The following is a 57082-nucleotide window of genomic DNA, read 5'->3' as shown; positions in this document are numbered from 1 at the left end:
GCCTCGGGCCGTACTCCGCGTCCTGCTCGGCGACCGTCTGGCGCGGGGTGAGGGTGATGACGTTGACGTCCATCACGGCCTGCACCGCGTCCCGGGTGCCGATGGTCTCCGGGAAGTGGTAGCCGGTGTCCAGGAAGACGACGTCGACGCCCTTGCGTACGCGCGAGGCGAGATGGGCGACCACGGCGTCCTCCATGGAGGAGGTGACGCAGAACGCGTCACCGAAGGTGTCCACCGCCCACTGGAGGATCTCCAGCGCGGAGGCGTCCTCCAGCTCACGGCCCGCCCGCTCCGCGAGCGCCTTCAACTCCTCTGTGGAACGCTCGTCCTGAGTGGTCGTCATATCCGCTCATCCCCTCCGTTGTCGGCTCGCTGAACGCCCCGGGCCAGCAGGCCCAGGAACTTCAGCTGGAATGCGCGGTTGCACGCCCCGCATTCCCAGGCGCCGTGACCCTCGCCGCTCGGACGCAGATCCTCGTCGCCGCAATAGGGGCAGTAGAAGGGCGCGGCCCGCTCGCTCACGACAGCGCCTCCTCGGAAGCGCGCGCCGCCCAGGCGGCGAACCGTTCGCCGTCCGCGCGTTCCGCCTGGAAGCGCTTCAGCACCCGCTCGATGTAGTCGGGCAGTTCCTCCGACGTCACCTTCAGACCGCGCACCTTGCGGCCGAAGCCCGCCTCCAGACCGAGGGCGCCGCCCAGGTGTACCTGGTAGCCCTCGACCTGCTCGCCCCGGTCGTTCAGGACCAGCTGCCCCTTGAGGCCGATGTCCGCGACCTGGATACGGGCGCAGGCGTTCGGGCAGCCGTTGAGGTTGATGGTGATCGGCTCGTCGAACTCCGGCAGGCGGCGCTCCAGTTCGTCGATCAGCTGGGAACCGCGCTGCTTGGTCTCCACGATGGCGAGCTTGCAGAACTCGATGCCGGTGCAGGCCATGGTGCCGCGCCGGAAGGAGGACGGCCGGGCGGTGAGGTCCAGCGCCTCCAGGCCCTCCACCAGCGAGTCGACCTTGTCCTGCTCGACGTCGAGGATGATCATCTTCTGCTCGACGGTGGTGCGGACCCGTCCCGAGCCGTGTGCCTCGGCGAGGTCGGCGACCTTGGTGAGCGTGGCGCCGTCGACCCGGCCGACCCGCGGCGCGAAACCGACGTAGAACCGGCCGTCCTTCTGCCGGTGCACACCGATGTGGTCGCGCCACTGCTGCACGGGCTGCTCGGGGGCGGGCCCGTCGATCAGCCTGCGCCCGCCCAGGTACTCGTCCTCCAGCACCTGCCGGAACTTCTCCGCGCCCCAGTCGGCGACGAGGAACTTCAGCCGGGCGCGGTTGCGCAGCCGCCGGTAGCCGTAGTCACGGAAGATCGAGATGACGCCCTCGTAGACGTCCGGCACCTCGTCGATCGGCACCCAGGCGCCCAGCCGCACACCGAGCTTGGGGTTGGTGGACAGACCGCCGCCCACCCACACGTCGAAGCCCGGCCCGTGCTCGGGGTGGCGTACGCCGACGAACGCCACGTCGTTGATCTCGTGCACCACGTCCAGCAGCGGCGATCCCGAGATGGCCGTCTTGAACTTGCGGGGGAGGTTGGAGTACGCCTTGTTGTTCAGCACGCGGCGCTTCATCTCCTCCAGCGCCGGCGTGGCGTCGATGATCTCGTCCTCGGCGATGCCCGCCACCGGGGAACCGATCATCACGCGCGGGGTGTCGCCGCAGGCGGTCACGGTGGACAGGCCCACGCTCTCCAGCCGGTCCCAGATCTCGGGCACGTCCTCGATCCGGATCCAGTGGTACTGGACGTTCTGCCGGTCGGTGATGTCCGCGGTGCCGCGCGCGAACTCCTGTGAGATCTCGCCGACGACCCGCAGCTGCCGGGTGGTCAGGGCCCCGCCGTCGATGCGGACGCGCAGCATGAAGTAGCTGTCGTCCAGCTCCTCCGGCTCCAGGATCGCGGTCTTGCCGCCGTCGATCCCGGGCTTGCGCTGGGTGTACAGCCCCCACCAGCGCATCCGGCCGCGCAGGTCGTTCGGGTCGATGGAGTCGAAGCCGCGCTTGGAGTAGATCGTCTCAATGCGTGTCCGCACATTGAGACCGTCGTCGTCCTTCTTGAACTGCTCGTTGCCGTTGAGCGGTGTGAAATGGCCGGCGGCCCACTGGCCCTCGCCGCGGTGACGGCTCACCTTGCGGCGGGGCGCGGAGGCGGCGGGGTTCGGTGGGGTGGCGGCCATGGTTCTACGTCCTTCGAGACCGGTGGGAAACAGCTCTGACCTGCGCAGATGCGCGCACGCGGGCAGGCGTGCGCGTCATTGCGCGGGAGGAAGGGGGACGGGGGTGTGCGGCGGTGCTGGGAGGCGTCAGCCCACCGGACAGATGGCGCTGGACATGCGGCCGAGGTCGACGTGCCGCCGACTCACCAAGGCAATTCCAGTTCCGGACATGACGGAAGCGTGTCATGGCGATCTGGACACAGTCCAGCTTCGTCCATCATCCGGACATTGATGTCTCGTTATGTGAAACAGGGGTGGTGTCGCTCACATGTGCCGTCGGGAGACTTGTCCCAGCAGGTCAGGCGGGGTAAGCGCCGGGCCACGGCCCCGGTGTGGCCACGTCCGGTTCCGCTTCCACCTTGGTGTCGAACAGCTTGAAGCCCCGCCGCAGGTAGTTGTCCATCGCGTGCTCGCCGTCCTTGCTGCACGTGTGCAGCCAGACCCGCTTGGTCGGTGTCCGCCCCGGCCAGCGCTCGGCCAGGTCCCAGGCTCGGGCCGTGCCGTGGGCCAGCAGATGGCCGCCGATGCGCCGGCCGCGGAAGGCGGGGATCAGCCCGAAGTACACGATCTCCACCACGCCTTCGTCCTGCGGCTCCAGTTCCACATAGCCGGCCGGGGTGCCCCGGTCGTAGGCCACCCAGGTCTCCACGCCGGGCCGCTCCAGGTACTCCCGCCAGCGCGCGTACGTCCAGCCGAGCCGGTCGGTCCAACGGATGTCGCCGCCCACCGAGGCGTACAGGAACCGGCTGAACTCGGGGGAGGGCACCTCGGCACGGACGATCCGGACCTCGCCGTCCGGGGCGGCGGCGGGCAGGAGGTCGGCCGGGGAGGTCTGCTCCAGGGACCACGTGGTGACAGGGACGCTGCTCATGCGGGCCAGGGAATCATCCCGCCCCCCGGTCTGTCGACGCCCGGCGGCGGGGCCGGCCGGGGCGACCTGCGGTCCGCCCGGGCGGGGGCGGGGACGGGGGCCGGCCTGCGTCGACCGGCCCTCCGGGGGCGGGCACCCGGATCGACGGACAGCCCGCCCGGGTCCGGGAGCTCCCGGCGGCGGTTGCGGGGGCGACCGGCTCGCGTGTGCGGGGTCTGACCGGCCCGCGCCGGCCGAGCCGCGGTGGACGACGGCGTGGCGGGGCCGGGGCCGCCGGCCGGCGGTGGTCCGGGGCGGGGCGGGGGTGGGTGGTCCGCCGTCCGCCGGGGCCGGAGCGTCAGTCCAGGGAGTGGTCGAGGTCGGCCAGGGGCAGGGCGAACAGCATGCGGTCGGAGAGCGACCACACCTCGCCGGTCGCCCGCCAGTAGGACAGGGAGCCCGAGTCCCGGGCCCAGCAGCGGTCCGAGGCGTCGGCGCCGCAGTGGGCCGCCCGGGTCCGCTCGGTGTCCTGCCGCCACAGCCCGCCGTGACCGTCCTGCGTACCGGGCAGCCGTCCCACATACCAGGACGCCCGGTCCGCCCCGGCCTTCCGGTACGACAGCACGCCCCGGATCCCTGCCGCCCGGGTGCGGTACGCCTCCACCGCGTCCACCCGCCCCGCGCCGTCCGTGGCGAGCAGCCCCGGGCGCGCCGGGTCGGTGTCGAACGCGTACCGCCACAGCCGCGCGCGCCGGTCGCCGTCCGGCGCGGTCCACTCCGCGGCCACCAGGCTGTCGGGCGCGGAGCCGCGGTCCAGGGCGAGCGCGCCGGGACACGGCGGCCCGGAGGCGGAGCAGGGCCCGGCGGCGAAGCGGTACGAGGCGACCGCGGGCAGGACGTAGCCGTGGCCGTCGGCGGACCAGCCGCCGGGCACCCGGCCGACCGCGGGTGCGTCGACCGTGGTGCGCTGGATCCGGTCGAGGTCGTAGACGTAGAGCGCGTCGGCACCGCCGGACGTGGTGGTGACCAGCAGCTTGTCCTCGTGCCAGACCATGCCCGAGACGTCGGAGACCAGGCCCCGGTAGTCCCGGCCGCCGTCCACCGGCACCACCAGCAGCACCCAACGGTAGGCGAGGTGCGCGGGATCGTCCGCGTCGACGAACGCCACCCGGGCCAGGCCCCGCTCCCCGGGGCGGCCGGCCGTGGTGCTGTGCGTCCAGCCGGCCAGGACCACCCGGTGGCCGCCCCAGGCGCCGTCGGCGTCGCCGGAGGTGGTCACCGAGGCCGGCCGCCAGTCGCCCTCGGTGTCGGCCGGGTCCCAGCAGTAGGCGCGGGCGGCGGCCGGGGCGACCGGCAGCGACGCGCGGTCGTCGGCGGAGCAGTCGTCCGCCGCGCGCAGCCGGCGGTCGGCGCCGCGCAGCACGGCGTCCACGCCCACCGGGCGGCCCATCGCCGCGGCGAGCCGGTCCAGCGAACGGCCGGGCACCAGATGCTCCTGGAGCCGCAGCCGCCCGGTGTCCGCCGGGGAGGTCAGCGGGGTGAGCGGGCCGGGGTCCTCGCCGACCCCGGCCTGGGAGGTGCTGATCAGGGTGGCGGCGGCGGTGAGCGCCAGCGCGGTCCCGGTCAGGACGGCACGCAGGGCCGCGCCCCGCCTGCGCCGCCGGTGTCTGCCGCGATGCTTCATCTCTCCTCCAGAGGCCCGGCCAACTGCTCCCCGTGGTCCGGACATTGACGCGAGGAACAGGTGGTGCGGCCCGCACGGGATGCTACGGCAGGAACGGGCCGGACAGGGCCGGTACCGTCCGGTCGGCGGAATCCGGCGCGGCCGGGAGGCGGAGGCACCGCGGACGGGGCGCGGTGGTGGCTACGCCGGGGACCGTTCGCCACGGCCTTCGCGACCGGGATTCCGTTTCCGCACCACCGCCGGCGCCGTCGACTGCGGGAGCAGGTCCAACGGGTCGTCCGGCAGGACGACTTGCACGTCCGCATCGTCACAGAAACGATACGGCCGATGCCGCAGGAGTTCCCCGAGATACCGCCGGACCCTGGACATCTCCGCCCGCACGGTCACCGTCCGGGAGGGGTCGCCGAACAGATCCTCGGCCAGCCCCGCCGCCCCGCGCCCGGCACGGTACTCGGCGAGCAGGAACAGCAGTTCCGCGTGGCGCGGGCTCAACTCCCGCGACCAGGACCCCGACGGGCCGGTGACCGTGACCGTACGGCGGTCCCGCCCGGCCAGGTCCAGCACGATCCGGCACGCACCCGGGGCGGGCGGCCGCTCCTCCAGCCGCAGCAGCCATCCCCCGGCCAGCGGCTCCACCGCGCACGCGCCGAGCGAGGGCAGCCACCGGTGGCCCGGCGCCGGCGACTTGGGAAGCGCCACCCGCCGCACATACGGCATCCCGGTGACCGCCGCGGTCCAGCCGTCCCGGTCCACCACCACCGCCCGCCCCGGCAGCCGCGCCAGCACCGGCGCCGCCACCGCCCGCAGCCGCTCCAGCGACGCCAGATGCAGCTCCCGCAGCCGGGCCTCGGCCAGCTTGGCCACCGAGTCCACCCAGGCGAGGGTGGCCGGATGCATCGTCTCCAGCGGGCCGCTGACATCCACCACACCGAGCAGCCGGCCGTCCCGCGGATCGGTGATCGGCGCGCCCGTGCAGGTCCAGGACGTCTGCGACCGTACGAAGTGCTCGGCGGCGAACACCTGGACGGGCCGCCGTACCACCGCGGGCGTGCCCACCCCGTTGGTGCCGACGACGTCCTCCCGCCAGTCCGCGCCGATCTCGAACCCCAGCCCGTCGGCCTTGCGCAGCACCGGGGACGCGCCCTCCCGCCACAGCACCCGCCCGTCGGCGTCCGCGACGACCATGATGTGCTGCGCCACGTCCGCGACCGAAAGAAGCCCTTCCCGGAGAACCGGCAGGACCTGCCGCAGCTCGGACTCCTCCCGTCGTCGCCGCACCTCGTCGGAGGACAACAGCCCGGACCGGACGTCGTGTTCGGGGTCGACACCGCTGCGCAGCACCCGGCCCCAGGACTGCTCGATCACCGGCCGGGGCGCGATCCGCACACGTCGCCCGGCGAGCGCCGCCTCGCGCACCTCGTTCAGCACCCGCGCCGCCTGCACCGCGTCCCGCGCGGCCAGGCGCACCAGATCCATCGGCGGGTTCCCCACTGCGGTCCTCCCGGAGAAAGGCATCGAACACTCTTGTCAAGCCGTCCGGGCGACGGTTTCCGGTCCGACTGTCCTCACATAGTGCCGCTCCGCTCATGGCGGAGGCACAGACTCCGCGCATGTGCCCCCCTGAGTTGCAACCCCCTGCAACCCTGGTGGAGCACCGGACGGCAGCCGAGACTTGACCATGACGCGATGCGCGTCCGCGGGGGCTCGTCGAGCCCGTGCGGTGGGGGTGGTGCCGTGTCGGCGCAGCACCACCCCTTGCCGACGGCGGCCCGGCCCACGACGGCCGGGGCGTGACGGTACCCGGCCGTTCAGGCCGGCCGCGCCCGCTCGACCACCGACTCCAGGTCCAGGCCCGACGGCAGGGTGCCGAAGGACGCGCCGTGGTCGCCGCCCAGGCGGGAGGCGCAGAAGGCGTCGGCGACCTCCGGCGGCGCGTGCCGTACCAGAAGCGATCCCTGGAGCACCAGCGCGAGCCGCTCCACCAGCCGCCGGGCCCGCCCCTCGACGCCCTCCAGGTCCGCGAGTTCGGTGAACAGGTCCTTCACCGCCCGGTCCAGCCGGTGGTCCGCGCCGTGCGCCCGGCCGATCTCGGTGAGGCAGGCGTCCAGCGCTCCCGGCTCCCGGCGCAGCGCCCGCAGCACGTCCAGCGCCTGCACGTTCCCCGCGCCCTCCCAGATGGAGTTCAGCGGCGACTCCCGCACCAGCCGGGGCAGTCCGGACTCCTCGACGTACCCGTTGCCGCCCAGGCACTCGGCCGCCTCCACGGCCACCGGCGCACACCGCTTGGTGATCCAGTACTTGGCGGCCGGCACCGCCAGCCGCAGGAACGCCCGCTCCTGCTCACCGCCGTCGTCGCAGGCCGCGGCGAGCCGCAGCGCGAGCGCCGTCGCCGCCTCCGACTCCAGCGCCAGGTCGGCGAGCACGTTGCGCATCAGCGGCTTGTCGATCAGCTTCCCGCCGAACGCCTCCCGGTACGCGCAGTGGTGCACCGCCTGGGCCACCGCCTGCCGCATCAGCCCCGCCGAGCCGAGCGCGCAGTCCAGCCGGGTCGCGGCGACCATCCCGATGATCACCCGCACCCCGTCGCCTTCCTCGCCCACCCGGCGCGCCCAGGTGCCGTCGAACTCGACCTCGGCGGAGGCGTTGGAGCGGTTGCCCAGCTTGTCCTTCAGCCGCTGGATCAGGAAGACGTTGCGGCCGCCGTCCGGCAGGACGCGCGGCACCAGGAAGCAGGTGAGCCCGCCCGGGGCCTGGGCGAGCACCAGGAACGCGTCCGACATGGGCGCCGAGCAGAACCACTTGTGCCCGGTCAGCAGGTACGTGCCCGCCTCCGCGAGCGGCCGGGCCACGGTCGTGTTGGCGCGGACGTCGCTGCCGCCCTGCTTCTCCGTCATCCCCATCCCGAACAGGGCTCCGGGCTTCTGTCCGGCCACCCGCAGCTGCGGGTCGTAGACGGTGGACGCCAGCCGGGGCTCCCACTCGGCGGCGAGCTCCACGTCGGCACGCAGCGCGGGCACGGCCGCGTGCGTCATCGACAGCGGACAGCAGGTGCCCGCCTCGGCCTGCGTCCACACCAGGAACCCGGCCGCCCGGCGCACGTGCCCGGAGGGCCGCGTCCAGGCTCCGCCGGCCAGCCCGGCCGAGACCCCCTTGCCGAGCAGCCGGTGCCAGGCCGGGTCGAACTCCACCTCGTCGATCCGGTGGCCGTAGCGGTCGTGGCCGCGCAGCCGGGGCGGATGCTCGTCCGCCCGCACCGCCCACTCCTGCACCTGGGCCGACCCCACCGCCCGGCCCAGCGCGGACAGCTCCGCGCGCACTTCGTCCAGGACGTCCGCGCCGGTGTACCGGTCGACGGCCTCGGCGAGGGCGCGGTCGGCGGTGAAGACGTCGTAGCCGACCAGCGGCGGGGGCTGGTTGGTCACGGTGTGGGTGGGGGTGCCTGCCATGATGGGGAACCTACCCGGGAAGACCGCGGTGATGGCTTCCAGAGTGACACAGCGAGGCCGCGCGGCGGGCCGGAACCGCCTCCGTCCACCCCGTTGAGCCGGTCGCGGGCCCCGGAAGGTGAGGGCGGTCCCGTGCTGCGGATACCTTTGGCTCGTGCAGCCAGCAAGTGAACCCCCCGAGCGCCCGGCCGGCCGCTTCCACCGGGCCAGAGCTCTCTACCGGAACGTCTCCAAGCGCAGGACCGCCTGGCTGTTGCTCAAGGACACCGTCAACTCCTGCATGGAGTACCGCATCCTCGGCCTGGCGGCGGAGGCGGCGTTCTTCACGCTGCTGTCCGTGCCGCCGCTGCTGCTGAGCCTGATCGGCCTGCTCGGCTACGTCGACGACTGGACCGGCGCGGACACCATCCACAGCCTGGAGACCAACCTCCTGGACGCGTCGCGCACGGTGCTGTCCGACAAGGGCGTCAAGGACATCGCCGAGCCGATCCTGCACGACGTGATGAAGGGCGGCCGGCCCGACGTCATCTCCATAGGCTTCCTGTTCGCCCTGTGGTCCGGTTCCCGCGCGGTGAACGTCTTCATCGACACCATCACCGTCATGTACGGGCTCGACGGCGTCCGGGGCATCGTGAAGACCCGGATCATGGCGTTCCTGCTGTTCATCGTGGCGCTGCTGATCGGCTCGGTGGCGCTGCCGCTGATGGTGGCCGGGCCGGACGCGGTGGTGAGGATCGTGCCCTGGTCGGAGACGGTCGTCCAGGTGCTGTACTGGCCGGTCGTGATCGTCCTGTCCATCGCCTTCCTGACGACGCTGTACCACGTCTCGGTGCCGGTCCGCTCCCCGTGGATCGAGGACGTGCCCGGCGCGCTGGTCGCCCTCGCGATGTGGGTCCTGGGCAGCTTCCTGCTGCGCATCTACCTCATGTACACCATCGAGGGCGCCACGATCTACGGCTCCCTCGCCGCCGCGGTCGCCGTGCTGCTGTGGATCGGGGTGGGCGCCTTCGCGGTGCTCGTCGGCGCGGCCGTGAACGCGGCCATCGACCGGGTCTGGCCGGCCGCGGCCACGGCCGCCGCGCGCGAGGCCAACGAGCGGATGCGGGAGGCGCAGGTCGCCGAGTACGTGGCCCGCGCCGCGGCGGCGGCCCGCGAGGCCGACCCGGACGACCCCGACATGCCCTCCGAGTTCCCCGAGCGCTGGTCCCGCTTCCTGCCCCCGGAAGACGTGACGGCACGGCTGCGCAGCCATGCGCGCAATCCCCATCACGCGCACCGGGGGAACGGCGACGCGAAGGGGAGCGGGGAGAACGGGAGCGGCGGGGGCCCCGAGGGTGGCGGGAGCAGCGGGGGAAGCGGTGGTACCGGGGGCAGTGGTGGTGCCGGCGGAGTGAACGGTGCCGGCGGTGCCGGTGGGACGCCTGGGCCCGGTGGTGGTGCCGGCGGTTTCGGTGGCGGCGCGAGCAATGGCTTCGGCGGGGCCGGGGGGTACTGGGCCGGGGGTAACGGCGGTGCCGGTGACGGGGCGTACTGGAACGGCGACCTCAACGGCAACGGCGACCTCAACGGCAGCGGCAGCGGTGCCGGCGACGGTGGGGACGGCAGGAGCGCGGCACGCCCCGAGTGGTGAGCGCTGGGCGGTGGCGTTGTGGGCGGTGGCGATGCTCCACCGCCTCTCGGGCCGTCCGCCGACGTGACGGCCGGCCGTCTCCACCCTCCGGGCTAGGTCCGCAGGTGGAGAACGCGCCGGTGCCGGTACTCCGTTTCTCCACCCGTCACTCCACCCGTGCTCCGATCCGCCGGACCCCGCCCCGCGCCTAGCGTGAGGGCACAGACCGGAGCCGTCCGGCCGCGGCAGGACAGCCGGGCGTCGGCACCGTCGCGGCATCGCCCGGTACGGCTCCGGCGCCGGGCAAGGAGGCAGCGGTCATGGCGGAGCGCGTGGGACGCGGGGAACAGCGCGGTACGACGGAGAGGCCGACCGGGACCGGGGGAGTGATCAGCGCCGCCGGGCCGATCGGAGCGGGCGAGCCACCCGACCGCACCAACCGATCGGGGCCCCTCGAACCCCCCGGACGTCCAAGGCCCCCCGGCACCCTCCGCGGCCCTCTGCTCGCCCTCGCGGTGGACATCCTCCTACCGCTCCTCGTCTACTACGCGGCCCGCGCACTCGGCGCCGATCAGGCTCCGGCCCTGCTGCTCAGCGGCGCACCGCCGGCCCTGCGCCTGCTCGCCGACGCCGTGCGGCACCGCCGTATCGACGGGGTGGACCTGTTCCTCACGGTGCTGCTCGCCGCCGCCGCGCTGGTGTCCCTGATCGGCGGCGGCCCCCGCGTCCTGCTGTTCAAGAACGCGGCGCTGCCCCTGGCGGTCGGCGCCTGGGCGCTCGGCACCGCGTTCACCCAGAGGCCCCTGGCCTTCCAGCTGGGCCAGCGGCTGCACCGGGGCGACGCGGCCCGCGCCCGGGCCGGACTCTGGCAGGACAGCGCCCCCTTCCGCCGCGGGCTGCGTGTGCTCACCCTGCTCTGGGGAGCCGAACAGTTCCTCGACGGCGGCGCGGGCGCCCTCGCCGCCGCCACGCTGCCGCCCGACACGGTGCCGCTGCTGGACCGCGCCGTCTCCCTCGTGCTGCTCGCCCTGGCCGCCGGGACCACCGCCGGTTACACCCGCCGCTTCCGCAGACGCCACGCGCTCCCGCTGTTCGGCGCCCCCGCGCCGGCGACGGCACCACGGGCGTCGTCCACCCCGTAGGCTGGCTGCCGTGTACACGGAGCGGGCGTCACGGCTGACCGGCGCGGTCGTGTGGACGAAGTCCCCGGCCGGCACCGGCACCCGGCCCGTGCTGCCGGACGGCTGCATGGACCTGCTGTGGAGCGAGGGCCGGCTGCTGGTCGCGGGCCCCGACACCCGCCCCTACGCCCCCGAAGGCCCGGCCCGTTCCTGGGCGGGCATCCGCTTCTTCCCCGGCACCGCGCCCGCGCTGCTCGGCGTACCGGCGCACGAACTGCGGGATCTGCGGGTGGAGTTGGCTGACCTCTGGCCCGCGGCGAGGGTCCGTCGGCTGCGCGACCGGCTCGCGGCGGCCCCCGACCCGGCGAGCGCGCTGGAGGACATCGCCCTGGAGCGGGCGGCGGAGGCGGGAACCCCGGACCCGCTGCTGCGCCGACTGGTGGAGTGCCTGGACGAGGGCCGCCCGGTGTCGGCGACGGCCGCCGAACTCGGTCTCGGTGAACGCCGGTTGCACCGCCGCTGCCTGACCGCGTTCGGGTACGGGCCGAAGACCCTGGCCCGGATCCTGCGGCTGCGGCGGGCGCTGGCCCTGGCCCGCGCCGGGACGCCGTACGTGGAGACGGCGATCCGCGCGGGCTACGCGGACCAGCCGCACCTGGCGCGGGAGGTGCGCCGGCTGGCGGGGATGCCGCTCGGCGAGCTACTCGCCGGGGGCGGGTAGCGGCGCGAACAGATCGACCGGGTTGCCGTCGGGGTCGTGCACGGTGGCGTACCGCTGCCCCCAGAAGGCGTCCCACGGCTTCAGCTCCCCGTGGTGGCCGGCGGCCACCAGCTCCTCGTACCGGGCGTCGACCTCGGCGGGGGAGCCGCACCGGAAGGCGAGCGAGACCCGCCCCGCGCCGGCGGGCGGCCGCCATCCGGGATGGAAGGAGCGGATGGTCTCCTCGGTGTCCAGGGCGAGCACCAGCCCGCCGGGCAACTCGGCCTCGACATGCGGCTGGTCCTCGGCTCCCTCGGGGAACACCAGCCCGAGCCGGCGGTAGAAGGCGAGAGAGGCGGCCAGGTCGGAGCTGACCAGGCCGATCACGGCGATACGTACGGTCATGCGGCCACCGTAGGCGGCGGCCGGCGGGACGGTCTTGAAGGAATCGGACACCGGCCGCCGACGCCCGGCCATGCTCGCCGTCCGCCCATGGGGGAGCCGGGGAGGGCCTGTCACCGGCTGGGGTCAAGGCCCGCCGGGTCATGAATCCGTCCCAAGGGGCAGCGGCCCGCAAAGGGTCGCGGACGGTCGCGGAACGGTGCGGGAACCGCCGTCCCGGCGGGCCGCCGACGCGCCCGGCGCGGTAGGGCGTACCGCGCCCCGACCTCGTCTCTCCGGCCGGATCGCGTCAGGGAGTACCGGAAGGAGCCGTGCGGTGCGGACGGGGTGCGTCCGGCGGCGTGGCGTGCCGTGGCCGTCTCCGGCTGTAACAGGGATGTACCAGGGGGTAGTCGGGTGAAACGGTGAACCGGTCCGGGCGACTCTTGGCAGTCGGAAAGAGCTCGCCCGTACCGACGGGCCGGCGACCCGACGGATACCGAGGATGACACCATGCGCATCAACAAGATGACCATCGCCGCCCTGGCCGTTGTCGCGGGCCTCTCGCTCACCGCCTGCCAGAGCGGCGACGGTGCCACGAGCCGGAGCGACTCGCCCGCCGCGCCCGCGTCGTCTTCGCCGAGCGACGCTTCGGGATCGGACGCCTCCGCTCAGAGCGCAGCGAAGGGTTCCGCCGGGAAGGACTCGGGCGGGAAGGACTCGGGCGGGAAACAGGGCACGACCGCCGGAACCGGCTCCGGCACGAACGGCGGGGTCGGCAAGTGCCGCACCGACGAGCTGGAGGTCAAGGCGATGAGCAACACCGTCGACGGCGACCCGGACGGCACCGTCGCGGTGGAGTTCACGAACGGCGGCGGCCGGGCCTGCGCGCTCTCGGGCTACGCCGGTGTCGACCTGAAGACCAGCGCCGGGTCGCTGTCCGCGAAGCGCACCGGCGAGCAGTCGAGCCGGGTCGTCCTGAAGGACGGCGAGTCGGTGGCCTTCGGCATCACCTACCCGGTCAACGACTCGGGCGGCTCCGGCGTCCGCATCACGGGGCTGGTGGTGACCCCGCCGGACGAGACGAAGTCGGTCTCCCTCGCCTGGCCGGGCGCCGCCACGCTGCCCGTCACGGACGGCTCCGGCTCCCCGGTGAAGGTCGGCCCGATCGGAAGCGCCGGCCAGGGCGGCTGAGTACTCAAGTCGCCCTCGGCGCGGCTCAGTCGAAGACGACGGGCCCGTGCGGGGTGTGCACGGTGAAGGTGAACGCGGTGGGTCCCTCGGCCAGGTCCAGCGAGGTGCCCAGCGCCGCCAGCCGGAGGCGTACCGCCTCCGGGTCGGGCACCGAGGCCGACACCGCCAGCAGCGGGGCGACCGGCAGGCCCGACGCGGCCGGGTGCCGGGAGTCGCCCCAGTCGATCAGGAACGGCACCGGATCCGGAGCGCCCCCGGCATCGGTGCCGGTCAGCCGCCAGCGCAGTACGGTGCCGTCCGGAGTGCGGCGGCTCATCTCCCGTGGCGCGCCCGGGTCGACACCCCGCGCTCGGGCCCGGGCGATGGCCGCGTCCAGGTCGGGTGGGCTGATCGCCCAGGTCAGCACGGTGGGCCCGGCCAGCCGGCCGACGCCGAACGGCCGTGGCCCGGTGGGCTCGGGCTGCTCCGGGTCGGGGCCGATGATCTCCAGATAGCTCCGGCCGCCCAGCCCCACCAGGTGGTTCCGGGTGCCCAGAGCGGGATGGGACCCGCCGGGCACCGGCGTGACTCCGGTGCGCCGCGCGAAGTCGGCGACCGTCGCGCCCAAGTCGGGGGTGGCGAGCACGAGATGATCCAGCAACGGGGGAATGGCGTTCATCGGGCGAGAGGTTACGGGACCGGGGGTGCCCCGCGATATGCCCGTGCGGCACCATGGGCGGCATGATCCGTGCCGCACGCGCCCTGCCGCTGCTCCTGGTCCTGCCCGCACTGCTCACCGCGTGCGGCACCGAGAAGGCGCGCTCCGGCCCCGAGCCGGCGGCCTCCGGTTCCGGGCCGGCGGCTGCCGGAAGCTCCCGGGAGCCGGCGTCCGCCGCCCCGGGGCAGGCCGACATGGACGTACGCCTGCGGGCGTTGGGCATCGCACCGGAGCTCGTCTACGTCACCGAGGTACCCGGCTTCACGCTCGCGCAGCAGTCCATCGGGGTCAACGGCGACGACGGCTTCTCCGTCGCGTACGGGGCGAAGGACGGCGCCATCCTGCACCTGTACGCGGAGCGGGGCAGCGCCGCCGACTGCCCCCGGGACCACGTCTGCCGGGCACCCGCGAAGGGCCAAGTGGTGCGCCTGTACGGGGAGAAGGTCGCACCCGACGTGCTCCGCCGGGCCGCCGACGCCGTCCACCGCCCCACCCCCGCCGAACTCGCCCCGCTCCTGCCGCCGCCCCGCACGGCGACGGCCCCGGTACAGCGCGGCGACCTCCCGCCCTACGGCGACGGCGCCCCGGACAACAGCGTCCCCGGAAGCAGCTGAACCACCCCACTCGCCCCTTCGCCCCCGCGCGCCACCGGACAACTCCGGCCGGGCACGGGGCGATTCCCGCACGGCACCGGACAACTCCCACCGACCACCGGGCAACCCCGCCCGTCACCCGGCGACACACCCGCGCCCCCCACCCGTGCCGCGCCGCCCCGCACCGCGCCCGGCACCCACCGCGACCGGCCCCGTCGGCCGCCACCGCGCTCCGACCCGCCGCCGACTGATCCGCCCTGGTGACCGGTTGACCCCCACCTCGTCCCGGAGGACCCCGCCATGCCCGCTCCCGCTCCCCGTCTCCTCCTCTACACCCGTACCACCGACTACCGGCACGACTCCATCCCGGATGCCGTGGCCGCCGTGCGGGCGTCGGGCGGGTTCGTCGTGGAGCACACCGAGGATCCCGCGGACCTCGAACGCCCGCTGGACGGGTTCGCGGTCGTGGTCTTCCTGTCCACCAGCGGGGAGGTACTGACCCCGGCCGGACGCGCGCGGCTGGAGCGGTACACGAGGGCGGGCGGCGGCTTCGCCGGGGTGCACGCGGCGGCCTGCACCGAGTACGGGTGGCCGTACTACGGCCGGCTCCTCGGCGCCCGCTTCACCCGGCACCCCGCCTGCCAGCCGGGGCGGGCCCTCGTCGCCGACCCCGGTCACCCCGCCACCCGGCAGTTGCCGCCGAGGTGGGAGTTGACCGACGAGTGGTACGACTTCGACCGTGCCCCGGACGCCCCGGCCCGGGTGCTGCTGCGCGCGGACGAGACGTCGTACGACGGCGGGGGGATGGGCGCGGACCATCCGCTGGCCTGGTGCCGCGAGCGGGGCCCGGTGGGCGGGCGGGTGTTTTACACAGCCCTTGGCCATGCCTCCGCCGCGTACCGTGACCCGGACTTCCTGGCTCACCTGAACGGCGGGCTCATCTGGGCGGCCGGAGTCACTAAGTAACGTTTCTGCGGTGAACCGGTTCCTCCATTGGAGTGACTAAAGCTCGCGTAGAGGGATGGTCATGTGTCTACCTAGAGATGCTCTTGGCTTGGTAAAGGGCGTCGAGACGCGTGACCCATCCTGCCCGCGTCACCCACCCACAGAAGGAGCCGGACCTTGTCTCACGGTAAGAAGCTGCGCGAGTGCATCGCCGAGCCCGGAACCACACCGCTGATCGGCGTGTACGACATGTACTCCGCGTCGATCGCGGCCAAGCACTACGACGGGATGTTCGTCTCGGGCTTCGGCTTCGCGGCCTCGTACTACGGGCTGCCGGACATCGGATTCATCGCCTGGCCCGACATGGTGGCCTTCGTCCAGCGGCTGCGGGGCGCCTTCCCGCACCACCACCTGCTGGTGGACATCGACGACGGGTACGTCGACCCCGAGGTCGCCTGCCACGTCGTGGAGGGGCTGGAGCGCATCGGCGCCTCCGGGGTGATCCTGGAGGACCAGAAGCGGCCCCGCCGGTGCGGCCACGCCGACGGCAAGCAGGTGCTGCCCCTGGAGGAGTACCTGGAGAAGCTGCACAAGGTCCTGGAGACCCGCAAGGACCTGGTCGTGGTCGCCCGTACGGACGCCACGGACGAGAACGACATCCTGCACCGCGCCGAGCGGCTGGCCGCCACCGACGCCGACGTGGTGCTGGTCGACGGAGTGCGCAGCGTCGAGTGGATCAAGCGGATCCGGAAGGTCGTCGGGGACAAGCCGCTGCTGTTCAACCAGATCGCCGGCGGCAAGTCGCCCCGCCTGTCCCTCGGCGAACTCTCCGACCTCGGCGTGGACGTCGCCATCTACAGCACCCCGTGCCTGTTCGCCGCGCACGAGGCGATGGACTCCGCGCTCGCCGGTCTGAAGGCGGCCGACGGGCGGCTGCCGGAGGTCGATCCCGCGAGCGGTGTCGGGGTGAAGGCCTCCACCAGCCTGCTGGAGCGCAACATCGCCCGCGACCGGCTCGTTCCCGAGGGCGTGGGCGTGTGACCCGTGCCATGTCCGGGCTCGGGAGGGCGGCGGTCGTCGCCGCCGCCTTCCTCGGGGCGGCTGCCGCCCCGGCCGTGGCCTCGGAGAGTCTGATCACCGTGATCGACAACTCCGAAGCCGACTCCTGGCTGGAAGTCGATCGCACCGCCAACCTCCAGAACGGCAGCGGCACCGCCGGCAGCGACCACGACGGCAGCGCCGTGGACGTGGTGGAGGCCCTCCTCGCCGGGCCGGACCAGGACGAGGAGGACTGAGGGGGACCGAGGGGAGAGGGGGGACAGGCGGCACCGGGAGGACAACCGCACACGAACGGCGGCCGGGCATCCCGCGTGGGGGTGGCCGGCCGTCGGGGTGTGGCGAACTCCGCCTGCGTTCAGTCCTCTCCGAGGTCGGGAAGGCCGTTCTCGTCGAGTTCGACATCCTCCTCGGGGTCGTACTCGTCGGCGGGCGAGGTCACGGTGGCGCGCTGCTGTGCGGGAGCGAGGGTGTGCCGGGTCGCATGGGCCGTGCCGTAGGCGGCGACCAGGGCGACCGCGGTCACGGCGAGGGCCCCGGTGGTACGCGTGCTGTGGTTCATGTCCGGCCAACGATCCCCGCCGGGCGGGGTCACCGTACGACGGCGGAACCGGCCCCCGACATCACGCGGTCGGCCGTTCCGCGGTGACAGGACCGGACACCGGCGGACGGACCACCGGCGGCGGCGCCGTGCCCGCCCGCCGGACACTGCTGGATGTGTGGTCCGCGATCGGCGTCACCGGTGACCCGCTGCACCGGTGCACCCTCGCGCACCACCTGGCCGACCTCTACGACGACCCCGCCCAGGCCCTGGCCTGGGACATCCGCGCCCTCGACGCCGCCGACGCCCTGACCGAACAGCGTCTGCGCGCCCACCAGGAGGGCCTCCGCCTCGACGGCTTCCGCCCGTCCCTGCACCTCAACCTCGCCGACCTCTACCGCCGGCTCGGCTCCTTCGACGCCGCCGCCGCACACATCGCCGCGGCCCGGCGGTACGCCGTCGGCCTCCCGCGGGACGGCTACGGCACCCTGGTCCGCGCCGCGATCGGCGAGGTGGCCGAGGCCGTCACCCGCCGGGACACCGCTCAGCGGGCCTCCGCGCCGGGGGCCGGTGCGTAGCGGGAGGTCCCTCGAACGGCCGCGTCGTGGTTCCGTGCACGGGAATACGCCCCGGCGGTGTGGTGCTCTGATGTGAACGGTGTCCGCACCGGTGAGCGGTGCGGTCGCGTGGCGAAGGCTGGTGGCGATGGCGGCAGACCAGACGGGGCCCGTGGTCCCCACCCCCTACGGGGCCGTGCGCGGCCGGTACGAGCGGGGCGTCGCGGTCTTCCGGGGGATCCCGTACGCCGCCCCGCCCTTCGGCGCCCTGCGGTTCCGCCCGCCCCGGCCGCCCGAGCCCTGGGACGGGGTCCGGGACGCCGCCGTGTTCGGGCCGACCGCGCCGAAACCGCCGTACTCCGAGGCGCTCGCCCTGTACCTGTCCGACCCCGACATCCCCGGCGACGACTGTCTCAACCTCAACGTGTGGACCCCCGAGCCGGCGCCCGGCGCCCGGCTGCCGGTGCTGGTCTGGCTACACGGCGGCGCACTGACCAGGGGCTCTTCGGCCGTGCCGGTCTACGACGGCGCCACCTTCGCGCGCGACGGGGTGGTCTGCGTCTCGGTCAACTACCGGCTCGGCGTGGAGGGCTACGGCCTGTTCCCCGACGCGCCCCCGAACCCCGGCCTGCGCGACCAGCTCGCCGCCCTGCACTGGGTGTACGAGACCATCGCGGCCTTCGGCGGCGACCCGGACCGAATCACCCTGTGCGGACAGTCCGCCGGCGCCATCAGCGCCGGCGCCCTGCTCGCGGCGCCCGGGACCCAGGGTCTGATCCGACGGGGCGTGCTGCAGAGCGGACCGCCCGAGGCCTCGGACCGCGACAAGGTACGGCGCATGGTGCGCCGGATGGCCGCCCGGCTGAAGGTACCGGCCACCGCCGAGGCGTTCGCCGCGGTGGACCGCGCTCTGCTGCTGCGCACCCAGGCCGAGGTCGGCCGGCTCGGCAGCCCGGTGCTGGGCGGTCCCGCGTTCGGCATCGTCGTGGACGGCGACCTCGTGCCCCGGGACCCGCTGAAGGCGCTGGCCGAGGGCACCGCCGCCCGGGACGCCGAGCTGCTCATGGGCTGGACCCGGGACGAGTACCGGCTGTGGCTGGTGCCCGGCGGGCTGCTGGAGCGCGTCGACCGGCTCGGCGCGGTCGCCCTGGCCGGGGCCATGGCCCGCTGCCACGCCGGTCACGACATCCCGCGCGGCTACCGGGTCCTGCACCCCGGCGCGGGAACCGCCGAGATCGTCGGCCAGATGGTCACCGACCATCTGCTGCGGGTGCCGTTGCACCGGCTCGCCGACGCCCGGCCCGGCGCCAGTTACCTGTACGAGTTCGCGTGGCCCTCCCGGCTGCCCGGCCTCGGCGCCTGCCACGCCCTGGAACTGGGCTTCGTCTTCGACACCGGGGGCGTGCCCGAGTCGAAGAAGCTGGCCGGTGAGGGCGCGCCGCAGGAGCTGTGCGACGCGATGCACACCGCGTGGGTGCGGTTCGCGACGACCGGGGACCCCGGCTGGCCGGCCTGGGACGCCACCCACCCCGTGCGGATCTTCGACGACGGCGGACCGCGCGTCGCCCACGGCCCGCGGGACGGGGAAGTCGCCCTGTGGATCACCGCCTGCGCCGACCCGGAGCCCTCACGGCAGTCCGTCCCGCGCGCCCCGGGCGCCGAACTCGCCTCCGCCATGCGCAGGCTGCGCCGCTCGGTGGGCGTCCTGCGCCGCTGATCCGGCGTTGGCGGGGGAGGGAACGAGCCGGCCGCCCGGTGGGAGGGTCCGGGCGGCCGGAGCTTCGGCCGGGGCGGGGTCGCGTCACCACGGGCGCGCCGGACCAGGCAGTCACCGATCGTACGAGATTGAGCACGCACCGTCATCGGCGCCCGGTGGCATTGCCCGCCCCGGGGGCGCCGCCCGGGCGCTCGGCCGCCCCTCACACGCCGACCCGCGCCTCCCCCGACGCTCCCGGTCCCTCCGCCGACGGGTGCTCCTCCGTCGCTCCGGTCGCCTCTGCCGTCCGGCGCTTCTCCTGGACGCTCTCGTTCGCTCTGCCGGTGCCTCTCCGGGCGCTCCCCGGCCGGCGGGTGCGTCCAGGGCGCGCTCCCGCTCCCCTTCGTCGACCGCCCACCGGTGCCTTTCCGGGTGCTTCCCGCTCCCCGGCCGGCGGGTGCGTCCAGGGCGCGCTCCCGCTCCCCTTTGTCGACCGCCCACCGGTGCCTTTCCGGGTGCTTCCCGCTCCCCGGCCGGCGGGTGCGTCCAGGACGCTCCTCGCCCCCCGCCGGCGGGTGGTCCAGGGCGCGCTCCGCCCCCTCCGTCGACCGCCCACCAGTGCCTCTCCGGGCGCTCCCCGCCCCCCGCCGACGGGTACGTCCAGGGCCGCTCCCGCCCCCTCCGTCAACCGCCAACCGGTGCCTCTCCCGGCGCCCCCGCTCCCTCCGCATCCCCCCGGCAGGGACCGCGCCAAGGCCGCCGTCAGGCCGCGGTCGCGGACAGCGTTCGCGCGATGGCTCCGATGCTCTCCGGTCCCACTCGGCAGCAGCCGCCGATCAGCCGTGCCCCCGCCTCGCGCCACGCCGTGACCCGGGCCGCGCCGAACGTCGCGGCGCCGCGCCAGGCGCGCGCCTCCGCGTCCCAGCCCTCTCCGCTGTTGGGGTAGACGACGACCGGTTTGCCGGTGACGCGGGCCGCGATCTCCACGGCGGGCCCGGCGTCCTCGGGCGCGCAGCAGTTCACACCGACCGCGATCACCTCCTCCGTGTCGGCGGCGAGCGCGAACGCCTCCTCCAGGGGCTGGCCGGCCCGCGTGCGCGGCCCGTCGACCGTGTACGACAGCCAGGCCGGCACCCCCAGTCCCCGCACCGTCCGCAGCAGCGCGGCGGCCTCGTCGGCGTCCGGCACGGTCTCCAGCGCCAGGACGTCCGGCGCGGCGGCGGCCAGCGTCTCGATCCGGGGCCGGTGGAACCGCTCCAGCTCGGCCACGCTCAGCCCGTACCGGCCCCGGTATTCGGAGCCGTCCGCGAGCATCGCCCCGTACGGGCCGACCGAGGCCGCCACCCACAGCGGGCGGCCTGCGCCCGCGTCCGCCGCCCGCCGGGCCGCCGTACGGGCCAGCTCCACGCTGCGGGCGAGCAGCCGCGCGGCCTCCGCCCGGCCGATGCCCCGCTTGCCGAAGCCCTCGAAGGTGGCCTGGTAGCCGGCCGTGATCGCCACGCTCGCGCCCGCGCGGAAGTAGGCGAGGTGGGCCTCGGTGACCGCCTCGGGCCGCTCGGCGAGCAGCCGCGCCGACCACAGCTCGTCGCTCAGGTCGTGCCCGGCCGACTCCAGCTGGTTGGACATGCCGCCGTCGAGCACGACCGTCCCGGCGGCGAGGGCGTCGGCGAGGCTGGGGGAGGTGTCGCTGGTCATGGGCACGACGCTAGTCGAAGCCGGCCGGGACCGGACCGGAGGTCGTCGTGTCCACCCCATTGACCCTCCCGTCGCCCGCCCGTACCTTTTCGGCGTTCGGGATCACAGATGCAGCACGACATATCGAACAATCGAGAGGCAGTACGCATGAGCCGCGACCACGACCTGCCCGACACGCCCGGCCGCCGAATGGTGCTCAAGGGCGCCGCGCTCGCCGCCGGCGCCCTGGCCGCCGCCCCCGGCCTCGCCCATGCGGCCCCCGCGCGGGCGACCGGCTCGAAGCCGCACCCGGAGAAGCGCCCGACGGCGACCCCGTACGTGAACCCCCTCGTCCGCCAGCGCGCCGACCCGCACATCACCCGCCACACCGACGGCCTCTACTACTTCACGGCGACCGTCCCCGAGTACGACCGCATCGTCCTGCGCCGCGCCCGCACCCTGAACGGACTGTCCACGGCCGCCGAGTCGGTGATCTGGCGGGCGCACCCGACCGGCCCGATGGCCGCCCACATATGGGCACCGGAACTGCACCGGATCGGCGGCAAGTGGTACATCTACTTCGCCTCGGCCCCCGCCGAGGACGTGTGGGCCATCCGCATGTGGGTGCTGGAGAACGCCAGTGCCGATCCGTTCAAGGGCACGTGGGTGGAGCGGGGCCAGATCAAGACGGCGTGGGAGACCTTCTCCCTGGACGCCACCACCTTCCAGCACAGTGGCACCCGTTACCTGGTCTGGGCCCAGCACGAGCCCGGCATGGACAACAACACGGCTCTCTGGATCTCGCGGATGGCCGGCCCGTGGACCCTCACCGGTCCCCAAGTGCGGCTGTCCACACCCGAGTACGACTGGGAGTGCGTCGGCTACAAGGTCAACGAGGGCCCGTACGTCCTCCAGCGCAACGGCCGCGTCTTCCTCACCTACTCGGCCAGCGCCACCGACCGGCACTACTGCGTGGGCCTGCTGACCGCCGACGCCCGCAGCGACCTGCTGGACGCCCGCAGCTGGACCAAGTCGCCCGTCCCGGTGTTCACCAGCGATGACACCACGGGGCAGTACGGCCCCGGGCACAACTGCTTCACCGTCGCCGAGGACGGCCGCACCGACGTGCTCGTCTACCACGCCCGCCAGTACAAGGAGATCACCGGCGACCCGCTGCACGACCCCAACCGGCACACCCGGATCCAGAAACTCGGCTGGAAGCCGGACGGCACCCCGGACTTCGGTGTCCCCGTGGCCGACGCCGTGCGGGAAGGGATGTGAGATGAGGCGCGCGCAAGGAGAACTGCACCGGCGTCATGGACCAGCAGTGGTCGGTCACCGCGTCCGGCTCGTACGTCACCCTCAGGTCCCGCGCGAGCGGGGAATGCCTGGACGTCTCCGGCGGACCACCGCCGACTCGGCCGCGGTCATCACCTACGCGTGCAACGGAGCGGCAAACCAGCGCTGGAATCGGGGAAGTTGATGACACATCAGGCCAGGAGACCGGCCGTGCCGACGCCGAGGAGCCGCCGGTGAGACGTCCCACCCCCCTGCTGGGCGCCGCCCTGAGCGCCCTCGTCCTGAGTACGGCCCTCACCACGGTTCCCGCCCGCGCCCACGCCGGACGGCCGCCCGGCATCGAGCACTGCACCGCCACCGCCTGCCACTTCGACGTCCCGCCCGGCACCTACGACGTGACCGTCCGGCTCGGCGCCGCCACGGCCTCCGGCACCCGCGTCACCGGCGAGACCCGCCGCTCGCTGCTGCCGGAGACCGCCGTCCCGGCCGGCGAGCACGTCACCCGGAGCTTCACCGTCGACGTCCGCACCCCCGAGGGCGAACCGGCCGGCCCCGACGGAACCCCCGGCCTGGACCTGGCGCTCGGCGGCTTCGCGCCCGCCCTCGACGCCATCCGGGTCACCCCGGCCCGGCACGCCCGCCGGCTCCTTCTCATCGGTGACTCCACGGTCTGCGACCAGCCCGCCGCCCCCTACGCCGGCTGGGGCCAGCAGCTCCCGCGGTACCTGCGCCAGGGCCTGTCCGTCGCCAACCACGCCGACTCCGGCGAGAGCACCGTCAGCTACCTCCAGGACCCACGGCTGTGGGCCACCGTCCAACCGCTGATCCGCCCCGGCGACCTCGTCCTCGTCCAGCTCGCCCACAACGACAAGACCACCGACGAGGCCACCTACCGCGCCAATCTGGCAACCCTCGTGGCCGGCATCCGGGACCGGGGCGGCGAACCGGCGCTCGTCACGCCGGTCGTGCGCCGCTGGTTCAACGCCGACGGCACCCTGGACAACGACACCGCCCTGCTCGTCAACGGCCTCGGCGTCGACCACCCGGCCGTCATCCGGCAGGTCGCCGCCACCGAGCACGTCCCGCTGATCGACCTCACCGCGAAGACCAGGGCCCTGGTGGAGTCCCTCGGCCCAGAGGCCTCCAAGGCGCTGTACCTGTACAACGAGAAGCGCGACAACACGCACACCTCCGTGCACGGCGCCACCGTCTTCGCGGCCCTGGTCCGCGACGAACTGCTCGCCCGCCACCTGGTCCCCGAGGGCAGGGTGCGAGCGGGATAGGCCCCCGGGGCGCCCCGACCGGAACCGGGGCGTCCCGGGTTCCCGCCGAGGAAGGACAGTCACGCCCGTGATCGAACTCCCCGCCGACGACCGCGAGTCGAGCCCGTACACCGGCTACACCCGCGCCCACTGGGAGGCCGCAGCCGACCGGCTCCTCGCCGCCGTCGAACCGTACGCGAGCCCCGACCGCGCCCTCTACCACCTCCCCGGCGACCATGTGAGCCGCTCCGGCCGCCTCTCCGACGGCCTCGAAGGCTACGCCCGCACCCTGCTGCTGGCCGCGTTCCGCCGCGACGAGACCGCCCTCGGCCGGTACGCCGACGGCCTCGCCGCCGGACCCGGCGGGATCTGGCCCCCGATCACCGACCGGAGCCAGCCGCTGGTGGAGGCCGCCTCGATCGCGCTCGCCCTGCGGCTGACCCGGCCGCTGCTCTGGGACCGGCTCGCCGACCCCGTGCGCCGGCGCACCGCCGACTGGCTGGCGGACGCCCTCACCGCCGCGCCCTGGCCGTGCAACTGGGAGCTGTTCCCGGTCACCGTCGGCGGCTTCCTCGCCGAGATCGGCCACCGCGAGGAGGCCGCCCGCGCCGCCGTCGACCGGGGCCTGGAACGGATCGAGGCCTGGTACGCGGGCGACGGCTGGTACAGCGACGGCGACGGCCGGAAGTTCGACTACTACAACGGCTGGGCCATGCACCTCTACCCGGTCCTGCACGCCTGGCTCGCGGACGACACCGCCCTCCTCGACCGCTACGGCCGCCGGCTCTCCCGCCATCTCGCCGACTACGCCCGCCTGTTCGGCGGCGACGGCGCCCCGCTGCGCCAGGGCCGCTCCCTGACCTATCGGTTCGCCACCACCGCCCCGCTCTGGCTGGGCGCGCTCACCGGGCACACCCCGCTGCCCCCGGGACAGACCCGGCGCCTGGCCTCGGGTGCCCTGCGGTACTTCCTGGACGGCGGCGCGGTCGACGAGCGCGGCCTGCTCCCGCTCGGCTGGCTCGCCCCCGACACCTCGCTGGTGCAGAGCTACTCCGGTCCCGCCTCGCCGTACTGGGCGAGCAAGGGCTTCCTCGGTCTGCTGCTGCCGCCCGGCCACGAGGTGTGGACGGCGCCGGAGGAGGCGGCCCCCGCCGAACACGCCGACGCGGCCCACCCGGTGCCCGCCCCGAACTGGCTGCTCCAGTCCACCGCCGCGGACGGACTGGTCCGGCTGCACAACCACGGCAGCGAGGACGTCCGGTACGACCCCTACTACACCCGGCTCGCCTACTCCACCGCCACCGCGCCCGAGCCGTCGTACGACAACAGCGTGATCGTCGGCGGCGATCCGGGCCGTACGGGCATCGAGCCGCTCGGCACGGGCGAGGGCTGGATCGCCTCCCGGCACACCGGCGGCGCCGGGACGTCCGTCACCAGCCTGGTGGTGGTGCGCGGTGCCGTGGAGGTGCGGGCCCACCTGGTGGCGGGCGCGGCACCCGGGACCCCGGTCCGGGTGACGGGCTGGCCGGAGCAGGACGGGGTGAGCGCCGAACTCGCCCCGGTGCACGGCCTGTCGGCGGAGCTGACCGGGGTCACCGCGGCGGACGGCGGCCCCACGCTCTTCGTGGCGCTCGCCCGGCTCACCGGGGAGGCGGAACCCCGGCCGCTCACCGGGCTGGTGTCCGTGGCGGTGGGCGAGGAGGAGCACGCGTACGAGCTGCGGGTGAGCTGGCCCGGCGGGCAGACCGCCGTGTTCCGGTTCACGGACGGGGGCGCACAGTGGTCGGTGGCGCCCGAGTGAGCCCAAGGGAGCGGACAGAGGCGGACGCTTCGGCGGGCGCCGAACCGTACGGGGCCTAGCGTGGCCGTATGACCACAGAGCACACCCCCGTCTCCTTCGCCGGCCTCCATCACCGCCCCGGAGAGCCGCTGTTACTGCCCAACGCCTGGGACCACGCCTCGGCCGCCGCCCTCGCCGCCCGGGGCTTCCCCGCGATCGGCACCACCAGCCTGGCGGTGGCGGCGGGCGCCGGTCTGCCCGACGGGGCGGGCGCGATCCGGGAGCAGACCGTCCGGCTCGCCCTGACGCTCGGCTCCGAGCCGTACCTGCTCTCCGTGGACGCCGAATCCGGCTTCAGCGACGACCCGGACGAAGTCGCGCGCCTGGCCGCCGAGTTGTGGGCCGTCGGGGCCGTCGGCATCAACCTGGAGGACGGGCTCGGCCCGGCCGGCCGGCACGCGGCGAAGATCGCGGCGGTGAAGGCGGCCGTGCCGGGACTGTTCGTCAACGCCCGCACCGACACCCACTGGGCGGGCGACGGCGACGAGAAGGACACCCTGCGCCGGCTCGACGCCTACCAAGCGGCGGGCGCCGACGGGGTGTTCGTGCCCGGCGTGACCGATCCGGAGCGCATCGCCGCCCTCGTCCGGCACACCGAGGTCCCCCTCAACGTCCTCTACTCGCCCGCCGGCCCCCCGCTCGCCCGCCTCGCCGACCTCGGCGTGCGCCGGGTCAGCCTCGGCTCGCTGCTGTACCGCAGGGCGCTGGGCGCGGCCGTGGACGCGGTGGCCGACATCGTGGCGGGGCGCGTCCCGGGCGGCCCCACCCCCTCCTACGCCGACGTGCGGGCCTTCGACCCCAGCGTCTCGGCGAGCCGGTCCGCGAACTCCACCGGGTGATCCAGCGTGCCGAGATGCCCGCCCGGGAACTCGGCGAAGGCGCTGGCCAGCCGTCCGGCGAGGGCTTCGGCCGTGCGGTACAGGAGCTGGCCGCGCGAGTCGGCGCCGGCGGCGAGGGTGAGCCGGCCCGGGGGCGGGACGAGGGCGGGCGCGTAGGCGGTGAACGGACGCAGGACACGGGCCAGGAAGACGCCCATCGGGGTCGCCGAATCGCCCTCGGCGGGCAGCCGTCCGGGCCCGTCCAGCTGCTCGATCAGCTCCGCCCGCCGTGCCGCCCCGTCCGGCAGGACCGTCACACACGGCGGTTCGTGCGCGACCACGTGCGCGGTCCGTCCCGGGTGGCGGGCGAGCAGGTCCAGGGCCGCGATGCCGCCCGAGCTGGTGCCGAACACGTACGCCGGCTCGCCCTGCGGTGCCACCGCGTCCAGCACCCGCCGGGCGCCCTCGCTCCAGTCCGCGACCCGCTGTTCGGCAACCGGCCGGCCGAGCCGGCCGTGCGCGAGGCCCAGCGGGTCGTAGGTGACCACGGTGAATTGGGTGGCGAGCCGTTCGGTCAGCGGTCCGAGGCCCATCGGATGCCCGGCCCCGCCCGGCAGGAGCAGCAGCACCGGGCCGCGGCCCGTGATGTCGTGGTACGGCGTGTCAGTCATCGCTCTTCCCCTCCCGGGGCCAGTGGGTGAGTGCCAGGTGCAGGGCGTCGACCGCCTTGTCCCAGGAGGCCCGTACGTCCCGGTCGGCGCCGAAGCCGCCCGCGCTCTCCAGGACGCAGTAGCCGTGGAACGTGCTGCGCAGCAGGCGCACCGCGTCCGTCAGGTCCGGCTCCCCAAGGCCGTAGCCGCGCAGCACGCCGTAGGTGATCTCGGCGGTGCGGCGCAGCGCGGCGGAGTCCGCGATCAGGGCCTGGTCGATACGGATCTGGGTGGCCGCGTACCGGCCGGGGTGCTCCAGGGCGTAGTCCCGGTAGGCGCCGGCGAACGCCGCCAGCGCCTCCTTGCCCGCCCGGCCGGCCACGGCCGCCGCGATCCGGTCGATCAGCTCGCCGCCCGCGTACAGCGCGAGCCGGGTGCGCAGGTCCTGGAGATTGCGCACGTGCGAGTACAGACTCGCGTCCTTGACGCCGAAACGGCGGGCCAGCGCCGAGACGCTGAGGTTGTCGAACCCGGCCTCGTCCGCCAGCTCCGCCGCCGCCTCCACCAGCCGTTCGACGGTGAGACCTGCCCGGACCACGGCCACCTCCCTTGATTTCCTAGGATGCAGCCTAGAGCATCTAGGAAAGGCGGCGCATCAGGGAATCGGCACGTACAGCACCCCCAGCTTGTCGATCTCGTCGCCGGAGCGGCCGGTGAAGCCGGCGATCTGCCAGCCGGCCGGGGCGGTGAGGGTGGTGCCGTCGGCGGTCGGTGTGCCCGCGGAGAGCGTGCGGCCCCGGTCGGTGGTGAAGGCGGCCGAGAAGATCCGGGTACGGCCGTCCTTTCGGCCCTCGGTGAGCTTCACCGAGGTGAGGTGTTCCCCGGCGGCGAGGGTGAGCGAGGCGGCCGTGCCGCCCGTGCCGCCGTGGCCGAGGACCGTGCCGCCGTCGTGGGTGAGGGCCACGGCGTCCAGGCGGGTGGCGCCGCGCAGGGTGAGGGTGCGCGGGGCGGGCGCGGCCGGCAGGTCGTCGGCGTCGTTGAAGGCCGTGCCGTGCGGGCCGCCGACGAAGTCGCTCGCCCGGAGCCCCGGGTTCGGCGTGTAGGTGAAGTCGACGGTGTGCGGGAAGTGGTCGGAGAGGTTGCCGCCGGCCGGGTCCAGGAACTTCGCCCACTCGTCGTGGTAGCGCGTCGCGGTCAGGGAGAGCAGGGGGCCGCCGCGGTAGAGCACCTTGTCGACCACCTCGCAGTCGTCGGGCGGCGCGGACGCCGGGCACAGCAGCGGCTCGGCGCCCTGCGCGGGGGCCGCACCGCCCTTGACCAGCCGTACCCAGGCGTCCGTCAGGCCGTTGTCGTCGACGAGCGTGCGGATGGTGTCGCCGGCGCGGGTGTAGCGGGTGTTGGTGTCGCCCATCACGATCACCGCGTTGCCCGCCGAGTTGGCCCGGATGAAGGCCGACAGCTGGGCGATGTTGGCCCGCCGGGCGGCCAGCGCGGCGGCGCTGTCGCCGGCGTTGGAATGCAGGTTGTACAGGTCCACGTACACGCCCTCGGCGAGCCGCACCCGGGCCAGCGTGAAGCCCTTGGGGGTGAGGCAGTCGGTGCCGGTGCAGTCGTTCCACTTCACCCGCTCGAAGTCCTCCAGCGGATACGCGGAAAGGGTGTTGAGGCCGTCACCGAAGCCCGCGCCGCCGCTCGTGGCCGTGCGGTAGGGGTGGTGGTCGCCCGCGTAGAGCGCCGCGTGGTAGTTGAAGTCCTCCTGGACGTTGACGATGCCGTAGTCCGCCAGTCTGGGGGAGATCAGCGGGGTGTTGGCCGCCGGATGGCCGGAGCTGAGGCCTTCCGGCAGCCCGGCCACGTTGTACGTCAGGACACTGAGGGTGCCGGAGCCGGCGGCCTGTGCCGGGCCGGCGGAGGCGGTGAGCCCGGACACGGCCAGCAGGCCGGTGGCGAGCGTGCCGAGGAGTCGTCCCATGGGTCGCATGCGACCCATGGTCACGTCAACACGCCCATTATTGAAGGGTGCTTGGGGAAACGTCGTCGATCGTGGAGAAGACGAACGAGAACCGCGCCGGCTCCGCGCGCAGGTGGTAGCGGGGCAGCGGGGCCGGGCCGCAGGACTGGGAACCGATGCCGTGCTGGCCGTGGTCGAGGTTCACCCAGACCGTGTCGCCGGGCACCAGGTCGGTGCGGTGGGCGGCGGCGTCCAGCTGCTCGGTGGTCCAGCGGCGGGCGGTGAGGTGGAACGCCGGGTCGCCCTCGATCCGCAGCCCGCCCAGCTCCGCCCAGCGCACGTCGATCCGGGCGCCGTTCTCCTGCGGGCGGACGTACGGCGTCTGGAGGTCGTCCACGGTCGCCTCCCAGCGGCCGGTCAGCGCGGCCGCCCGGGTGTCCGGGTACGCCTCGCCCGGTCCACCGCCGTACCACCGCACCCGGTCGGCGGCCCGCAGGCCGAAGCGGATGCCGAGGCGCGGCAGCGGGACCGTCCAGTCGCCGTCCGGGGCCGTGGAGACCGTCAGCCGGAGCCGGACGCCGTCCGACGTCCACCGGTACACCGTCGAGAGCCCCACGTCCCGGGCGGCCGGCGCCACCCGGGTACGGACCGTCAGGGCGTCCTCGCCCGCCTCCACCGCGTCCAGGCGGTGCCGCATCCGGTGCAGGCCCAGCCTCCGCCACAGCGGCCCGTACCGCGGGTCGCTCTGCCAGGCCGCGCCGTCGTCGTTGTCGGTGGTGGCCCGCCACACGTCCAGCCGCAGCTCCGTCACCGGCACCCCGCCGATCGACCGCACCGCGCCGGTCCGGGCGTCGAAGGCGGCCGGGCCCAGCGCGATCACCCCGTCACCGGGCACCGGCCGGGCGCTCGCCGCTACGGACGGCACCCGGCGCCGCGCCGCCGGGACCTGGCCCCAGGCCACGACATGGCCCGCCGGCGCCCACGCCGTGCCGGAGGCGAGCCGCGCCCGGACGGTCCACAGCGCCTCACCGGACGGCGCCCCGGCCGGTACGGCGGGCAGCTCGACCTCGGCGGACTCGCCGGGAGCCAGGGCGGGCACCGGCAGCGTGCCCTCCGCCACCGCCTCGCCCTCGACCTCGTACGCCCAGGAGAAGGCCAGCGCCGAGAGGTCCGTGAAGTCGTACCCGTTGGTGACGCGGACGGTGCCGTCCGTGCCGTCGCCGGTGAGGGTGACGGGCTCGATCACCTTCCGGTACTCGATCAGTCCCGGGGACGGCCGCCGGTCCGGGAACAGCAGGCCGTCGCAGACGAAGTTGCCGTCGTGCAGCTCCTCGCCGAAGTCGCCGCCGTAGGCGTAGCCCAGACCGGGGTGGGCGATGCCGTGGTCGATCCACTCCCACACGAAGCCGCCCTGGAGCCGGTCGTAGGACCGGAACAGCCGCTGGTAGTCGGCGAGCCCGCCGGGGCCGTTGCCCATGGCGTGGGCGTACTCGCACAGGATGAGGGGCAGTTCGCGGCGCCGGCGCGGTCCGCCGTCCAGGCCCCGGCCGATCCGCTCCACCTCGGCGTGGCTCGCGTACATCCGCGAGTACACGTCCGTGTCACGGCAGTCCGGGTCGCCCTCGTAGTGCAGCAGCCGGGAGGTGTCGCGGCCGCGGATCCACTCGGCCATCGCGGTCAGGCCCCGGCCGGTGCCGGCCTCGTTGCCCAGCGACCACATCACGACCGACGGGTGGTTCTTGTCCCGCTCCACCATCCGGGCCGCCCGGTCCAGCAGGGCCGGCGTCCAGCGGTCGTCGTCGACGGGGTTGTCCCGCCAGCCCTGTTCGGTGAAGCCGTGCGTCTCCAGGTCGCACTCGTCGATCACCCACAGCCCGAGTTCGTCGCACAGGTCGAGGAAGGCCGGGTGCGGGGGGTAGTGCGAGGTGCGGACCGCGTTGATGTTGTGCCGCTTCATCAGCAGCACGTCCTCGCGCATCGTCGCCAGGTCCAGCGCCCGGCCCTTCTCCGGGTGCCACTCGTGCCGGTTGACGCCCTTGAACAGCACCGCCTTGCCGTTGACCGTGAGCAGACCGTCCGACAGCTCCACCGTGCGGAAGCCGATGCGCAGCGGCACCCGCTCGCCCTCCGTGGCCAGCACCCCCTCGTACAGCCGGGGCGTCTCCGCCGACCACGGCTCGACCGGCACCGTCACCGGCTCCCCGGTGGGCCCGTCGATGCCCAGCTCCGGCACGGTCACCCGGCCGTCCACGTCGGAGTCGACCCGCAGCGTGCCCGCGCCGGTGGTGTGGTCGTAGGAGGCGTGCACGAAGAAGTCGAGGACACAGCCCGCCGGGCGGTGCAGCAGGGTGACGTCCCGGAAGATGCCCGGCAGCCACCACTGGTCCTGGTCCTCCAGGTACGAGCCCGCCGACCACTGGTGCACCCGGACGGCCAGCACATTGCCGGCGGGCCTCAGCAGCTGCCCGACCGGGAACTCGTGCGGCAGCCGGGAACCCTTGAACTCGCCCAGGTCCGTGCCGTTCAGCCAGACCCGGGCACAGGATTCCACGCCGTCGAAGCGGAGCACCGCGCCACCGTCCGCCGGCCAGTCGCCGGGCAGGTCGAACACGCGCAGATGGTCGCCGGTCGGGTTCTCGGTCGGCACCCGGGGCGGGTCGACCGGGAACGGATAGAGGTGGTTGGTGTAGATCGGGGAACCGTGGCCCTGGAGCACCCAGTGGCCGGGCACCGAGACCTCCGCCCAGCCACTGGCGTCGTACCCGCGCGCCGCGAAGGAGTCGTCCTCGGCGTCGGCCGTGTCCGACAGCCGGAAGCGCCAGGTGCCGTCGAGGGACAGGGACGGGGCGTCGGAGGAGGCGTACCAGGCACGCGGCGGCAGCGCCCCGGAGCCCGGCGAGACGTCCTCGACGTACTCGGTGGTCGTGGTCACGGACATGGGTCTCCTAGCTCAGCCCTTGATGCCGGTCTGCGCGATCCCCTGCACCAGCCAGCGCTGGAGGAAGAGGAACACCAACAGCAGGGGCAGGATCGAGATGGCGGTCGCCATGAAGATCAGGTGGTAGTTGACGGTCTGGTTGGTCATGTACGACGAGAGCGCGACCTGGACGGTCCAGGCGCTCGGGTCCTGGCCGATGACCAGCGGCCACAGGAAGGCGTTCCAGCCGCCGATGAAGGTGATCGTGGCGATCGCCGCGAAGAAGTTCAGCGAGTTCGGCACCACGACACGCCAGTACGCGCCCCAGTAGCCGAGCCCGTCCACGCGCGCCGCCTCCTCCAGTTCCTTGGGGAACCCGAGGAAGTACTGCCGGAACAGGAAGCAGGTGAAACCGCTGAACAGCCCCGGGACGATCAGGCCCCGGTAGCTGTCCACCCAGCCGAGTGACGACACCAGGACGAAACTCGGCACGAAGGTGACCGCGGCCGGGACCATCAGGGTCACCAGGACGGCGTAGAAGATCTTGTCGGCGTGCTTGTAGGGGATGCGGGCGAGGGCGTAGCCGGCCGGCGAGCACACGGCCAGGGTGCCGGCCGTGTGCAGGACGCCGACGACCAGCGAGTTCCACATCGACCGGCCGAAGTCCACCGTCGGGTCCTCGAACGGCTCGGTGAGGTTGCCCCACTGGAGGTGCGTGGGGAAGAACGTCCAGTCCTCACCGGTGATCTCCGGGTCGGTGGACAGGGCGTTGCGCACCAGCAGATAGAACGGGACGAGGAAGAGCAGCGCGGCGACGCTGGTCGCGAGGTACAGCCCGGTGGAGCTCGTCATCCCGCCGCGCCGGGCGCGGCCCCGGCCGCGGGTCTCGGGTGCGGTGGTGGTCACCTGGACTCCTCCCCCCTGCCGAAGCCCATGATCCTGCCCTGGAACAGGGTGACGACACAGATCAGCACGGTCAGCACCACGGCTCCCGCGCTGCCCTTGCCGTAGTTCTGGTCCTGGCCGAGCGCGGTGTAGTACAGCTCGACCAGCGGCGGACGGCCCCAGGTGGTCTTGGACAGCAGGTTGAAGAACTCGTCGAAGGCCTGGTAGGCGGCCACGAGCAGCAGCAGGATCACGGCCGTGGAGGTGGCCCGCAGCTGCGGCAGCGTGATGTGCCGGAAGGTCTGCCAGCCGGGCCTCGCCCCGTCGAGGGCGGCGGCCTCGTACAGCTCCCGCGGGATGTTCTGGAGCGCGGCCAGGAACAGGATCATGTAGAAGCCGGACTGGAGCCACAGCCGGGCGGAGACGATGACCAGCCAGTACCAGGGCGGGTCCGGGTTGGCGAGCCAGGCGGTGTCGTCCCCGCCGAACAGGCCGAGCACGGTGTTGGCCAGGCCGAAGCGCACGCCGTTGAAGATCGACATCTTCCAGATCAGCGAGGCGGCGACATAGCTGCACGCGGTCGGCAGGAAGAACACCGAGCGGTAGAACGCCCGCATGAACCGCAGCCGGTTCACCAGCAGCGCCAGGCCCAGGGAGAGTGCCCAGGTGGTGGGCACGATGAAGGCGGCGAACACGGTGAAGGTGCCGAGCGAGCCCATGAAGGCGCTGTCGGACAGGATCTCCCGGTAGTTGCCCAGCCCCACGAACTCGCTGGGGGTGACCGTGAAGCGGGCCTCGAAGAAGCTGAGGTAGAGGCTCCAGCCGATCGGCACGTAGACGAAGACGGCCAGCCCGAGCAGGAACGGGCCGGTGAAGAGCCAGAAGGCGAGGGTGCGGCCGCCGCGCGGCCGTCGCCGGGCTCCGGTGGCGCGGGCCGCGACCCGGCGTGTGGTGGTGGTCGACATCTCGGGACCCGTCCGGCGGCCTATCCGAACAGCTTCTTCAGCTCGGCGTTCACCGTCTTGTCGCACCGGTCGAGCGCGGCCCGCGGATCACCGCCCTTGCGGACGCAGTCGGCGAAGAGCTTCTCCGTCGCCGTGATCATCGCCTGGGTCCAGCCGATGTTGTCGAAGTGCCCGTACTCGTTGAAGAGCCGCACCCCCTCCGCCGGCAGGCCTGACTTCAGCTTGCCGGTGGACTTTGCGATGGAGGTGCGCGGCGGGATGTGGAAGCCGTACGACGTGGCCCAGTCCTCCTGGTACTTCTCCTGGTCGAGCCACAGCCACTTGACGCACTCCTTGGCCGCGTCGACGTGCCGGCCCTTGGCGTTGACGAACATCGACCAGCCGCCGTTGTAGACGGAGGGCCGGCCCGCGTCGCCGACAGCCGGGAACGGCATGATGCCGAGGTCGTCGCCGAGGGTCTGCTGCAACTGCGGCATGGCCCACATCCCGCAGAACTGGATGGCGCACAGGCCCTGACTCAGCGACGACGGGTCCCAGAAGTCGGCCGGGGCGTCCAGCAGCAGATGGCCGCTGGTGAACAGCCTCCGCATCGTCCTCAGGCCCGCGATCACGGCGTCCGTGTGATAGGCGATCTCGTTCTTCTCGTCCAGGGTGTCCGCGCCGGCCGACCAGATCAGCGGGTTGATGACCGCGTGCAGGTCGTTGCCCAGGAACAGGCCCTTGACCTTGCTCGTGGTGAGCCTGGCGGCGGCCTCCACCAGTTCGTCCAGCGTCCGCGGCGGCTCGACGCCCGCCTTCTCCAGCATCGACTTGCGGTAGAAGAAGAGCTGCGGGTCGTCGAGCATCCGCACGCCGTAGATCCTGCCGTCCACCGTGTGCGACCGGATGTCGGCCTGGTTGAAGTCGTCCTTGACCGGCGCGATGAGGTCGGTCAGGTCCGCCACCTGGCCGCTTCTGACGAGCTGGAGCTGCGGGTGGAACTCGAACAGGTCCGGCGCCCGGTCGGTGAGCAGGGACGCGAAGAGCTTGCTCTCGAAGTTGGAGCCGGTGATCCACTGCGTGGTCACGTCCGCCTTGGAGTACGCCTTCGCGTAGCGCTTGATCGCCTGCTCGGTGCCCGGCTCGCCGTAGGCGTGGAAGTACTGGACCAGCCGCGGGCCCGAACCCGACCCGCCACCACGGCCGTTGTTGCCGCCGCACGCGCCGAGCGCACCGGCGGCGGCCAGGCCCGCGGCGGCCCGGAGTATCGATCGGCGATCCCAGGTGCTGTTGTGTGCCGGCATGCTGACGTCCTTGTCTGGTCGGGTGCGGCTGCGGCTCGTACGCCCGGTGGCCGAGGGCCGAAGGGGGTGTGGTGCGGGACGCTAACCTTCGCCAAATCCTTCGGCAAGGGGTTGGACGAAGTGCGTACGAGTTGTTGCGTGCCGTTCGGGACCGCGAACGGACCTGGTTGTCCGAAGGCCGACAGCCTTGCCCAACAAGGGAGATGGAGCTGCCGGGCCGGAGGAGCGCCGGGCCGTGTCAGGCCGACGGTGCCGTACGGCTCCCCGCCCGCGGGCGCCGCACCGTCCGCTGCCCGACCGACCGCAGCGCCCCCTCCAGGGCGAACGTGGCCGCGCCGAGGGACACCGGGTCGGTGGGGATCGGGGAGAGGACGATCTCGGTGGCGGCCAGCGGCCGGCGCAGCGCGTGCCGGGCGACCGCCCGGCGGACCTCGTCGAGCAGCGGCTCGCCCAGCCGGGCGGCCACCCAGGAACTGAGCACCACCACTTCGGGGTTGAGCAGATTGATCAGGTCGGCGATGCCCGCGCCGAGGTAACGTGCGGTGTCCCGGACCACCTGGAGTGCCACCCGATCCCGCTCGGCGAGGGCGCGGGCCAGCGCGTCGATGGTGGCCGTCTGGTCCTCGGGGTACAACAGCGGGGAACGCGAGCTGAGTTCGCTCAGGTTCCGCATGATGCCGGGTGCCCCGACGTACGTCTCCACACAGCCCCGGTTGCCGCAGTGGCACGGCCGGCCGTCCAGCACGAGCGTGGTGTGCCCCCACTCGCCGGCGCTGTTGCTCACCCCCCGGTGCAGCCCGCCGCCGAGCGCGAGCCCGGCGCCGACCCCGGTGCCGAGGTTGACCACCACCGCGTCCCCGCGGCCCCGCGCCGCCCCGCACCACAGCTCGGCCACCGCGCAGGCGCGCAGCGGATTGTCCAAGTAGAGGGGATAGGCGATGTGTTCGGCCAGCAGATCGAGCAACGGCACATCGTGCCAGTCCCAGTTGGGCGCGTATTCGGCGACCCCCGAGTCCCGGTCCACCTGGCCCGGCACGCTCACCCCGACGCCGAGCACCCGGGCCGCCTCGACGCCCGCCTGGGCGACCACCGAGCCGACCGCGGTGGCGACCTGCCCCACCACCCGCTCGGGCCGGTTCTCCCCGGGCCGCATGTCCTCGTCGGCCCGGGCCAGCACGTTCAGCGCCAGGTCGAACAGCTCGACGTGGACGTACGTCTCCGCGATGTCCACGCCGATCAGCGCGCCGCCCGACGCGTTGACGGCGACCAGCCCCCGGGGACGGCCGCCGGCCGAGTCCTCGAACCCCACCTCGGTGATCATGCGGAGGTCCAGCAGCTCGCCGACGAGCGTGGCCACCGTGGCCAGGCTCAGCCCGGTGGCCGTGGCCAGTTCCTGTCGGGAGGTGGGGGACTCGGCGATGATCTGGCGCAGCACCTCGTAGCGGTTCGCGGTGCGGATGTCACGCGATGTGCGCTTCACGCGGCGGCCCCTCCCTTTCCGTCCGGCCCGGGCCGGACGGCATGGGCACCGGGCGCGGCGCCAGGCTATGGGCTGGGCATCTCCTTCGACAAGGGCTTAGGAAAGGGGGTGGAGGAAGTCCGTGCCCCGGCGGGCCGGTTCACTCCCCGAGCAGTTCTCGCACGAACACGTTGGTGAACGTGCCCGCCGGATCCAGCGCGTGGACCAGCTCCCGGAAGTCGGCGAGCCGTGTGTACCGGTCGCGGAGGTCCGCCGCCGGGATGCCGAACACCTTCCCCCAGTGCGGGCGCGGACCGAACGGGGCCAGCGCCTCCTCCAGCCGGCGCACCACCGGCAGCACCGCCGCCTCGTCGCGCACCCAGGTGAAGTGCAGCGCGACCGAGTCCCGGGCGTGGGCCGGGCTGAGCCACTGCGCGTCGGCGGCCACCGTGCGCACCTCGCAGGTCTGGAGCACCCCGGCGACCGTCTCCCGGACGGCGTCCACCGCGTGCAGCGCGTCCACCGCGGCCGCGCGCGGCAGCAGATACTCCGACTGGATCTCCGCGCCGCTGCTGGGCGTGAACTCCGCCCGGAAGTGCGGCAGTCGCTCGTGCCAGGGCCCCGGCACCCCCGACTGGCGCGTGCAGTTGGCGGCGGGCATGCCCGGCACCGGATGCAGCGCCTCGGTGGCCGGCTCGGCCCACGGGAAGTCCACCGCCGGCTGATCGGTCCGGCGCTTGACCCACACCTGCCGGAAACCCGGCCGCCGCCAGTCGGTGAACAGACTCACGCTGTACGCGGCCCCCGCCACCGCCTCGAAGTCCAGTCCCTCCAGCGGAAGTTCGGTGAACACGTACTGCTCGACCTCGTAGGCCGGCTCCAGGTCCAGGGTGAGGGCGGTGACCACGCCGAGGGCGCCGAGCGAGGTCACGGCGCCGTCGAAGCGGGCGTCCCCGCGGCCTATCGACACCGTCGAACCGTCGGCGGTGAGCAGCTCCACCTCGCGCACGGCCACCGCGAGCGGACCGTTGTCCACCCCCGAGCCATGGGTGCCGGTCGCCACCGAGCCGGCCACGGAAATGTGCGGCAGGGAGGCCATGTTGGGCAGGGCCAGCCCCCGGGCGTGCACCGCCTGGGCGAGTTCGGCGTACCGGACGCCGCCGCAGACCCGGACCGTACGGGCAGCGGTGTCCACGTCGATCACCGGCGGCAGACCGGCGATCGACACCAGCACCCCCTCGTCCCCGGGGTCGGCGATCCGGTTGAAGGAGTGTCCGCTGCCCAGGACCCGCACCTTCGCGCTGCCCGCCACCACCGCCCGCAGCGCCCGCAACGACTCCGGGCGGTGGAACTCCTTGACCGCGTAGGTGATGCTGCGCGCCCAGTTGGTGACCGTCTCCGTCACGTCCGTCATCCTGTCTCCCGCAAGTGGTGGTCCGTTGACCCTCTCATCGGCCGGGACCTACCGTAGAGAACGGTTGCTGTCCGTGCGTCGCCGAGCCGGGAGGCCCCTTCCTTGACCGAGCGGCCCCTCGCCCTGTTCGCCATGACGGCCCGGAACGTGCCGGCGGTGTTCCCGCCGGAGCTGATGGAGCGGCTGCGGGCCTGCGTGGACATCGATCCCGCCCTGGTGGCCGAGGACTTCACCGATCCGCGGGTGCTCGCCGCCCTCGCCCGCGCCGAGATCCTCGTCACCGGCTGGGGCTGCCCCCGCCTGGACCCGGCCGTCCTGGACGCCGCCCCGCGCCTGCGGGCCGTGCTGCACGCGGCCGGCTCGGTCAAGGGGTTCACCACCCCCGAGGTGTGGCGGCGGGGCATCGCCGTCTCCTCGGCCGCCGAGGCCAACGCCCTGCCCGTCGCCGAGTACACGCTGGCCATGATCCTGCTCGCCGGCAAGGACGTCTTCGCGCTCCGCGACGAGACGCGCGCCCGGCGCGCCTTCCCCTACGACGGCATCCTGCCCGGCGTCGGCAACCACGGCCGCCGCGTCGGCATCATCGGCGCCTCCCGGGTCGGGCGCCGACTGATCGCACTGCTCCGCCCGCACGACCTCGACGTCACGCTCGCCGACCCGTACGTGGACGCCGCCGAGGCCGCCCGGCTCGGCGTGGCGCTGCGGCCGCTGGACGACCTGCTGCGCACCTGCGACATCGTCAGCCTGCACGCCCCGGAGACCGCCGGGACCCGCCATCTGATCGACGCCCGCCGGCTCGGCCTGATGCGCGACGGAGCCGTGCTCATCAACACCGCGCGCGGCACCCTGGTCGACCACGAGGCGCTGGTCGCGCATCTGCGCTCCGGACGCCTGAGCGCCGTACTGGACGTGACCGACCCCGAACCGCTGCCCGCCGGCTCCGCCCTGTACGACCTGCAGAACGCCTTCGTCACCCCGCACCTGGCGGGCTCGCTGGGCAACGAGGTGGCCCGCCTCGGACGGGCGATGGTGGAGGAGGCCGAGCGGCTGGCCTCCGGCGAGGCACTGCGGCACGCCGTGGACCGGACGGCGCTGGACCGGACGGCCTGACCGGACACGGTGCGCCGGCCCACCGGGCACGCCATCCCCGACAGCGGCCCTCCGCCCGAACCGCGGGAACCCACCGCCACCACCGCCCGCGCCCGCTCCCCGGAAGAAGCCGATCCAGGGTGCCCCCTGGCGCCGCCCCCGGCACCGCCGTATCCGACCGCAGCGCACGCCGGGCGGGGACCCGGCACGGCCGAGTCCCAGGTGGGGGCATACGGTGTGATCCGTACGCCTGAACCGGGAGGAGAAAGACGAATGGGCAGTCGTACCGCGCTGGTCGAGGATCTGATGGAACGGTTCCCGCACGTCCCGCGGGAGGCCGTCTTCAAAGAGGACCTGCTGCGGGGCGGTGTCGCCTTCGACAAATCCGCCCTGAGCGACACCGCCAACGAGGCGGCCGGGGACGTCAAGCCGAAGTCCTACTTCATCTTCTCCTTCGACCACGGCACCCTGCCCGAGCTGGGCGAGGCCGCGCTGCGCCGGCCCCCGGAGGAGATCATCCTCACCGGCGGGCCGTACGACCTGCGGCGCACGGTCGTCTCCGTACGGGTCAACCCCGCCTCGCCGTACCGGGTCGCCGCCGACGAGGAGGGGCTGCTCGGGCTCTACCTCGACGGCACGCGCATCGCCGACGTCGGTGTGCCGCCGATGCCCGAGTACTACCGGCACACCCTCGCCAACGGGAAGTCCGTGATGGAGGTCGCCCCGACCATCCAGTGGGGCTATCTGATCTATCTGACCGTCTTCCGGGTCTGCCAGTACTTCGGCGCCAAGGAGGAGTGCCAGTACTGCGACATCAACCACAACTGGCGCCAGCACAAGGCGGCCGGGCGGCCGTACACCGGGGTGAAGGACGTCGAGGAGGTCCTCGAAGCCCTGGAGATCATCGACCGGTACGACACCCAGAAGGCGTCCACCGCCTACACCCTCACCGGCGGTGCGATCACCTCCAAGGTCGCGGGCCGGGACGAGGCCGACTTCTACGGCCACTACGCCAAGGCCATCGAGGAGCGCTTCCCGGGCCGCTGGATCGGCAAGGTCGTCGCCCAGGCACTGCCCAAGGCCGACGTACAGCGGTTCAAGGACTACGGCGTGCAGATCTACCACCCCAACTTCGAGGTGTGGGACCGCCGGCTGTTCGAGCTGTACTGCCCCGGCAAGGAGCGGTACGTCGGCCGGGACGAGTGGCACCGCCGCATCCTGGACTCCGCCGAGGTGTTCGGCGCGCGCAACGTGATCCCGAACTTCGTGGCGGGCGTGGAGATGGCCGAGCCCTTCGGGTTCGCCACCGTGGACGAGGCCATCGCCTCCACCACCGAGGGCCTGCGCTTCTTCATGTCCCACGGCATCACGCCCCGCTTCACCACCTGGTGCCCGGAGCCCACCACCCCGCTCGGCAAGGCCAACCCCGAGGGTGCGCCGCTGGAGTACCACATCCGCCTGCTGGAGGCCTACCGGCAGACCATGGACGACTTCGGCCTGTCCTCCCCGCCCGGCTACGGCCCGCCCGGCCCCGGCCGCGCCGTCTTCTCGGTCAGCTCCTTCATGGACAGCCTGCCCGCGCAGGAGCCGACCGGTGAGCGGGAGCTCGACGGGATGGCCCGCGCGGCGAACTGAGGAACCGGAAGAGCGGCGGGCCGGGGAACCGGAAAAAACGCTTTGACGCACGGGCCCGCCCGCGGGCTAGAGTTGGTCCGCACGCCGAGGTGGCGTGCGAAGACGCGAGTGAGAACGAGGAGGTGTCGACCGATGGCTGTCACTGTGCCGGGCGCTGCCCTCATCCAGGAACTCGTCACGTCCACCTCCGTGGCCACCGGCTGAACCCACCGCGCGTCGTGCGCGTGTGTCCGGGGCCGCCCTTGTGAAGGGTCTCTCCCTTGTCTTCCACCTCTGCTGTGTTCTCCGCGCTCGCCCCCTACGGCTGGGACCGGGACTGGGCCGACGCGTTCGCCCCGTACGCGGCCGAAGGGCTGCTGCCCGGCCGGGTCGTGCGGGTCGACCGGGGCCAGTGCGACGTCGTCACCGCGGCCGGCACCGTGCGGGCCGACACCGAGTACGTCGTGCCCCGCGACCCGATGAAGGTCGTGTGCACCGGGGACTGGGTCGCCGTCGACCCCGTCGGCGACCCGCGCTACGTGCGCGCCTATCTGCCCCGCCGCACCGCCTTCGTCCGCTCCACCTCCTCCAAGCGGTCCGAGGGGCAGATCCTCGCCGCCAACGTCGACCACGCCGTGGTCGCCGTGTCCCTCGCCGTGGACCTCGACCTCGGCCGCGTCGAACGGTTCCTCGCCCTCGCCTGGGAGTCCGGCGCCCAGCCCGTCGTCGTCCTCACGAAGACCGACCTCGTGCCCGACCCGGTCACCCTCGCCCACCTCGTGCGGGACGTGGAGACCAGCGCGCCCGGCGTGCCCGTGCTCGGCGTCAGCGCCCTGCACGGCGACGGGCTCGACACGCTCGTGGCACTCGTCGGCTCCGGTACGAGCGTGCTGCTCGGCCAGTCCGGCGCCGGCAAGTCCACCCTCGCCAACGCGCTCGTCGGCGCGGACGTCATGGACGTCCAGGCCGCCCGGGACGTCGACGGCAAGGGCCGGCACACCACCACCACCCGCAACCTGCTCGCCCTGCCCACCGGCGGGGTGCTCATCGACACCCCCGGGCTGCGCGGCGTCGGCCTCTACGACGCGGAGGGCGGCGTCGGACAGGTGTTCGCCGAGATCGCGGAGCTGGCCGAGGACTGCCGGTTCCACGACTGCGCCCACGAGAGCGAGCCGGGCTGCGCGGTGCGCGCCGCCGTGGCGGACGGCGAGCTTCCCGAGCGGCGGCTGGACAGCTACCGCAAGCTGATCCGGGAGAACCAGCGGATCGCCGCCAAGACCGACGCCCGGGTCCGCGCGGAACTGCGCCGGGACTGGAAACGGAAGGGCGCCGAGGGCAGGGCGGCGATGGAGGCCAAGCGCGGACGCTGGAGCTAGGTGTCCGATTCCCGCTGGCCCCGCCCTTCCCGCCCGCCCCACACTGGGACACGTGAAGGACGAGGACAGCAGGTACGAGGCGGTACGGAGCCGGGACGCGCGGTTCGACGGGGTGTTCTTCTTCGCCGTCGAGACCACCGGCATCTACTGCCGCCCCAGCTGCCCGGCCGTGCCGCCGAAACGGCACAACGTACGGTTCTTCGCGACGGCCGCCGCCGCGCAGCGCTCCGGTTTCCGGGCCTGCCGGCGGTGCCGTCCGGACGCCGTACCCGGCTCGGCGGAGTGGAACGTCCGCGCGGACGTCACCGGCCGGGCCATGCGCCTGATCGCCGACGGCGTCGTGGACCGTGAGGGCGTCGCCGGGCTCGCCGCGCGGCTCGGCTACAGCGCCCGGCAGGTGCAGCGCCAGCTCACCGCCGAACTGGGGGCCGGGCCCGTGGCGCTCGCCCGGGCCCAGCGCGCGCACACCGCGCGCGTGCTGCTCCAGACCACCGGCCTGCCGGTCACCGAGGTCGCCTTCGCGTCCGGTTTCAGCAGTTTGCGGCAATTCAACGACACCATCCGCGAGGTGTACGCGGCGACCCCGACCGAGCTGCGGGCCGCCGCCGGCGACCGGACCGCCCGCCGGACCGCGCCCGGCGCGGGCATCCCGCTCCGGCTCGCCCACCGCGGCCCCTACCAGGCGGCGGCCGTCTTCGACCAGCTCGCCCGGGAGGCCGTCCCCGGCGTCGAGGAGGTGACCGGCGCACCCGGCGCCCGCACCTACCGGCGGACCCTGCGGCTGCCCTACGGCACCGGCACCGCCGCCGTCCGGGAACGCGTCCACTGCGTGCGGAGCCGCAGCGGGACCCACCCGGGCGGCTGGCTCGACGCCCGCGTGCACCTCACCGACCCCAGGGACCTCACCACCGCCGTGCAGCGGCTGCGCCGGCTGTTCGACCTGGACGCCGACCCGTACGCCGTCGACGAACGGCTCGGCGCCGATCCCCGGCTCGCCCCGCTGGTCGCCGCCCGCCCCGGGCTGCGCTCGCCCGGCGCCGTGGACCCGCTGGAGACCGCCGTCCGCGCCCTGACCGGCACCGAGGCCGCCGGGGAACTGGTCCACCGGTACGGCAAACCGCTCGACGCGCCGCACGGCGGCCTCACCCACCTCTTCCCCGAGCCCGCCGTCCTCGCCGAGGCCGAACCCGGCGGCCCGCTGGGCGCGCTCGCCGCCGCCCTCGCCGACGGCACGGTACGGCTGGACCCGGGCGCCGACCGGCAGGCCACCGAGGAAGCCCTGCTCGCCCTGCCCGGCATGGACCCGGCGACCGTCGCCATCCTCCGCGCCCGCGCCCTCGGCGACCCCGACGTGGCCCCGCCCGGCGCCGGCCTCCCCGACACCTGGCGGCCCTGGCGGTCGTACGCCGTCCAACACCTGCGGGCGGCCGGCCGGCGCCTCCCCTGAACGCCGGGCCGCCCTCGGTCCCGGGACGCCGGGTGCCCGGAAAGGGCGGCCTGCCACGGCGAGCGGGCTGAACGAACGCCGAACGCGCGCCCCCTGGTGATCGAGCGGCCGCCGAGCCGGCAAGCGGCCGCCGAGGCCTGCGGGGAGTGCGCCGAACGGGTGGATCTGGGGACGGGGTACGGCGTGTCGCTCCGGGATGTGGCACCTTCGGCTGCGACGGGCCTCCTGGAAGGGCGGGCACACATGGCCAAAGTCGTACGGCTCCTCGCGGTCCTCCTTCCGCTGCTGCCGGCGGCCCTCATGGCACCGACCGCCGCCCAGCCGGCCCCGCTGCCCTGGACCGGCAGCTGGGAGTCGGCGCCCTCCGGCACCACCGCCGCGCTGCCCGGCACCGCCGTCCGCAACGTCGTCCACCTCAGCGTCGGCGGCACGGCCCTCCGGGTCCGGCTCAGCAACCGGCTCGGCACCCGGCCGCTCCGCCTCGGCGCCGTCACCGTCGCGCTGCGCCGGGCGGCCGGCCCCGCCGCCCTGCCCGGCACCCTGCGCACCGCCACCTTCCACGGCGCCCCCGAGGTGACCGTCCCGCCGGGCGCGGACGCCGTCACCGACACGGTGCCGCTGTCCGTGCCGTCCGCCGCCGACCTGCTCGTCACCGTGTACACCCCGGACGACTCCGGGCCCGCCACCTACCACCGCTCCGCCCTCCAGACCAGCTACCTGGCCCCGGCCGGCGCCGGCCGGGCCGCCGACGAGGACGGCACCGCGTACACCCGGACCACCAGCCACTGGTACTACGTCACCGGGGTCGACGTGCGCGGATTCGCCGCCGGCAGCGTCGTCGCGTTCGGGGACTCGCTCACCGACGGCAACGGCTCCACCCCCGGCACCAACCGCCGCTGGCCCGACCGGCTCGCCCAGCGGCTGCGCGGACACCGGCTCGGCGTACTGAACGCCGGCATCTCCGGCAACCGTCTGCTGCGCGACGGCACCGGACCGAGCGCCCTCGCCCGCCTGGACGCCGACGCGCTGGAGCGGGCCGGAGTGCGGGCCCTGGTCGTCTTCGAGGGCATCAACGACATCAAGGGCACCCCGCAGGCCCACGACCCCGCCGCCTACGCGGACGCCTACCGCGCCCTGGTGGCCCGCGCCCACGCCCGCGGCGTCCCGGTCGTCGGCGTCACCCTCACCCCGTACGGCGGCTATCCGGCCTGGACCCCGGCCGGCGAGACGGTACGGCTGCGGGTGAACGCCTTCATCCGCACCGGCGGCGCCTTCGACGCCGTAGCCGACGCGGACGCCGCCGTCCGCGACCCGGCCGACCCCACGCGCATCCGGCCCGGCTACGACCCCGGCGACCATCTGCACTTCAACGACGCCGGCATGGCCGCCGTGGCCGACACCGTCCGCCACGCCCTGACCCGCCGGCCCCTCGGCCTCCTCCGGCCGGCCCACCCCACCTGTTCCGCCCGCCCCACCGGCCTTGCCCGGCCCACCGGGGTTGCGCTGCCCACCGGGCTTGCGTTGCCCGCTGGGGTTGCGCCGTCCGCCGGGGTTGCGTTGCCCGCCGGGCTTGCGCCGTCCGCCGGGGTTGCGTTGCCCGCCGGGCTTGCGCCGTCCGCCGGGGTTGCGTTGCCCGCTGGGGTTGCGCCGTCCGCCGGGGTTGCGTTGCCCGCTGGGGTTGCGCCGTCCGCCGGGGTTGCGTTGCCCGCTGGGGTTGCGCCGTCCGCCGGGGTTGCGTTGCCCGCCGGCCTTGCGCCGTCCACCGGGGTTGCGTTGCCCGCCGGCCTTGCGCCGTCCACCGGCCTTGCGCCGCCCGCCGGCCTTGCGCCGCCCGCCGGCCTTGCGCCGCCCGCCGGCCTTGCGCCGCCCCCCGGCACCGTGCCGGTCCTGCCGGCGGCGCCCACCGTCCCGGCCGGTGCCCGGTCACCGGCATAGACCCGGTCAGCGGCCCCCCTCCCGGATCACCCAGCCCCGTTCCCGAGCGTGCCAGCCCAGTTGCAGCCGGGTGGTCACCCCCGCCAGCTCCATCAGCCGCCGCACCCGGCGCTGCACGGTCCGCAGCCCCAGATCGAGCTGTTTGGCCACGCTCGCGTCGGTCAGCCCGGCCAGCAGCAGGGAGAGCACCTCCAGATCGGTGGCGTCGGGCCCGCCCGGCGGCTCCTCGGTCACCCCTGCGGGCCCCAGCCGCAGCGGCAGCGCGTCCCGCCACACCGACTCGAACAGCCCGGCGAGCAGCTCCAGCAGCCCGCTGGCGTGCACCACCAGCGCGGCCGGCTCGGCGGAGTTCGCGGTCAGCGGCACCAGCGCGAGCGAACGGTCGGCCACCACCAGCTTCGTCGGCACCCGGTCCACCACCCGGACCCGCTCGTCCCGGCCGAGCGCAGCCCGCAACTCGGTCAGCCCGTGCGGCCGGTCCAGCACCGCGCGCTCCACCACCACCCGGTAGCGCACCCCGCGCCCGGCCGCCTGCTCCTCCGCCTCGTTCTCCATCCCGGACACCACCATCGGATCGCCGGTCACCAGCGCGCACACCTCCTCGGTCGCGCCCAGCTGGAGCTGGAGGAAGCGCTGGGCGACCGCCGAGGCACCGGTCACCACCTCCACCAGGTCGTGCACCGCCGGTTGCGCCGCCGCCGCCCGGTACTCCTCCGCGAGCAGTGCCGCCGTCAGCTCCGCCCGCTCCAGCTCGTGCCGCCGCTGGGTGAGCAGGGCGGCCAGCGCCACCCCGGGCGGCGCGGCGACCCAACGGCCCGGGCGGGCCGGGGACTGGGCCGCCAGGCCGTGCCGCTCCAGCCGGCGCAGCGCCCGCTCGGTGTCCTGTTCGGCCAGCGTCAGACGCCGCGCCAGATCGGCCACGTCGGCCGCGCCCACGGACACCAGCGCCCGGTAGGCCGCCTCGTGCGTCTCGTCCAGGCCTATCGCTGCCAGCATCGCCCCGCGTCCCTCCCTGTGCGTCCACCCGGCGGAAACGGGGCGGCGTGGCGGGAAACGGCCACGGCGCGAACCCGCCGCCGACCATCATCGCCGTAGCGGCGGCGCGTCTGCCAAGGTGACAGCAGCCGCGGAAATCACGGCACTTCACCTGGTTCACGAGCGCGATCCCGGGGAACCCGGCCGGTGTCGTGGCCCGGGCCCGGACGTGTTGCGAGCGCGTGCGAGGGGCACCGGGGCCGGGCCACCACGAACGTCGCCGGGCGGTCCTCCCGTGGGGGGTGGGGCCGCCCGGCGGCCAGCGGGTGAAGAGGCGGGCGGTGCGCCGGAATTTCCCGTAGCCCCGTTTTTCCGCGGCCCGTGCGGTGACAATCAGAGGCATGAGCCGGCAGGGTGCGCGACCCACTCGTCAAGACGACGACTGGTGGGGGGAGTTGTACGACGAAGCCACCGCGGACACCGGTCCCACGGCAGCGCCCGACTCCCTGGACGACCGCTTCGCCTCGGCGCGCGACGCGGTGAGGGAAGAAGGCCCGCGGCCCCGGGAGCCGGCACCGCTTCCGGAACCGGCGCCGCCCCCGGAACCCGAGCGGACCGAACCGCCGCCCCCGGAACCCGAGCGGACCGAACCGCCGCCCCCGGAACCCGAGCGGACCGAACCGCCGCCCCCGGAACCCGAGCGGACCGAACCGCCGCCGCCGGTCCTCCCCGTCGCCTCCGCGGACACCCCGGACCACGTCGGCTCCGGCCCGCCCACCTACGACCCGGAGCCCACCGCGCTCCCGTCCGCCGACCCGGACGCGCTGGAGGACCTGGTCCCGGACACCGTGCTGGACGGCGCCCGGTACGGGCCGTGCACGCTGCGGGCCGTGTCGCTGCGCGGGGACTCGGCGCGCTACCGCGGCGAGCCCCGCCGGGACGCGCTGCTCACCGCGCGGTTCGGGACCGGGGAACAGGCGCTGGTCCTGGTCGCGATGGCGACCGGCGCCCGGACCGTGCCCGGCGCGCACCTGGCGGCGGCCGAGGCGTGCCGGGGGATCGCGCGGGCGGTGGGCCGCAGCCACCGGCGGCTCGCGGAGGACATCCGGGCGGCCCGGCGCGGCGACCTGAAGTCCGGTCTGCACCGGCTCGCCGACCGCACCCTGGGCCGGCTCCGGGCGAGCACCGCCGACGGCGCGGCCACGGTGAGCCTTCGGTGCCTGCTGCTGCCCGCCGACCCGGACTGCCGTATCCGGGTCTTCTTCGGCGTCGGCGACGGCGGGCTGCTGCGGCTGCGGGACGGCGCCTGGCAGGACATCGAGCCACGCCTGACCGCCGGCACCGCTGACGACACCACCGCCGCCCCGCCCGGCGAGCCGTTCCGGTTCCGCGCCTCGGTAGCCCGCCCGGGTGATGTGCTGGTGCTGTGCACGCGGGGCCTGGCCGACCCGCTGCGCGACGCGGAAGCCCTGCGCGCCCACCTGGCCCGCCGCTGGTCCGGCGGCACCCCGCCCGGCCTCGCCGCCTTTCTCGCCGACGCCCGGGTCCGGGTGAAGGGGTACGCCGAGGACCGTACGGCGGCGGCCGTGTGGGAGGCGTAACCGCGGCCCCTGTGGATTGATGGAAACGGCAGGGCCGTATTCCGGGAGCGAAGGGGCAGACGCGAGCCATGGGCAAACAGAACGTCGCCGAGCAGTTCGTCGACATCCTCGTCCGCGCGGGAGTGCGCCGTCTCTACGGTGTCGTCGGCGACAGCCTCAACCCGGTCGTGGACGCCGTCCGCCGCAACGCCTCCATCGACTGGATCCACGTACGCCACGAGGAGACCGCCGCCTTCGCCGCCGGCGCCGAGGCCCAGATCACCGGCAGGCTCGCCGCCTGCGCCGGCTCCTGCGGCCCCGGCAACCTGCATCTGATCAACGGCCTGTACGACGCCCACCGCTCCATGGCACCGGTGCTCGCGCTCGCCTCCCACATCCCCTCCAGCGAGATCGGCCTCGGCTACTTCCAGGAGACCCACCCGGACCGGCTGTTCCAGGAGTGCAGCCACTACAGCGAGCTGATCTCCAGCCCGAAGCAGATGCCCCGGCTGCTGCAGACCGCCATCCAGCACGCGGTGGGGCAGCGGGGGGTGAGCGTGGTGTCGCTGCCCGGGGACATCGCCGCCGAGCCCGCCCCGGAGAAGGCCGCGCAGAGCGCCCTCGTCACCTCCCGGCCCACCGTGCGGCCCGGGGACGCCGAGCTGGACCGGCTGGCGGAGATGATCGACGCGGCCGGCAAGGTCACCCTGTTCTGCGGCAGCGGCACGGCCGGCGCGCACGCCGAGGTGATGGAGTTCGCCGGCAAGATCAAGTCGCCGGTGGGCCACGCGCTCAGGGGCAAGGAATTCATCCAGTACGACAACCCCTTCGACGTCGGGATGAGCGGGCTGCTCGGCTACGGCGCCGCCTACGAGGCCACCCACGAGTGCGACCTGCTGATCCTGCTGGGCACCGACTTCCCGTACAACGCCTTCCTGCCCGACGACGTGCGCATCGCCCAGGTCGATGTGCGGCCCGAGGTGCTCGGCCGCCGCTCCCGGCTCGACCTCGCCGTCTGGGGCGACGTACGCGAGACGCTGCGGTGCCTGATCCCGCGGGTGAAGGAGAAGACGAACCGGCGCTTCCTCGACCGGATGCTGAAGAAGCACGCCGACGCGCTGGAGGGCGTGGTCAAGGCCTACACCCGCAAGGTCGACAAGCACATCCCGATCCACCCCGAGTACGTGGCCGCCGTGCTGGACGAAGTCGCCGCCGACGACGCCGTGTTCACCGTGGACACCGGCATGTGCAACGTGTGGGCCGCCCGCTACATCACGCCCAACGGCCGCCGCCGGGTCATCGGTTCGTTCTCCCACGGGTCCATGGCGAACGCGCTGCCGATGGCGATCGGCGCCCAGTTCACCGACCGGCGCCGGCAGGTGGTGGCGATGTCCGGGGACGGCGGCTTCTCCATGCTGATGGGCGACTTCCTCACGCTCGTGCAGTACGACCTGCCGGTGAAGGTGGTGCTGTTCAACAACTCCTCGCTCGGCATGGTCGAGTTGGAGATGCTGGTCGCGGGCCTGCCCTCGTACGGCACCGCCAACACCAACCCGGACTTCGCCGCCGTGGCCCGGGCCTGCGGCGCCCACGGCATCCGGGTGGAGAAGCCCAAGCAGCTCGCCGGGGCGCTCAAGGAGGCCTTCAGGCACAAGGGGCCCGCCCTGGTGGACATCGTCACCGATCCCAACGCCCTCTCCATCCCGCCGAAGATCAGCGCCGAGATGGTCACCGGGTTCGCGCTGTCCGCCTCCAAGATCGTGCTGGACGGCGGGGTCGGCCGGATGCTCCAGATGGCCCGCTCCAACCTGCGGAACGTGCCACGCCCGTAAGCGCCCTCAAGGGGGAGCGTGTTTCGGCCAGTTTCACGGGATGGGTCGGCGTACCGGCCGCCGGCACCGGACGGGGCCGGGCCACCGTCACGGGGCGTCGGTGGCGTCCTGCGGCGTTCGTGGCGCCCGGTGCGTGGCGGCGGAGCGGTACCCCGGGCGGCCGGGGCGCTGTGCGGATATGGCCGAACCGCCGGTCTTCGGGCATACGCCAGGACTGCCCCGGTGCCCGCTGGGCAAGCATCCCCCGTGAACGTGTTCGACCAGGAGGGGCAGGGACCGGCGGCGTGCGGGCGGGGGTCATGAAGAGGCAGGCACGAGGGGGCGGTCCGATGACCGTCGAGGCCTACTCGGCGACAGCGGGGGACCAGACGGACACCATCACCGACGACGCGCGACGGCTTCGGCGCAGGCTGGGCCGGGCGGACCTCAGAGCCGTGCCGGAGGCCCGCCGGGCGCTGCGCGAACTGCTGCGGCACTGGGGCAAACCCGGCCGCTCGGAGATCGCCGAACTGCTCACCAGCGAACTCGTCACCAACGCGATCGTCCACACCGACCACGACGCCGTCCTGACGGCCGTGCTGGAACCGGATGGACTGCGCGTGGAGGTACGGGACTTCGTGGGCCGCAGACCCGAGCGGCACACCCCGAGCACGGACGACGACACCCACGGCCGGGGTCTGGTGCTGGTCGAGTCCCTGGCCGACGCCTGGGGCGTACGGCCGCACGGGGTGGGCAAGTCGGTCTGGTTCGAACTGGGCGCCGAGGCGGCGTGAGCCGGTGACGGGACGGGGCACGGCCGGTGCGATCGCACCCCGGCTCCCGTGGGGGGTGACCGGTGTGGTCGTGCCCCGGCCCCCGTGCCGCCGGACGGTGGTCAGCCGAGCTGCTGCTCCAGGTCCTTGAGCTTGCGCTCCAGGGAGTCCAGCCGCGGCAGGGCCATGGTGTCGTCCTCGGCCGTCAGGTCGACGGTCAGCGGCTCAGTGCCGCCGCGGACCGGCTGGAGAGAGGGCCGGGCGCGCACGGGCAGTGGCTCCGGGGTGGATATGGCGGGCTCCGCGGCCGCCGCCGGCGCGGTCCCGCGCTCCGCCGGCTGCACCTCGACCTGCCGGCCGGCGCCCCGGACGGCGAAGCCGCGCTGTCCCCGGCTGATCGCCTTCAAGCGGGCCCGCTCCACGCGCTCCTGGTCGCGCCTGCGCCGCCGGGCCTCCTCCTTCTGCCGCTTGTCCTCGCGGACCTCCTCGACCGCCTCGTCCAGGCTGCGCACGCCCTCCAGGAGCATCAGCGACCAGGCCCGGTAGGTCTCACGGGGCGCCCGCACCCAGCGCACGATCCGGATCTGCGGCAGCGGGCGCGGCACCAGGCCCTGTTCGCGCAGCGCGGCCCGGCGGGTCTGCTTCAGCGCCCGGTCGAACAGCACGGCCGCCGACAGCGACATGCCGGAGAAGAACTGCGGGGCGCCGGCGTGGCCCGCGCCGCGTGGCGCGTGCACCCAGTTGAACCAGGCCGCCGCCGCGGCGAACAGCCACACGAGAAGCCGGGAGCCGAGGGCGGCGTCACCGTGGCTCGCCTCGCGCACGGCGAGGACGGAGCAGAACATCGCCGCGCCGTCCAGCCCGAACGGCACCAGGTACTGCCAGCCGCCGCTCAGTCCGAGGTTCTGTTCGCCGAAGCCGACCAGGCCGTGGAAGGACAGCGCCGCCGCCACCGCCGCACAGCAGAACAGCAGCACATAGGAGGCCGTGCCGTAGAGGGCCTCCTTGCGCCGGCGGCGTTCCTCGCTGCGCTCCCAGGAGTCGTCCGCGCTCGTGTTCTCCCCGGAGGAGCGCTTGCCGCGCGCGAGCACCGCCACTGCCACCAGCATGCCCAGGAGCAGTACGGCGCCCGGAAGCAGCCAGTTCAGCGATATGTCGGTCAGTCTCATCAGGGTCCCTTGCATGGGGATAGGGCGTGACGCCCGCCATAGTGGCCCATTCCCGACGACCCTCAGGGGGTTTCGGGGCAAGAGGCCGCCAAGGGAGTGCGCGAGGGGCGCCCGGGGCGGCGTTCTGCTCGAACTGCCGCTTGAGGGGCGGGAGTTGAGTTCGAACAGACTACCCGTACGGGTGGTGGTGGGAAAAGTTCCCGGGACGGGTGGGGTGGTTGTACCCGGCCGGAACGATTCCTCAACCGGCCGCGGCGGCGGTGAGCTTGGCGATCCTCTCGCCGTCCCGGGTGCGCGGACACGTCACACAGGTGTCCTGCGGGCGAACGGTGTAGAACATGCAGCAGCTCGCCCGGTCCCGGGTGGGCAGCGGCGTGCCGTCCGGGGCGGTCAGCTCGCGGAACCCGGCGCGGCCCGCGTACGGCGGGGTCGCCCCCGGCAGCAGCAGCTCCAGCTCCCGTACGGCCCGCGCCGCCTCGTGCTCGCCGAACAGCCCGGCGACGTACCACAGCCCCTCCACGGCCTCGTCCGTCGCCATGCCCCACAGCGCGCGCCCGCGCCGCCGCATCCGGGGGCCGAAGGCCGCGAGCACCGGCTCCAGGTGCTCGGCCACGGCCGCGCGCACCTCGGCCCGCAGCGCCTCCTCGTCCGGTACGACGACCGTGCCGGGCAGCGCGGCGGCGGGGTCGCCCGGCAGGCAGGCGACGGAAACCGGGCGGTGTACGGCCATCCGGCCGGCCGCGCGGTCGTAGCGGACGTGGGTCACCGGCAGCCGGGGCACCCGGCGGTGCAGGAACCACGGGACGGTGATGAGCAGACAGGCGGCCCAGGCGTAGCGGTGCAGGCCGAAGCTCGCGACGACGTCCGGCCGGGCCGGGCGGCCGTAGTCCCGCTCCACCTGCGCCGCGTCCCAGGCCAGGAAGGCGTCCAGCGCCGCGCCGCCCGCCGCGAGCCCCGCGGCGTCCACCCAGCCGGGGCCGCCGGGCGCCGGTTCGTCCGGGCCCAGCTCCGTCACGGTCAGCCCCGGAAAGGCCGCGCCGAGGCGGTCGTAGGCGGCGGTGAGCGGCGAGGCCGCAGCGGGCATGGCGGGACCACCGATCCTTGGGACACGTCCGCGGAAACGGACCGAGCTGTACAGGTAAGGCTTACCTTACTCATTTATGGCGGAGTTTGAACTGCCGCTCGGTGCGCCTAAGGTGCTTGACGGACAACCGACAACCCGTCTCAATGACCCCAAGTACCGACAAGCCGCCAGGAGGACCCGTGAAGCAGGGCGTGCAGGGCTCCCCGGCCCGGCCGGTCGCGGCCCCGGGCGGGTGCGCCGACGCCGAGCGGCAAATTCCGGTGCAGCGCTCCTCGGTGCGCGGGCAGATCCTGGACGCGCTGCGCACCGCGCTGGTCACCGGCGAGCTGAAACCGGGCGAGGTCTACTCGGCGCCGGTGCTCGGGGAGCGCTTCGGCGTCTCGGCCACACCGGTGCGGGAGGCCATGCAGCAGCTCGCGCTGGAGGGCGCCGTGGAGGTCGTGCCCAACCGCGGCTTCCGGGTGGTCGAGCGCGGGGCGCGGGAGCTGGCCGAACTGGCGGAGGTGCGCGCGCTCATCGAGGTGCCGGTGATGGTGCGGCTCGCCCGCACGGTGCCGGCCGAACGGTGGGCCGGGCTGCGGCCGCTCGCGGAGGAGACGGTGCGGGTGGCGGCCACGGGCTGCCCGGCGGCCTACGCCGAGTCCGACCGCGCCTTCCACCGGGCGCTGCTCGCCCTGTCGGGCAACGAGCAGCTGGTCCGGATCGCCGAGGACCTGCACCGGCGGGCGCAGTGGCCGCCGGTCCGGCGGTGCCGGGCGGCGCTGGCCGCCGACGCGGCGGAACACACGGCCCTGCTGGACGCGTTGGCGGCCGGGGACGTGGAGGGGGTGCGGTCGCTGGTACGCCGGCATTTCGCCGGGACGGGCTGAGCCTTGGCGGGGCGGCGGCCGTCGGGGTGCGGAGTGAGCCTTGGCGGGGCGGGCGCCGTCGGTGCGGGGCGAGTCTTGGCGGGGGGCGTCGGGGTGCGGGCCGTCCGCCGTGTGCGGGTCCGTCGTGGGCGGTCGCGCAGTTCCCCGCGCCCCTGGGATGCCGACGCGGACGTGCCCCGAAGGGCGCGCGGGGAACCGCGCGGGCGAGCCCCACGCACCCGCACCCGGCAACGCGCCCCGACCACCCCGCCCCCACCCCGACGCCGCCCGCCCCTACGCCGTGGCCACCCCCGGTGCCGGAGGGGTCAGTTGGCGGGCCAGCCAGGTGGGGACGCCTCCCAGGAGACGGAACAGGCGCCGGGCCTCCTCGCGCAGCCGGGACGCCTCCGGTTCCTCCTCGGTGTCCGCCAGGGACACCAGCGCCGGCGCCGTGCCCACCAGATAACCCAGCTCCTCCCGGATCCGCAGGGACTCGGCGAAGCCGTGCCGTGCTTCGTCCAGCTCCCCGTCCCGCAGGGCGAGTCCGGCCAGCTGCCGCCAGGTGAACGACAGCAGCAGGGAGTCGGCGTGCGCCCCCGCCGCCGCGTGCGCCCGGCGGTAGGCGGCGCGGGCCGCCTGCGGGGAGTGGGTCAGGTTCTCGGCGACCAGCCCCCGGCGGAAGTCCAGCAGCGCCCGCCCCCGCGATCCCGGAGGGAGCAGCGCCGCCGCCCGGCCCAGCGCGACCCGCGCCTCGTCCGCGCGGTCCCGGACGCCGTGCAGCGTGGCCGTGTAGGCGAGCTGGCCGCGCTCGCAGGCGGCGGCCCCCCGCTCCTCGTCGCTGTGCGCCAGCGCCTCCGCCGTGCGCAGCGCGTCCTCCGCCTCGGCCCAGCCCCGCTCGGTGTACAGACATCGCTCCACCAGCAGCGCGGCCCGCTGCAGGGCCGGGGCGGCGCGGTCGGCCGGCAGCAGGGCCGCCGCATCGGCCCAGCAGGCCCGGCTGCGCAGCCGCCATACCGCGGTCTGGACAGGATCGTCATCGGTCGTTCCATTACCAGACATGGCGGTATGCGCCACGTTGCCCTCCCCATGCACGCCATCGAGCTGTTGAGTGGTGGCGGCATTCCAGCACCAATCGCGGGGCCCGGCCAAGAGGATGGGTGAAAAATTTCACAAAGTAGGGGGATGCGGACCGGCCGGGTCCGGCCGCCGCGCGCCCCCGGACGGCCTCAGCTCATGCGCAGGGCGAGGAAGAAGTCCAGCTTGTCCTCCAGCCGGGACAGGTCCCGTCCCGTCAACTGCTCGATCCGCCCGACCCGGTAGCGCAGCGTGTTGACGTGCAGGTGGAGACGGGTGGCACAGCGGGTCCAGGAGCCGTCGCAGTCCAGGAACGCCTCCAGTGTCGGGATCAGCTCGGCGCGGTGCCGCCGGTCGTAGTCCTTCAGCGGGTCCAGCAGCCGCGCGGTGAAGGCGCGGCGGACGTCGTCCGGGACGAAGGGGAGCAGCAGCACATGACTGGCCAGTTCCTGGTGGCCGGCCGCGCAGACCCGGCCGGTGCGGGCGGCGGCGACCCGGCGGGCGTGCCGGGCCTCCTCCAGGGCGCCGCGCAGCCCCTCCGCCGAGTGCACGGCCGCGCTGACGCCGAGGGTGATCCGGCCGTCGTCGTCCAGGCCCGCCGACAGCGGCTCGCGCACCGCCTGGAGCAGGGAGTCGGCGAGCAGCCCCGCCTCCGAGCCGTCGTGCTCGGCGGCGACCGCGGGCAGCGGGACCAGGGCGACCGCCTCGTCCCCGGTGTGCGCGACGGCGATCCGGTCGGAGTGCTCCGGGCCGGTCGCCAGCGGGTCGACCAGCACCTCCTCCAACAGCGACTGGGCGACCTGGCCGCCGTCGGCCTCTCCGCCCTCCCACTCCACCCGGGCCACCACGACCTGCCAGTGCGGGGCCGCGCCGAGCCCGGGCAGCAGCACCGGCGCCGCCACCCGGAGCCGGGCGGCTATCTCGGCGGGCGCGGCACCGGTCTGCACCAGCTCCAGCACCTCCTGGGCGAGCCGGCGCCGGACCGTGCGGGCCGCGTCCCGGCGGTCGCGTTCGACGGCGATCAGCTGGGTGACGCCCTGGAGCAGGTCCAGCCGCTCCCCGGGCCAGTCGCCCGCGTCTGCCTCCACGGCCAGCAGCCAGTCCGACAGCACCGTCTCCCGCACGTCGCGGGCGGCCTGCGGGGAGCGGCCGGAGGAGCGGACCGGGAACAGGGAGTAGGTGGTGCCGTGCAGCTGGACCCGGTGCGGGCCGCGGCGGCCGGTGCGGCCGGCCGCCAGATGCTCGGCCGCCAGCCGGGTACAGGTCTCGGCGGACAGCGCCGGGCCCGCCACCTTGGAGCCGGCGATCAGCCGGCCGGTGGGGGAGAGCACCCAGGCACGCAGGTCCAGGTCGGAGCCGAGCAGGTCCAGGACCACGTCGGGGCCGCCGCCCGCCGGGCCCGAGGTCATCATCCGGCGGTGCCGGTCCACCACCGCGGCCAGGTCCCCGGCCCGCTCGCCGGAGACCTGCCGGACCACGTGCTCGGTGATCGTGGCGAACGCCACCGACTCGTGCACCGCGAACAGCGGCAGCCGGTGCCGGGCGCAGGCCAGCACCAGGTCCTCCGGAACGTCGCCCAGCTCCGCCTCGCCGGCCGCGAGCGCCGCCACCCCGGCCTGCGCCAGGATGCGCACGAAAGGCTCGGAGTCGGCGGCGTCCCGGCGCCAGGCCAGGCCCGTCAGCACCAGCTCGCCGCCGGAGAGGTAACGGCTCGGGTCGCGCAGGTCGGTGGTCATGACCCCGCGTACCGCGCGGTCCAGCTCGTCCTCGCCGCCGAGCAGCCGCAGGCCCAGCGCATCGGTGTCCAGCAGTGCGCGCAGCCGCATCTCGTCGCCGCCGTTCTTTGTCTCGAAACCTACGATGAATCTTGGGAAGGGGGCCCGGGGCCGTCCCGGGGGCACCCGGAACCGGACGCCCGGGGAGGCGTGGTCGGCTCTCCGCGCTGTTTCCCGCGTTTCCCCAGGAAATCGGAGAGGTTACCGATGGCCTCCGTTCATACGAATCTACAAGATGCCCGCCCTGGCCAGCCAACTCCTTCATGGTTTCGGTGACTGACCCGGCCGGAGTACCGGGCGGTCTACTGAGTCCACTCCGCGTGAACAGCACATGAACGAGCCGCGCCCGCCAGGCACGGATTGGCTCGATCCGCACGACCACGAGACGAAGAAGAGAGCCGGTCATGGACTTCCTTCGCCCCGCCCGCCGGGAGGAGGCGCTCGCCGCGAAGGCCGGGCACCCCACCGCGGTGCCGATCGCGGTGGCACCGATGTCATGGTCGAGACCGACTTCGATCCCATCCGGCCCGGGCGTCCGCCCGTCCCGGGCCGCGTCGGCGGCCGCTGCGCGGGGCAGGCCGTACGGCCGGGCGCCCGCGCCCCGTACGGCGGGAGCCCGCGGAGTCTCCGTGCCGGACCGCCCGGCCCGGCACCCGCCTCGCACACGGTCGCCTCCCCGCGGATCCGCGAGCGCGGCCACGGCCGCGGCACCCCCGGCACGGCCCCGCCCGCCTCCGCCCCCGGCGCCCCGCCCGACACCTACCGGGCGTACCGGGAGCGCCGGGAC

The 57082-nt window shown here is 74.1% G+C and carries 47 protein-coding genes and 3 pseudogenes (1 of these 50 cut by a window edge); 24 read left to right on the top strand and 26 right to left on the bottom strand.

All coding sequences use genetic code 11. The features are described 5' to 3' along the window. The 8 genes from ABD350_RS03785 to ABD350_RS03755 form a co-directional block, all read right to left on the bottom strand. On the bottom strand, positions 1-343 hold the beginning of the coding sequence (locus tag ABD350_RS03785; protein WP_344346228.1) for a phosphoadenylyl-sulfate reductase. The gene continues 368 nt to the left of window position 1, outside the view; only the first 343 of its 711 coding nucleotides appear in the window; the start codon lies at positions 341-343; its stop codon lies off the left edge, out of view. Beyond that, complete coding sequence (locus ABD350_RS03780) at positions 340-522, bottom strand: hypothetical protein (RefSeq protein WP_344346227.1); 183 nt, start codon at positions 520-522, stop codon at positions 340-342. The genes ABD350_RS03785 and ABD350_RS03780 overlap by 4 nt, the downstream gene beginning before the upstream one ends. Continuing rightward, positions 519-2219, bottom strand: a complete 1701-nt coding sequence (locus ABD350_RS03775; RefSeq protein WP_344346226.1) for a nitrite/sulfite reductase — start codon at positions 2217-2219, stop codon at positions 519-521. The genes ABD350_RS03780 and ABD350_RS03775 overlap by 4 nt, the downstream gene beginning before the upstream one ends. A 126-nt stretch (positions 2220-2345) precedes the next feature. After that, complete coding sequence (locus ABD350_RS37915) at positions 2346-2429, bottom strand: putative leader peptide (RefSeq protein ID WP_350969053.1); 84 nt, start codon at positions 2427-2429, stop codon at positions 2346-2348. A 127-nt stretch (positions 2430-2556) separates the two neighbouring features. Continuing rightward, the gene (locus tag ABD350_RS03770; protein ID WP_344346225.1) at positions 2557-3129 is read right to left on the bottom strand and encodes a GNAT family N-acetyltransferase; all 573 of its coding nucleotides are present in this window, start codon (positions 3127-3129) and stop codon (positions 2557-2559) included. A 337-nt stretch (positions 3130-3466) separates the two neighbouring features. Then, complete coding sequence (locus tag ABD350_RS03765) at positions 3467-4792, bottom strand: hypothetical protein (RefSeq protein WP_344346224.1); 1326 nt, start codon at positions 4790-4792, stop codon at positions 3467-3469. Between the two features lie 180 nt (positions 4793-4972). Then, the gene (locus ABD350_RS03760; protein WP_344346223.1) at positions 4973-6268 is read right to left on the bottom strand and encodes a GAF domain-containing protein; all 1296 of its coding nucleotides are present in this window, start codon (positions 6266-6268) and stop codon (positions 4973-4975) included. 332 nt (positions 6269-6600) lie between these two features. Beyond that, on the bottom strand, positions 6601-8238 hold the full coding sequence (locus tag ABD350_RS03755) for an acyl-CoA dehydrogenase family protein (protein WP_344346222.1): 1638 nt from the start codon (positions 8236-8238) through the stop codon (positions 6601-6603). A gap of 154 nt (positions 8239-8392) precedes the next feature. Between ABD350_RS03755 and ABD350_RS03750 the strand changes: the two are divergent. The 3 genes and pseudogenes from ABD350_RS03750 to ABD350_RS03740 all read left to right on the top strand — a co-directional run. After that, positions 8393-9520 (top strand): annotated as a pseudogene (locus tag ABD350_RS03750) (YihY/virulence factor BrkB family protein); the annotation flags it as partial. Between the two features lie 647 nt (positions 9521-10167). Beyond that, positions 10168-10989, top strand: a complete 822-nt coding sequence (locus ABD350_RS03745) for a VC0807 family protein (RefSeq protein WP_344346221.1) — start codon at positions 10168-10170, stop codon at positions 10987-10989. Positions 10990-10999: 10 nt separating this feature from the next. After that, positions 11000-11689 carry a helix-turn-helix domain-containing protein gene (locus tag ABD350_RS03740; RefSeq protein WP_344346220.1) on the top strand — a complete coding sequence of 230 codons (690 nt, stop codon included), beginning with the start codon at positions 11000-11002 and terminating at the stop codon, positions 11687-11689. On the opposite strand, the gene ABD350_RS03735 is transcribed toward ABD350_RS03740, so the two are convergent. Further along, positions 11669-12073 (bottom strand): VOC family protein, encoded by a 405-nt coding sequence (locus ABD350_RS03735; RefSeq protein ID WP_344346219.1) that lies wholly within the window; start codon positions 12071-12073, stop codon positions 11669-11671. The two genes, ABD350_RS03740 and ABD350_RS03735, sit on opposite strands and share 21 nt — an antisense overlap. 489 nt (positions 12074-12562) lie before the next feature. Between ABD350_RS03735 and ABD350_RS03730 the strand changes: the two genes are divergently transcribed. Continuing rightward, positions 12563-13243 carry a DUF4232 domain-containing protein gene (locus ABD350_RS03730; RefSeq protein ID WP_344346218.1) on the top strand — a complete coding sequence of 227 codons (681 nt, stop codon included), beginning with the start codon at positions 12563-12565 and terminating at the stop codon, positions 13241-13243. 25 nt (positions 13244-13268) lie between these two features. On the opposite strand, the gene ABD350_RS03725 is transcribed toward ABD350_RS03730, so the two are convergent. Further along, positions 13269-13901, bottom strand: a complete 633-nt coding sequence (locus ABD350_RS03725; protein WP_344346217.1) for a VOC family protein — start codon at positions 13899-13901, stop codon at positions 13269-13271. A gap of 62 nt (positions 13902-13963) precedes the next feature. Here ABD350_RS03725 and ABD350_RS03720 point away from each other — a divergent pair, with 62 nt between their 5' ends. From ABD350_RS03720 to ABD350_RS03705, 4 genes are all read left to right on the top strand, one after another. Further along, entirely contained in the window at positions 13964-14554 is a 591-nt protein-coding gene (locus tag ABD350_RS03720) for a membrane lipoprotein (protein WP_344346216.1), read from the top strand. 279 nt (positions 14555-14833) lie between these two features. Continuing rightward, positions 14834-15499 (top strand): ThuA domain-containing protein, encoded by a 666-nt coding sequence (locus tag ABD350_RS03715; RefSeq protein WP_344346215.1) that lies wholly within the window; start codon positions 14834-14836, stop codon positions 15497-15499. A 156-nt stretch (positions 15500-15655) separates the two neighbouring features. Then, positions 15656-16519: an isocitrate lyase/PEP mutase family protein gene (locus ABD350_RS03710; RefSeq protein ID WP_344346214.1), complete on the top strand. Its 864-nt coding sequence runs from the start codon at positions 15656-15658 to the stop codon at positions 16517-16519. Continuing rightward, positions 16516-16773: a hypothetical protein gene (locus ABD350_RS03705; protein WP_344346213.1), complete on the top strand. Its 258-nt coding sequence runs from the start codon at positions 16516-16518 to the stop codon at positions 16771-16773. Before ABD350_RS03710 ends, ABD350_RS03705 begins: the two co-directional genes overlap by 4 nt. 119 nt (positions 16774-16892) lie before the next feature. Here ABD350_RS03705 and ABD350_RS03700 read toward each other — a convergent pair whose 3' ends face one another. Beyond that, positions 16893-17096, bottom strand: a complete 204-nt coding sequence (locus tag ABD350_RS03700) for a hypothetical protein (protein WP_344346212.1) — start codon at positions 17094-17096, stop codon at positions 16893-16895. Positions 17097-17179: 83 nt separating this feature from the next. Here ABD350_RS03700 and ABD350_RS03695 point away from each other — a divergent pair, with 83 nt between their 5' ends. Beyond that, positions 17180-17653: a hypothetical protein gene (locus ABD350_RS03695; RefSeq protein WP_344346211.1), complete on the top strand. Its 474-nt coding sequence runs from the start codon at positions 17180-17182 to the stop codon at positions 17651-17653. A 127-nt stretch (positions 17654-17780) separates the two neighbouring features. Continuing rightward, entirely contained in the window at positions 17781-19349 is a 1569-nt protein-coding gene (locus ABD350_RS03690) for a carboxylesterase/lipase family protein (protein WP_344346210.1), read from the top strand. Positions 19350-20090: 741 nt separating this feature from the next. Here ABD350_RS03690 and mmuM read toward each other — a convergent pair. Further along, positions 20091-21023: a homocysteine S-methyltransferase gene (gene mmuM / locus ABD350_RS03685; protein WP_344346209.1), complete on the bottom strand. Its 933-nt coding sequence runs from the start codon at positions 21021-21023 to the stop codon at positions 20091-20093. 147 nt (positions 21024-21170) lie between these two features. Here mmuM and ABD350_RS03680 point away from each other — a divergent pair, with 147 nt between their 5' ends. From ABD350_RS03680 to ABD350_RS03665, 4 genes are all read left to right on the top strand, one after another. After that, the gene (locus ABD350_RS03680) at positions 21171-22283 is read left to right on the top strand and encodes a glycoside hydrolase family 43 protein (RefSeq protein WP_344346208.1); all 1113 of its coding nucleotides are present in this window, start codon (positions 21171-21173) and stop codon (positions 22281-22283) included. Positions 22284-22534: 251 nt separating this feature from the next. Beyond that, positions 22535-23584 carry a rhamnogalacturonan acetylesterase gene (locus ABD350_RS03675; protein WP_344346207.1) on the top strand — a complete coding sequence of 350 codons (1050 nt, stop codon included), beginning with the start codon at positions 22535-22537 and terminating at the stop codon, positions 23582-23584. Between the two features lie 70 nt (positions 23585-23654). Next, positions 23655-25364, top strand: coding sequence for a DUF2264 domain-containing protein (locus tag ABD350_RS03670; protein ID WP_344346416.1), 1710 nt, complete (start codon positions 23655-23657; stop codon positions 25362-25364). Between the two features lie 68 nt (positions 25365-25432). Next, positions 25433-26242, top strand: coding sequence for an isocitrate lyase/PEP mutase family protein (locus ABD350_RS03665; protein WP_344346206.1), 810 nt, complete (start codon positions 25433-25435; stop codon positions 26240-26242). Here the strand turns inward: ABD350_RS03665 and ABD350_RS03660 are convergent. From ABD350_RS03660 to ABD350_RS03620, 9 genes are all read right to left on the bottom strand, one after another. Further along, complete coding sequence (locus tag ABD350_RS03660) at positions 26176-26892, bottom strand: alpha/beta fold hydrolase (RefSeq protein WP_344346205.1); 717 nt, start codon at positions 26890-26892, stop codon at positions 26176-26178. The genes ABD350_RS03665 and ABD350_RS03660 overlap by 67 nt on opposite strands. Next, positions 26885-27469, bottom strand: a complete 585-nt coding sequence (locus ABD350_RS03655; protein WP_344346204.1) for a TetR/AcrR family transcriptional regulator — start codon at positions 27467-27469, stop codon at positions 26885-26887. The genes ABD350_RS03660 and ABD350_RS03655 overlap by 8 nt, the downstream gene beginning before the upstream one ends. 57 nt (positions 27470-27526) lie before the next feature. After that, positions 27527-28843 carry a jacalin-like lectin gene (locus tag ABD350_RS03650; RefSeq protein ID WP_344346415.1) on the bottom strand — a complete coding sequence of 439 codons (1317 nt, stop codon included), beginning with the start codon at positions 28841-28843 and terminating at the stop codon, positions 27527-27529. 37 nt (positions 28844-28880) lie between these two features. Next, positions 28881-31760, bottom strand: coding sequence for a glycoside hydrolase family 2 TIM barrel-domain containing protein (locus ABD350_RS03645; protein ID WP_344346203.1), 2880 nt, complete (start codon positions 31758-31760; stop codon positions 28881-28883). 12 nt (positions 31761-31772) lie between these two features. Continuing rightward, positions 31773-32645 (bottom strand): carbohydrate ABC transporter permease, encoded by an 873-nt coding sequence (locus ABD350_RS03640; protein WP_344346201.1) that lies wholly within the window; start codon positions 32643-32645, stop codon positions 31773-31775. Beyond that, positions 32642-33589 carry a carbohydrate ABC transporter permease gene (locus tag ABD350_RS03635; protein WP_344346199.1) on the bottom strand — a complete coding sequence of 316 codons (948 nt, stop codon included), beginning with the start codon at positions 33587-33589 and terminating at the stop codon, positions 32642-32644. The genes ABD350_RS03640 and ABD350_RS03635 overlap by 4 nt, the downstream gene beginning before the upstream one ends. Before the next feature lie 20 nt (positions 33590-33609). Further along, a complete protein-coding gene (locus ABD350_RS03630; RefSeq protein WP_344346197.1) occupies positions 33610-34872 on the bottom strand; it encodes an ABC transporter substrate-binding protein in 1263 nt (420 codons plus the stop codon). Positions 34873-35110: 238 nt separating this feature from the next. Beyond that, on the bottom strand, positions 35111-36352 hold the full coding sequence (locus tag ABD350_RS03625) for an ROK family transcriptional regulator (RefSeq protein ID WP_344346196.1): 1242 nt from the start codon (positions 36350-36352) through the stop codon (positions 35111-35113). Positions 36353-36491: 139 nt separating this feature from the next. Continuing rightward, positions 36492-37736, bottom strand: a complete 1245-nt coding sequence (locus ABD350_RS03620) for an FAD-binding protein (RefSeq protein WP_344346414.1) — start codon at positions 37734-37736, stop codon at positions 36492-36494. Between the two features lie 111 nt (positions 37737-37847). On the opposite strand from ABD350_RS03620, the gene ABD350_RS03615 reads away from it, so the two are divergent. From ABD350_RS03615 to ABD350_RS03595, 5 genes and pseudogenes are all read left to right on the top strand, one after another. Then, positions 37848-38855: a hydroxyacid dehydrogenase gene (locus ABD350_RS03615; RefSeq protein ID WP_344346195.1), complete on the top strand. Its 1008-nt coding sequence runs from the start codon at positions 37848-37850 to the stop codon at positions 38853-38855. A gap of 252 nt (positions 38856-39107) precedes the next feature. Next, positions 39108-40469, top strand: a complete 1362-nt coding sequence (locus ABD350_RS03610; protein ID WP_344346194.1) for a radical SAM protein — start codon at positions 39108-39110, stop codon at positions 40467-40469. A 260-nt stretch (positions 40470-40729) separates the two neighbouring features. Continuing rightward, the gene (gene rsgA, locus ABD350_RS03605) at positions 40730-41824 is read left to right on the top strand and encodes a ribosome small subunit-dependent GTPase A (RefSeq protein WP_344346192.1); all 1095 of its coding nucleotides are present in this window, start codon (positions 40730-40732) and stop codon (positions 41822-41824) included. Between the two features lie 52 nt (positions 41825-41876). Continuing rightward, positions 41877-43271, top strand: coding sequence for a DNA-3-methyladenine glycosylase 2 family protein (locus tag ABD350_RS03600; protein ID WP_344346191.1), 1395 nt, complete (start codon positions 41877-41879; stop codon positions 43269-43271). Positions 43272-43514: 243 nt separating this feature from the next. Continuing rightward, positions 43515-44675 (top strand): annotated as a pseudogene (locus tag ABD350_RS03595) (SGNH/GDSL hydrolase family protein); the annotation flags it as partial. Between the two features lie 537 nt (positions 44676-45212). Here ABD350_RS03595 and ABD350_RS03590 read toward each other — a convergent pair. Further along, positions 45213-46202 (bottom strand): helix-turn-helix domain-containing protein, encoded by a 990-nt coding sequence (locus tag ABD350_RS03590; RefSeq protein WP_344346190.1) that lies wholly within the window; start codon positions 46200-46202, stop codon positions 45213-45215. A gap of 380 nt (positions 46203-46582) precedes the next feature. On the opposite strand from ABD350_RS03590, the gene ABD350_RS03585 reads away from it, so the two are divergent. The 3 genes from ABD350_RS03585 (at position 46583) to ABD350_RS03575 (ending at position 50366) form a co-directional block, all read left to right on the top strand. Then, a complete protein-coding gene (locus tag ABD350_RS03585) occupies positions 46583-47782 on the top strand; it encodes a protein phosphatase 2C domain-containing protein (protein WP_344346189.1) in 1200 nt (399 codons plus the stop codon). Between the two features lie 68 nt (positions 47783-47850). Beyond that, complete coding sequence (locus tag ABD350_RS03580) at positions 47851-49593, top strand: pyruvate dehydrogenase (RefSeq protein WP_344346188.1); 1743 nt, start codon at positions 47851-47853, stop codon at positions 49591-49593. Between the two features lie 329 nt (positions 49594-49922). Next, positions 49923-50366, top strand: coding sequence for an ATP-binding protein (locus tag ABD350_RS03575; RefSeq protein ID WP_344346187.1), 444 nt, complete (start codon positions 49923-49925; stop codon positions 50364-50366). Positions 50367-50467: 101 nt separating this feature from the next. Here ABD350_RS03575 and ABD350_RS03570 read toward each other — a convergent pair whose 3' ends face one another. After that, a complete protein-coding gene (locus ABD350_RS03570) occupies positions 50468-51514 on the bottom strand; it encodes a DUF2637 domain-containing protein (RefSeq protein ID WP_344346186.1) in 1047 nt (348 codons plus the stop codon). Positions 51515-51755: 241 nt separating this feature from the next. Further along, complete coding sequence (locus ABD350_RS03565) at positions 51756-52598, bottom strand: (2Fe-2S)-binding protein (protein WP_344346185.1); 843 nt, start codon at positions 52596-52598, stop codon at positions 51756-51758. A gap of 143 nt (positions 52599-52741) precedes the next feature. Here ABD350_RS03565 and ABD350_RS03560 point away from each other — a divergent pair, with 143 nt between their 5' ends. Beyond that, positions 52742-53467: a GntR family transcriptional regulator gene (locus ABD350_RS03560; RefSeq protein WP_425584168.1), complete on the top strand. Its 726-nt coding sequence runs from the start codon at positions 52742-52744 to the stop codon at positions 53465-53467. 273 nt (positions 53468-53740) lie between these two features. On the opposite strand, the gene ABD350_RS03555 is transcribed toward ABD350_RS03560, so the two are convergent. Together ABD350_RS03555 and ABD350_RS03550 are read right to left on the bottom strand one after the other, a co-directional pair. Next, on the bottom strand, positions 53741-54505 hold the full coding sequence (locus tag ABD350_RS03555) for a hypothetical protein (RefSeq protein ID WP_344346182.1): 765 nt from the start codon (positions 54503-54505) through the stop codon (positions 53741-53743). Between the two features lie 167 nt (positions 54506-54672). Then, complete coding sequence (locus ABD350_RS03550) at positions 54673-56346, bottom strand: PucR family transcriptional regulator (protein WP_344346181.1); 1674 nt, start codon at positions 56344-56346, stop codon at positions 54673-54675. 445 nt (positions 56347-56791) lie between these two features. Between ABD350_RS03550 and ABD350_RS03545 the strand changes: the two are divergent. After that, positions 56792-57082, top strand: a pseudogene (locus ABD350_RS03545) (hypothetical protein); the annotation flags it as partial.

It is taken from the genome of Streptomyces nogalater (genome assembly GCF_039532885.1).
GTDB classification, from domain to species: domain Bacteria; phylum Actinomycetota; class Actinomycetes; order Streptomycetales; family Streptomycetaceae; genus Streptomyces; species Streptomyces nogalater.
This window is presented reverse-complemented; position numbering and strand designations above follow the sequence as displayed.

Excerpts from the sequence above, each read along its gene's own strand:
- ABD350_RS03700 (WP_344346212.1), bottom strand. The coding sequence starts at position 17,096 with ATGAACCACAGCACGCGTACCACCGGGGCCCTCGCCGTGACCGCGGTC.
- ABD350_RS03765 (WP_344346224.1), bottom strand. The coding sequence starts at position 4,792 with ATGAAGCATCGCGGCAGACACCGGCGGCGCAGGCGGGGCGCGGCCCTG.
- ABD350_RS03630 (WP_344346197.1), bottom strand. The coding sequence starts at position 34,872 with ATGCCGGCACACAACAGCACCTGGGATCGCCGATCGATACTCCGGGCC.
- ABD350_RS03745 (WP_344346221.1), top strand. The coding sequence starts at position 10,168 with ATGGCGGAGCGCGTGGGACGCGGGGAACAGCGCGGTACGACGGAGAGG.
- ABD350_RS03560 (WP_425584168.1), top strand. The coding sequence starts at position 52,742 with ATGACCCCAAGTACCGACAAGCCGCCAGGAGGACCCGTGAAGCAGGGC.
- ABD350_RS03580 (WP_344346188.1), top strand. The coding sequence starts at position 47,851 with ATGGGCAAACAGAACGTCGCCGAGCAGTTCGTCGACATCCTCGTCCGC.
- ABD350_RS03635 (WP_344346199.1), bottom strand. The coding sequence starts at position 33,589 with ATGTCGACCACCACCACACGCCGGGTCGCGGCCCGCGCCACCGGAGCC.
- ABD350_RS03555 (WP_344346182.1), bottom strand. The coding sequence starts at position 54,505 with ATGTCTGGTAATGGAACGACCGATGACGATCCTGTCCAGACCGCGGTA.
- ABD350_RS03770 (WP_344346225.1), bottom strand. The coding sequence starts at position 3,129 with ATGAGCAGCGTCCCTGTCACCACGTGGTCCCTGGAGCAGACCTCCCCG.
- ABD350_RS03610 (WP_344346194.1), top strand. The coding sequence starts at position 39,108 with ATGGGCAGTCGTACCGCGCTGGTCGAGGATCTGATGGAACGGTTCCCG.
- ABD350_RS03715 (WP_344346215.1), top strand. The coding sequence starts at position 14,834 with ATGCCCGCTCCCGCTCCCCGTCTCCTCCTCTACACCCGTACCACCGAC.
- ABD350_RS03665 (WP_344346206.1), top strand. The coding sequence starts at position 25,433 with ATGACCACAGAGCACACCCCCGTCTCCTTCGCCGGCCTCCATCACCGC.
- ABD350_RS03590 (WP_344346190.1), bottom strand. The coding sequence starts at position 46,202 with ATGCTGGCAGCGATAGGCCTGGACGAGACGCACGAGGCGGCCTACCGG.
- ABD350_RS03730 (WP_344346218.1), top strand. The coding sequence starts at position 12,563 with ATGCGCATCAACAAGATGACCATCGCCGCCCTGGCCGTTGTCGCGGGC.
- ABD350_RS03660 (WP_344346205.1), bottom strand. The coding sequence starts at position 26,892 with ATGACTGACACGCCGTACCACGACATCACGGGCCGCGGCCCGGTGCTG.
- ABD350_RS03585 (WP_344346189.1), top strand. The coding sequence starts at position 46,583 with ATGAGCCGGCAGGGTGCGCGACCCACTCGTCAAGACGACGACTGGTGG.
- ABD350_RS03775 (WP_344346226.1), bottom strand. The coding sequence starts at position 2,219 with ATGGCCGCCACCCCACCGAACCCCGCCGCCTCCGCGCCCCGCCGCAAG.
- ABD350_RS03565 (WP_344346185.1), bottom strand. The coding sequence starts at position 52,598 with ATGCCCGCTGCGGCCTCGCCGCTCACCGCCGCCTACGACCGCCTCGGC.
- ABD350_RS03645 (WP_344346203.1), bottom strand. The coding sequence starts at position 31,760 with ATGTCCGTGACCACGACCACCGAGTACGTCGAGGACGTCTCGCCGGGC.
- ABD350_RS03575 (WP_344346187.1), top strand. The coding sequence starts at position 49,923 with ATGACCGTCGAGGCCTACTCGGCGACAGCGGGGGACCAGACGGACACC.
- ABD350_RS03735 (WP_344346219.1), bottom strand. The coding sequence starts at position 12,073 with ATGACCGTACGTATCGCCGTGATCGGCCTGGTCAGCTCCGACCTGGCC.
- ABD350_RS03550 (WP_344346181.1), bottom strand. The coding sequence starts at position 56,346 with ATGCGGCTGCGCGCACTGCTGGACACCGATGCGCTGGGCCTGCGGCTG.
- ABD350_RS03755 (WP_344346222.1), bottom strand. The coding sequence starts at position 8,238 with ATGGCAGGCACCCCCACCCACACCGTGACCAACCAGCCCCCGCCGCTG.
- ABD350_RS03725 (WP_344346217.1), bottom strand. The coding sequence starts at position 13,901 with ATGAACGCCATTCCCCCGTTGCTGGATCATCTCGTGCTCGCCACCCCC.
- ABD350_RS03690 (WP_344346210.1), top strand. The coding sequence starts at position 17,781 with ATGGCGGCAGACCAGACGGGGCCCGTGGTCCCCACCCCCTACGGGGCC.
- ABD350_RS03760 (WP_344346223.1), bottom strand. The coding sequence starts at position 6,268 with ATGGATCTGGTGCGCCTGGCCGCGCGGGACGCGGTGCAGGCGGCGCGG.
- ABD350_RS03650 (WP_344346415.1), bottom strand. The coding sequence starts at position 28,843 with ATGGGACGACTCCTCGGCACGCTCGCCACCGGCCTGCTGGCCGTGTCC.
- ABD350_RS03720 (WP_344346216.1), top strand. The coding sequence starts at position 13,964 with ATGATCCGTGCCGCACGCGCCCTGCCGCTGCTCCTGGTCCTGCCCGCA.
- ABD350_RS03680 (WP_344346208.1), top strand. The coding sequence starts at position 21,171 with ATGAGCCGCGACCACGACCTGCCCGACACGCCCGGCCGCCGAATGGTG.
- ABD350_RS37915 (WP_350969053.1), bottom strand. The coding sequence starts at position 2,429 with ATGTCCGGAACTGGAATTGCCTTGGTGAGTCGGCGGCACGTCGACCTC.
- ABD350_RS03570 (WP_344346186.1), bottom strand. The coding sequence starts at position 51,514 with ATGAGACTGACCGACATATCGCTGAACTGGCTGCTTCCGGGCGCCGTA.
- mmuM (WP_344346209.1), bottom strand. The coding sequence starts at position 21,023 with ATGACCAGCGACACCTCCCCCAGCCTCGCCGACGCCCTCGCCGCCGGG.